The sequence below is a fragment of the Pseudomonas sp. CYM-20-01 genome, assembly GCF_023169845.1.
Lineage (GTDB): Bacteria > Pseudomonadota > Gammaproteobacteria > Pseudomonadales > Pseudomonadaceae > Aquipseudomonas > Aquipseudomonas azotoformans.
This window is the reverse complement of the sequence record NZ_AP025169.1, coordinates 2122631-2179336: the sequence shown is the minus strand read 5'-3', so window position 1 is coordinate 2179336 and position 56706 is coordinate 2122631. Positions and strand designations below refer to the sequence as shown.

Genomic DNA, 56706 nt, shown 5'->3' with positions numbered 1-56706 from the left:
AAGGTTCGATTGTCCGCATAAATGTGCGGATGCAGAAGGCTTGATCACGATTATTCTGCACGGTGGCTGTGCGACAATCGCCGCCACGCCGTCAATGCCTGCCAGGAGGGCCTCATGTCTGATCGTCCGTTGTCGCTGTTCAAGCTCAGTGCCGCTATCTCGTTTGGCGTATGGCTGGGGTTTATCGCCATCGTGCTGACCACCTGGCTGGCGTCGCGCTACCTGTTCCCCCAGAGCCTGGCGCCGGTGGCCCAGGCAGTGCAGCAATTGGGCAAGCCTGCGGTGGCCGCGCCTGAACCGCCGAATCGCATGTTCGAGCAGTATCAGCAGAACCTGCAGAAACAGGAGCAGCAACAGAGCCTGGACCAGGCGCGCAACAATGCGCGCAACCTGTCCAACCCCAAATGCCAGTTCTGGCTGCAACAGGACCAGAACGCTCCCAACGAAAAGACCCGGGCCAATGTCCTGCAATTCTGCGATTGATGACCATGAATAAACACGCCGTCCACCTGCTCATCCTGGAAAAGCTCAGCGTCGACCTCGACATCGCCCAGCGCGCCGCGCAGACCGCCTACGAAACCGCGACCCACGAAGAAAACATCGCTGAAAACAAGTACGACACCCTCGGGCTGGAGGCATCCTACCTGGCGGCCGGGCAAGCCAAGCGCGTCGAGGAGATCAAGCAGGCGTTGGCGCTGTGCCAGAACCTGCCATTACGGGCCTACGATGATCAGCGCGGTATAGAAGTCGGCACCCTGCTGGGCCTGGAAGATGAGAGCAGTCGCCAGCAATGGCTGTTCCTGGCGCCGGATGCGGCCGGTTTGAAGGTTGACGTGGTTGGACAACCGGTGACCGTCATCACCCCGCGCTCACCACTGGGCAAAAGCCTGCTGGGCAAGTTCGAAGGCGATGAGGTGGAGATTCTGGTGGCAGGCGCCCGGCAACATTTTACGGTTACCGAGGCCAAATAAACCGCTGGCTTAATGGACGGGCAATTCAACGCCGTCGAACAGTTCTTCCAGCTCCTGCTTGTTGTGGCACTGGATCGCCTTGGCCATGACTTCACGGGTCAGGTGCGGCGCAAACTTCTCGATGAAATCGCACATGAAGCCACGCAGGAAGGTGCCACGACGGAAGCCGATCTTGGTCACGCTGGACTCGAACAGCTCGCTGGCATCGAGCACCACCAGGTCTTTGTCGAGGGCCGTGTCGACCGCCATCTTGGCGACGATGCCCACGCCCAGGCCCAGGCGTACATAAGTCTTGATCACGTCGGCGTCGGCGGCAGTGAACACCACTTTCGGCGTGAGGCCACGATGACTGAAGGCTTCGTCGAGCTTGGAACGGCCGGTGAAACCGAACACGTAGGTCACGATCGGGTATTCGGCCAGGGCTTCCAGGGTCAGCTTCGGCAGCTTGGCCAAGGGGTGACCTTGCGGTACAACCACACAACGGTTCCAGCGGTAGCACGGCATCATCACCAGGTCGCCGAACAGCTCAAGAGCCTCGGTGGCAATGGCGAAATCGACGGTGCCGTCAGCGGCCATTTCGGCGATCTGCATCGGCGAACCCTGGTGCATGTGCAGGGCCACATCCGGGTACTGCTTGATGAAATCGCGGATCACCGGCGGCAATGCGTAACGTGCCTGGGTGTGGGTGGTGGCGATGGACAGGGTGCCTTTCTTCTCGTTGGAGAATTCCTGGGCGATCTGCTTGATGCTTTCGACTTTGCGCAGGATCTCGCCGGCGGTGGTGATGATGCGCTCACCGGCCGGGGTGACACGGGTGAGGTGCTTGCCGCTGCGCGCAAACACTTCGACGCCCAACTCGTCTTCGAGCAGGCGGATCTGCTTGCTGATACCGGGTTGCGAGGTGTAGAGGCTTTGAGCGGTAGCGGAAACGTTGAGGTCGTGGTGCGCCACTTCCCAGATGTAGCGCAGTTGTTGAAGCTTCATATGTGTCCCTCAAAGCAGATAGACGCCACGGGTATCAGCGACGGTATATAACTATATTAAAGGTTTTATGGATAAATCTAGAACTTTTTATCGATTTTCATCCATCACACGTCATCACTGCGTCGACGTTGCAACGAAGGCACCAGGTAGACCGGCACCGTAGACAGCTGCAGCACCCGTGCAGCGGTACGACCCAACGGGGTAGCCGCCGCGGTTGCATGGCTGTGACTTCCTACGATCAGCAGATCCACGGAAAGTTTGCGCAGTTGGTCGAGTATCACCTCGCAGGGGTCCCCCTGGATCACCCGTACCGAGCGAATCAACTTCAGGTCCTGCCCCTCGTCCCCCAACTCTTCGCGAAAACTGTCCAGCACCCGCTGTTCGATCGTCGCCATGACCGTAGCCAGCCCCTGGCTTTGCCACTCACTCAAGGCCTTCTCATCAAGGTAGCTCTGCAACACCGATTCGGCGAACAGGCCGATGGGCTCGACCACATGAATCACATACAGGTCAGCCTTGAACGTTCGAGCCAGCGCCAGCGCATGTTGCATCACATAAGGCGCGTACAGACCGAGGTCCGTGGCGTACAGCATCGAACGGATCATAGAACCTCCTGGACTGCCAGGATGGCGGAGATGAAATCAGCTTAGCAGCGCCCTAGATCTTCACCTCATTACTGATGCCATGGGGCACGTGCCCGGTGGCGACAAATTCCATGGCTTTCTCGCAATGCCCGGCCTGGTCATCGAAAAACACATCGGCGGCAAACGCCTCCAGGAATGCAGATTTCTCCAGGCCGCCAAGGAACAACGACTCGTCCAGGCGGATATCCCATTCACGTAAGGTGCGAATCACCCGCTCGTGTGACGGCGCCGAACGGGCAGTGACCAAGGCGGTGCGGATCGGACAGGCCTCATCGGGAAACTCGCGCTGCAACAAGTTGAGTGCCGCCAGAAAACCCTTGAAAGGACCGCCGTGCAACGGTTGGCGCGCCGCCTCTCGCTCATTGGCCTGGAACGCGGCCAGGCCACCGGCCTGGTACACACGTTCTGACTCATCGGAAAACAGTACAGCGTCGCCGTCGAAGGCAATGCGCAGTTCTTCGCTGGATGCGCGGTTCGGGCCGCCCGACAGAATCGTCGCCGCCGCGAACCCCGCATCGAGGGCACTGCGTACATCCTCGGCATGGGTCGAAAGAAACAGGTGGCAGCCAAACGCCGCCAAATAAGGATAAGGGCTACGACCGCCTACGAAAGCGGCACGGGAAATATCCAGGCCGTAATGCTGGATCGAATTGAACACGCGCAAGCCGGTGTCAGCGCTGTTACGCGACACCAGCACCACTTCAACCCGCGCACGGCCCAGGCTGGCGTTCAGGCTCAGCAGTTTCTTGACCAGCGGAAATGCATCGCCGGGTTCGAGGATTTCCTCCTCGTGCTCGATCTGGTACTTGCGGTACGCCTCAACGCCTTGGGCGAGGTAGATCTTGTGGCTGTCGCTGAGGTCGAACAGTGCCCGCGACGAAATCGCCAGCACCAGTTTGTCGCCCAATCCCTTTGCCATGGTGTGTCCCCCTGCTCAGCGGTTACGCCGATCAATAAAACTCAAGGCCTGATACAGCGCCTGCATCCGTGGCAGCTCACAGCCGGCAGCCCTGGCCGCAGCAAGTGGGCGGGCGTAGATCGCCGCCAGTTCCAGCGCGCGTTTGTGCACGTGGTCGTGGTACATGCTCGGCAGGTAATCGTCCATGGTTTCAGTCAGGGTAAACATCTGCTCGGCGTAGCTTTGGGGAATCTCATGACCACAGGCGTGGGCACCCTGCACCACTTCGGCCATCAGCGCCTGGATCAGTTCGCGGCTGGATTCGTCCGCCATCATCGCCGTGGTCCCCGCGCCCAATAACACCGACAGGCCATTGTAAGGCACGTTCCACACCAGCTTGTGCCAGCGTGCCAGATGCACATTGGCCATGGCCTGCGACTCGATACCGGCCTGGTGAAACAACGCGGCGCCTGCGTCGACAATCTCCTTTTGGCGGGCGTCATCATTGGCCGCGGTGCCACTGTGATACCCCAGATTGACCCGGCCCAACGCCTGGTGCTCGATAACGCCCGGACCAGAACGGTGCACGCCGATATAACACAGGCCACCCAGCAAGTGCAGCGACGCCGGCAAGTGTTCACGCAGACTGTCTTCCACATCAAGGCCGTTTTGCAGCAACACCACCTTGGCATCCGGCGCCGCCACCTGGGCGAGGGTCGGGGCCAATTCGACGTTGCCGGTCGACTTGGTGCCCACCAGCAGCCAGTCGCATGGCGGCATATCGGCAGCGCGGGCGTAGGCCTGCACGGGATGCAGATGCAATACGCCGTGCACGGTGCTGTTCAAGTGCAGGCCGTGCTCGCTGACCGCCGCGTATTCGCTGCGCAGCAAAAAGTGCACATCGAAACCGGCGCGGGCCAGCATCAGGCCGTAGAAACCACCAATGGCACCGGTGCCGATGATGCCAATGCGTGGTGGCTGGGGTGTAACTGCTGTCATGGCAAATCCTCAGTTGGACGGGTGAGTGCCTGTTTTACGGCATCGAAAACGTCGTCACGCGTAAGACGTGTCTGTATTTGCCCAAGGAATTGACCCTCGCACACCACGAACAGCGCCGGCAAATGAAAGATCTGGTAGCGTTCGACCGCACCACCGTTGTGCCCGGCGTCCACCCAGCACAGCCGGTCCACCGGTAACGGCCAGCCCGGCACTTGCTGGCGTGCCCAGCGGCAACTGGAACACCCTGCGCTGGTAAAGATCACCAGAGAAATACCTGGCAATCCCAGCAATTGCTGGTCAATATCCAGGTCGGTCAATTCCAGTTCCTTCACTATACTGCTGCCACCGCCGTCAATTGGACGGTGCTCGGAGTCCGTGTACATGGGTCGTTTTTTACCTCACCCTGATGATGTCGCTGTCGAGTTAATCCAACGTCCCTCTCCCGCCATCCCTCGCCAACGCCTGCACGCTATCGGCCTGGGCGGCATCGCCTGCCATTGGCCACGCGCTTGGCGCGAAGGCACGGCGGTTGATCTGCATATCCCGTCCCTGGGTGCCAGCGCACGTTATCCAGGCTATGTGGCGTGGTGCCGCAAGGTGGAAAACGGCTACCGCGTCGGTGTCTCGTTTACCGATGAACATGCGTTGTTCGGTGCACGCATGGGTGAGCAAGCATGCCGGATAGAGCGCTACTGCCGCCAGCACGAAGACACCGAACCGACACCCCAGCAACTCGAAGCCCTGGCCCGTGAGTGGGTATCGCGCCATGCCAGCGAGTTCTCCCACGAAGCCTTTGTGGCGCCAGCACTGGATTAAAGCGGGCTTTGCCCATTGTCGCGGGCCGGTGTTACGCGCTAAGGTTCCTCCCCCCTGCATTCAAATCATGCTGTGCTCCGCCGCACGGGGATGGCTGGCGGCCGGCACCCGTGACCCTGACGAGTAACACGATGGCTGATTTACCGATCAATGACCTAAACGTTGAATCCAACGAGACCCTGATCACGCCCGATCAGCTCAAGCGCGAAATCCCTTTGAGCGACGCTGCCCTGCAGACCGTCACCAAGGGCCGCGAAGTCATCCGTGACATTCTCGATGGCACCGACCACCGCCTGTTCGTCGTCATCGGGCCTTGCTCGATCCACGATCTCAAGGCTGCCCACGAGTACGCCGAGCGCCTCAAGGTGCTGGCGGCGGAAGTGTCCGACACCCTGTACCTGGTGATGCGCGTCTATTTCGAAAAACCGCGCACCACGGTCGGCTGGAAAGGCTTGATCAACGACCCGTACCTGGACGACTCGTTCAAGATCCAGGACGGCCTGCACATTGGTCGCCAGTTGCTGCTGGACCTGGCCGAGATGGGCCTGCCCACCGCCACCGAAGCCCTGGACCCGATCTCCCCGCAATACCTGCAGGACCTGATCAGCTGGTCGGCCATCGGCGCACGCACCACTGAATCCCAGACGCACCGTGAAATGGCGTCCGGCCTGTCCTCGGCCGTGGGTTTCAAGAACGGCACCGACGGCGGCCTGACTGTGGCGATCAACGCGCTGCAATCGGTTTCCAGCCCGCACCGTTTCCTGGGTATCAACCAGGAAGGTGGCGTGTCCATCGTCACCACCAAGGGCAATGCCTACGGCCACGTGGTACTGCGCGGCGGCAACGGCAAGCCCAACTATGATTCGGTCAGCGTTGCGCTGTGCGAGCAGGCATTGAACAAGGCCAAGATCAAGCCGAACATCATGGTCGACTGCAGCCACGCCAACTCCAACAAGGACCCGGCCCTGCAGCCACTGGTGATGGAAAACGTCGCCAACCAGATTCTCGAAGGCAACCAGTCGATCATCGGGCTGATGGTCGAGAGCCACCTGAACTGGGGTTGCCAGGCGATTCCAAAAGATCTGGCCGACTTGCAGTACGGCGTGTCGATCACCGATGCTTGCATTGACTGGGCCGCCACCGAAAACACACTGCGCAGCATGCACGCCAAGCTCAAGGACGTGCTGCCTAAGCGCAAGCGCACCTGAGTCTGTTATAGAGCGCACACAAAAACGCCGGGCTGAGCCCGGCGTTTTTCATGCTGCTATTTGTGCCTTACAACTTCGCGGCATGGCGCTGGTGGCGCTCCATGTAGCGTTCGACATAGGAGCAGGACGGGATCACCGTGTAGCCCGCCTCCTCGGCAAACTTCAAGGCTTCCTCGGTCAGTGCCGCCGCAATACCACGGCCCCGCAGCGCGTTGGGCACGAAGGTCCGATAGATATCCAGGGTCTGTTTGCCGAGATCCATATAGGTCAGATAGGCACGATGACCGTCCACATTGGTCTCGAACTGATGACCAGCCTGGTCATGGTGGATGGACAACGCCTCGCTCATCACTACTCCTCGCGGGTCTTGGATTCTGACCCCTACCTTACCGATGTTTTTCCGGCGAAGGAACATCTACGCCACCCCGTGCCGGTTTCGACAACGAGAAAACCCTGAGCGCTCACACCTGCACGTAGGGAATAGTAGGCACCAATCCTGCAATTGCTCAAGGCGCACTCGTCATCCCCTGCCACGGGTGGATATAGAAAGGGCTTCGATCTACCGATGATCGAACGCCTGAACATTGCCGGCAGTTGAACCTTGAGACGAACAGGCGCTCTTAAAGTCACCTCTACATGCGCAAAAGATACCGGGCAACGCGAAGCCGTGCTGAACGTAAGTGTCGGCGTGGATATATAAAATTTCATCTGTTTACAGGGCTTAACACATGCGGGCCGGCCCTTTCAGCCTGGATCCGATTTACGCCTGGTTAAAAAAATTGGACAGTTTTTATACAAAACTCCAAAAGATTAGCCAAAATAGATTCGGCACGAGAATTTTTTTTGCTTCTTGCGCTACGTCAGTTTACTTACTACAAGTAATGGGTAGTATGTACGCCGGCTATTGGCTCACTCTGAGATACTAGCCATCTAATAGAAAGTCCTTGAAGGGGAACACGATGAACAACGTTCTGAAATTCTCTGCTCTGGCTCTGGCCGCAGTTCTGGCTACCGGTTGCAGCAGCGTCTCCAAAGAAACCGAAGCTCGTCTGACTGCAACTGAAGACGCAGCAGCTCGCTCCCAGGCCCGTGCAGACGAAGCCTACCGTAAAGCTGATGAAGCTCTGGCTGCTGCTCAAAAAGCACAACAGACTGCTGACGAAGCTAACGAGCGCGCTCTGCGCATGCTTGAAAAAGCTAGCCGCAAGTAATAATCCCTCGGGGTTGTTATCAAGCCGATCCATTTATGGGTCGGCTTTTTTATTGCCTGGGATTTGTGCCTGAATCACGCGCAATAAAAAGCCCGCCCTGGCGCAAGGCCTTGGCGGGCGTTTGATGTCGCGCCTTATTGCTGCAGATCGATCGGCGCGCTGGCGGCAACCGACGCTGCGCCGGGCACACCGATTTCCGTCGGCAAACCATCTTCCGCCGCGACCACGTCACGCACTTGGTCCCAGTTGACCCGCAAATTGTTCGCCAGGTCTTCACGCCTGAGCAAGGCGTTGATCACCGCGGTGTGCTTGTCGACCACCGACGGCGTACCGTCATCATTCAAGGGCGTATGCGCTTCAAGGTACACCTTGCCGCCGCTGCTGCCGAACTTGTAGGCATCGTTGATGATACGCACCGATGTCCCCACCGGCACCATGCCGGCCATCTCCAGCACATTGTTGTTGAACATGCGGAAGCAGCCGTGGCTTGTACGCGTGCCGATACCAAACTTCATGTTGGAACCGTGGATCAGGTAACCCGGCGTGCCCAGGGTGAACTTGAACGGACCCAGTGGGTTGTCCGGGCCGGCCGGCACCACGTTGGGCAGCGGGTCACCATTGGCGGCGTGCTCGGCCTTGATCGAGGCGGGCGGGGTCCAGGTAGGGTTTGGCGTCTTGGCAATGATGCTGGTATGGGCGATGGGTGAACCCCAGCCTTCACGACCAATCCCCAACGGGAACGTGTAGACCACGTTCTGACCCTTGGGGTAGTAATAGAGCCGGTATTCCGCCAGGTTGATCACGATGCCTTCGCGAGGCCCCGGCGGCAGGATAAAACGCGTCGGCAATACGATCTCGGTGCCCGCGCCCGGCAACCAGGCATCCACGCCCGGGTTGGCCGCGACCATCTCCGAGTAGCCCAGGTCATAGGTGGTGCCCAGGTCGGCAAAGGTGTCTTCGTACTTGGCCTTGATCACCTGGACCTGGCCGACGATGTCTTCACCCGGTGGGGGCAAGGGCAACTGCAAAGCTGACGCAGAACCGGCCGCACTAAGCGCAGCAAGAGACAGGCAGCAGGTGACGACGGAAAGGCGCGACAACATCCGGTAAATCCTTCGCAGACGACGGGTAGGTAAACATCGATTGTATACGTGAAGCGCGCTTCTAGCTGCCCCCTACAACTCGAAACGCAGCTCCGGCCAGATCGGCGGCGTGCCGCGCTTCTGCGACTCCAGAATGGCACGGCACAGCGGGCACAGGCGCTGGTCCTGGAAAATCGAACGATCGACCCGCGACCAACGCGGTTGCGCCGGCAATAGGGTGCCGCACAGCGTGCGATCGATGGAGCCGCCCAGTTCCAGTTGACGCGCCACCAGGTGCACCCGCACTTCCTGGCAGGCAAACAGATCCAGCTGCTCGTCCGGCTCGATCAGTTGGTAGTTAAACAGGGACCAGGCAGGACGCGACATCAGGGGCTCCAAATCGGGGGGGCGCCACCTTAGCCGAAAGCCTGCCGGTAGAAAAGCGTCATAGCAGCGGTTTTAGCGTCGGCCAGACATTTTCCAGCAACTTGCCCTGGGCGCCGACCGCCGGGTGAAGTTGATCAGCCTGCATCAGCTCCGGGTGACCGCCCACGCCATCGAGGAAAAACGGCACCAGCGGGACATTTTTTTGCTTGGCCAGCTCGCCATAGACTTCGGCAAATGCGGTGGTGTATCGCGGGCCATAATTGGGCGGCAACTGCATCCCCAACAACAACACTTTGGCGCCACCGGCCTTGGACTGGTCAATCATCGATGCAAGATTTTGTTGCAATTGCGCAGGCGGTTGCCCGCGCAGGCCATCATTGCCCCCCAACTCAATGACCACCACATCCGGCTTGTGCTCTGCAAGCGCCGCCGGCAGCCGCGCCAGGCCTCCGGCACTGGTGTCGCCACTGATGGAGGCATTGACTACTTTATCGTCGAAACCTTCCTGCTTGAGCCGTTGCTGCAGCAGGGCCACCCACCCTTTGCTGGTATCCAGGCCGAAACCGGCACTGATACTATCGCCAACGATCAGGACTGTACCCGCCGCTGCGTTCTGGGCCATGCACATCAAGGCCAGGCCAGCACTCAAAAACCACATTCGCATCGGATTCTCCATGGGCGCAAGCATTCTCACCGCGCGGAACCTTAGCAAAGTGGTTCCCAGCGCGGAAGGTGAACTGACTATCCTGCACGAACTGAGCCTGGAACTGAACAAGGGCGATAGCCTGGCTATCGTCGGCAGCTCCGGTTCCGGCAAATCCACCCTCCTCGGCCTGCTGGCCGGCCTCGACCTGCCCAGCAGCGGCGAAGTCACCCTCGCCGGGCAAGCCCTCAGTACCCTCGATGAAGACCAGCGCGCGCGCATCCGTGCCGAGCATGTGGGTTTTGTATTCCAATCCTTCCAATTGCTCGACAGCCTCAACGCCCTGGAAAACGTCATGCTGCCGCTGGAACTGGACGGCCGCAAAGACGCTCGCGAACGGGCCAGGCACCTGCTGGAGCGCGTAGGCCTGGGCCAACGCCTGACCCATTCGCCACGCCAACTCTCCGGTGGCGAACAGCAACGGGTAGCGATTGCCCGCGCCTTTGCCGCCGAACCGGACGTGCTGTTTGCCGATGAACCCACCGGCAACCTCGACAGCCACACCGGCGAGCGCATCAGCGACCTGCTGTTCGAACTCAACAAGGAGAGCGGCACGACCCTGGTGCTGGTCACCCACGACGAGCGCCTGGCCCATCGTTGCCGACGCCTGATCCGCCTTGAAGCCGGCCTGATGGTCGCGCCCCTGGAGCCTTGATGGCACGTTTGCCGCTGTTGCGCCTGTTCAGCCTGGCCATGCGCCAATTAATGCGCGATGCCCGCGCCGGTGAATTGCGCGTGTTGTTCTTCGCCCTGTTGGTGGCAGTCGCCGCCAGCACCGCCATCGGTTACTTCGGCGCGCGCCTCAACGGTGCGATGTTGTTGCGCGCCACCGAATTCCTCGGCGCCGACCTGGTGCTTGAAGGCAGCTCGCCAGCCCGCCCCGAGCAGATCCGGTCCGGCACCGAACTTGGCCTGGATCACGCCCGCGTCGTGGAGTTCTCCAGCGTCATCGCCACCGATAATGGCATCCAGCTTTCCAGCATCAAGGCGGTCAACGAGCAGTACCCATTGCGCGGTGAACTGAAAAGCGCAGCCGCGCCTTTTGCCGATGAAACTCCAGGGGGTGGCCCGAAACCCGGTGAAGCCTGGGTGGAAGCGCGGCTGCTGACGGCGCTGGACCTCAAGGTCGGCGACAGCATCGATGTGGGCATGAAGACCCTGCGCCTGGCCCGCGTGCTCACCTATGAGCCGGACCGCGCCGGCAACTTCTACAGCCTCACGCCCAGGGTGATGATCAACCTGGCGGACCTGGACGCCACCGGTGTGGTGCAGCCCGGCAGCCGCGTCAGCTACCGCGAACTATGGCGCGGGCCGCAGGGCAGCACCGTGTTGCAGACCTATCGTGACCTGATCAAGCCGGGGCTCGCCGCCAACCAGCGCCTGCAGGATTCACGGGACGGCAACCAGCAAATCGGCGGCGCCCTGGGTAAGGCAGAACGCTACCTGAACATGGCCAGCCTGGTCGCCGTGTTGCTGGCGGGTGTGGCGGTGGCGTTGTCGGCCAATCGCTTCGCCACTCGACGTTTCGACGCCAGTGCATTGCTGCGCTGCCTGGGCTTGTCACGACGTGAAGCTATGTTGCTGTTCAGCCTGCAACTGAGCGTCCTGGGGCTTTTCGCCAGCCTGGTCGGCGCCCTGCTGGGCTGGCTGGCGCAGTTTGGCCTGTTCTACTTTCTCCACGACCTGTTGCCCGCAGACGTTCCACCCGGCGGCCTGCTACCGGCGGTTGCCGGGATCGGCACCGGGTTGGTCGCCCTCGCCGGTTTCGCCCTGCCGCCGTTGGCCGCATTGGGTCGAGTGCCACCGCTGCGGGTGTTGCGCCGTGACCTGCTGCCGATCCCTTCCAGCACCTGGATGGTCTACGGCGCGGCACTGTTCGCCTTGGGCCTGATCATGTGGCGCCTGAGCCTCGACCTGGTGCTGACCTTCGCCCTGCTCGGTGGCGGCGTGGTGGCTGCGCTGGTACTCGGTGGTTTGCTCCTGCTGTTGCTGCAAAGCCTGCGCCGCCTGCTGGCCCGTGCCTCCCTGCCTTGGCGCCTGGGCCTGGGCCAGTTGCTGCGCCACCCACTGGCGGCGGCCGGCCAATCCCTGGCGTTTGGCTTGATCCTGCTGTCCATGGGTTTGATCGCACTGTTGCGCGGCGAGCTGCTCGACACCTGGCAAAACCAGCTGCCCAAGGATGCACCGAACTATTTCGCCTTGAACATCCTGCCGGCCGACAAGGATGCCTTTGGCACCCGTCTGCTGGAACTGCAGGCGCAATCCGCACCACTGTACCCGGTGGTGCCGGGGCGCCTGATCAGTATCAATGGCGAACCGGTACAGGAAATCGTCAGCAAGGACTCCAGCGGCGACCGTGCGGTGCAACGCGACCTGAGCCTGACCTGGGCCGCCGACCTGCCACCAGGCAACGCCCTGACGGCGGGCTCGTGGTGGTCGTCGCAACCTACCGATGAAATCCCGGGTGTCTCGGTAGAAGCCAAGGTAGCGGAGAGCCTCAAGCTCAAGCTCGACGACCACTTGGTATTCACCGTGGGCGGAGAGAATCGAGAAGCGCGGGTCACCAGCCTGCGCACGATCAACTGGGATAACTTCCAGCCCAACTTCTTCATGATTTTCCAACCGGGTACCTTGAAGGACCTGCCGGCCACCTACCTGACCAGCTTCTATCTGGCACCCGGGCATGACCAGCAGATCGTCGACCTGTCACGCGCGTTCCCGGCGGTGACCATCCTGCAGGTCGAGGCGCTGCTGGAGCAGTTGCGCAGCATCCTCGCCCAAGTGACCCTCGCAGTGGAGTATGTACTGCTGTTTGTGCTGGCGGCGGGGATGACGGTGTTGTTCTCCGGCCTGCAAGCCACCCTAGACGAACGTATCCGCCAGGGCGCGCTGTTGCGCGCACTGGGCGCCGAACGCAAGCTGCTGGTCAAGGCCAGGCGTATCGAGTTCGGTTTGCTGGGTGCCGTCAGTGGGTTGCTGGCCGCGCTGGGCACGGAGCTGGTGACGTTCGTGCTGTACCGCTACGCATTTGACCTGGCCTGGCACCCTCACCCGTGGCTGTTGCTGCTCCCGGTGATCGGTGCCGTGCTGATCGGCGGTGCCGGTGTGTTCGGCACCCGCCGCGCGCTGAATGCCAGCCCGCTGACGGTGTTGCGCGAAGGTTGAAACGCGATGGGCCCGCATTCCTTACAGAATACGGGCCCATTTTGCTCACTTCACATATTCGATCCCGGTGATCCACCAGCACACGTCACCGCTTGGCGTCTGCACGATAGCCTCGTCATCCACCTCCTTGCGCAACAGCGCACGGGCCATGGGCGAATCGATGGAGATGTAGTCCATCCGGTCATAAATCTCGTCATAGCCGACAATACGAAAACGCTTGGTTTCACCCTGCTCATTTTCGATATCCACCCAGGCGCCGAAAAACACCTTGCCCTCTTGCTCGGGCATGTACTCCACCACGCGCATATCTTCCAGGCGTTTGCGCAGGTAGCGCACGCGACGGTCGATCTCACGCAACAATTTCTTGTTGTACTGGTAGTCGGCGTTTTCGCTGCGATCCCCCAGCGAAGCCGCCCACGTCACTTTGCGCGTGGTGTCCGGGCGCTTTTCGCGCCACAGGTAATCCAGCTCCTTTTTCAGCGCTTCATGGCCTTCTTTGGTAATCAGCTTGGTACTCAAACGCTTGCATCCCCAGGCAATGTCCATAGGTGCCGATACGCCAGGGTTTCATGCCCTGGGTTCGGCTGGCTGGCGTTGATGATAAATGAACCGGTGAAAGTAGCCAGGCCGGTCTAGTTGTCAAGCGTGCGATCCAGCTCCAGCAACAGGCCGCGCAAACTCTGCCGCAAGCCCGAGACTTGTGACGTCATCACCTTCAAGGCTTCGGTCCTCTGGCTGACTGCAAGCGACTGATCATGCAGTTGAGTGGTGCGCTGCTCCAGCTCTCGAACCTTTTCATCCAGTTGGTTTTGTTCCTGCTGCAGTCGCGCCTGCCACTGCTCAAGTGCAGTCTCCCGCTCGATTGCAGCGAGTTTTTGCTGCGTCAATTCTTGAGCGACAAGGGCAAGGTTGGTCAGCGTGCTGTCTACTTCGAACAATGTACCGTGATTATCTGAAGGCGCGGGTTTCGTTGGCACCGGCGCATCGGGTTCGCGCGAGATAGCAGGTGAGGCCTGTGCTATGTCCACCGGCGCGCCCGAGGGCACCTGTCGGGGCTCCTCAAGCGGTTGCTCATGCGACGGTAAGCGGAGCGACTCGGAGGGGCTCGCCACCCTGGGAGGGGAAATCATCTGTGACGAAAAACGAATGGACGGCACGATCACTGAAGCACTTTCGATAGCCGGCAACGTCGGCGCAGACATGCCTAGGGTGATCACTTTCATCACCAGCGCTTTTTTGATGATCACCGAGTGATGATCCTCAGGCCTGGCAGGTGGCAACTTGCAACCTTTTAAATCGACAAAATGATAAGGCACCTGGGTTTCGGTAACACCACCGGGTTTAACGCCCGAAGCGGCTAATGTCAGTATTTGCTTGAAAACATGCAATGCCACCTGCAGGTCTTCCTTGGATTCGACGCCTCCCAGAAAATACCGGTCAAGTTTTTTACGCAAAGCCGCAATATAGACCCTGGAACTTCCAGGTTCTATCTCTTCATCCAGGCTGTAAACAAGAAAGTTTGAGGCCGTCTGACCGACAGCAAACCCACAGAGCAGAGCACCGTTAACCGGAGCATCTTGACCATTTCGCTCAAGAACAAGGGTACGTAGCAGCATCATGCAATCAGGCCTCATTATTTGGAAAGAAAGTTTATATAAAAAACAAATAAACATTCAAAAATTAGACACTCCAAGACACGACACATTGTTTCAGTGGTCTGCCCGCCCTGCACGTAGGACTTCTCTTATTAATGCTGACCGACGTTCCCAAAAGCGAGAGTAACCCGTACCCTTTTTTCAGCTTCCCTACGTCATACCAAACTTATTCGGTAAAACAATGATCGAAGTAAGCAATCTGACAAAACACATGGGTAACAATACGATTGTCCGCGACTTTTCATTCAGTGCCGGTCAACAAGCATGCCTCGGGTTGTTCGGACAAGATCACACGGCCAAAACAGTACTGCTCGATGTCATTGCCGGTTCGACACAGCCGTCCAGCGGTCATATAAAAATTCACGGCTTCGACACACAAACCCACCCGCTCGAAGCAAGGCAACTGGTCGGCTATCAACTGTCCAACGACCTCGGTCATCCGACGATGTCCGTCAAAGCGTTCCTCGATTTCATTGCTGCCATTCGTGGCTTTCGCGGTACCGAAAAACGTGACCGCCTGGAACAGTCCGTCGCACGACTGGAGTTGTTCCCGGTACTCGATGCCCCCCTCGACCTCCTTTCCATCGCCTGGAAACGCAAAGTCGCAATTGCCCAGGCCATCCTGCATGGCCCTGCCCTGTTACTGCTGGACGAGCCCACCGAAGGACTCGCGCAGGATCAGAAGCACGCATTCAAGGCGCTTATCCAATCGTTGACGCAAGAAATGACGGTCATCATTGCCTCGCGTCACTGCGAAGAGTTGTCCGAACTGTGCACACGTGCCCTGGTCATTGCCAACGGTCGCCTGGTGGCCGATACGCCACTGCCCGATCTACAGCGCGACTCGCGTCACTTCCAGGCAGTCACCCTTACTGCCGAGACGCCACTGGACCTGTTGGCACTGGCTGTCCTGCCAGGTGTGGCAGGCATTGAAGAGCATCGAAACGCGCCCGGCACAGTGACGGTTCTCGCCATGCCCGGACACACCATCTATCCCCATATCAACACGCTGATTGCCAGCCGGCGCTGGAAAATCAACTCACTGAACCTGGAGCCAGGTCGCCTGAATGATGTGGTCCACCATCTGACCAAAGAGGCGTCCCATTGAGACTATTGCCCATCATTCTGAGGCGTCAACTCACCAGCTATGCGCGCTCCCCCGGCACTTACCTCAACATTGCCATCTTCCTGATACTCTCAGTGACATTAGGGTTGTACGTAAGTCCGTGGCAGGAACAAAACGGCAGTGACTTACAGGTATTTTTCCGGTTCCACCCTTCGCTGTACTTATTGCTGATCCCCGCCCTGACCACTCAACTCTGGTCCGATGAAACCAACGCAGGTTTTTTCAGCCTGATGAAAACCCTGCCCATCACAACGTTCGAATGGATTGTCGGAAAATTCCTCGCCGCCTGGCTGGTGGCCAGCACCGGCCTGTTTCTAATGTTCCCTCTGGTGATCATTGCGAACTATCTGGGCAAGGCCGACAACGGTGTCATTGCCTCGCAATTTTTGGCGAGTTGGCTGCTGGCAGGCAGTTACTTATCCGCAGGCTGTTTTATTTGCGCACTGGTGCATCAGCGCACTGTCATTTTCGTATTGACGCTGAGCTTGTTACTGACAGCCAGTGGCCTTTCTTATGTATTGGACTCACTTGAACACCAAACCCCTATATGGCTGATCGACAGCCTGGCCTCCCTCAGCCCTACTTGGCGATTCAGCAGTATCGATGATGGAAAACTCACACTGCGCGACACACTTTATTTTATCAGCATGATCCTCACCTTTCTCACCGCAACGACAGTCACGCTCAACTACAAACACAGATGAGAAGGGAAACCCTTAATGCGGTCCACTCTGCGCACCGGTATGACGCTATGCGTCACCTTTTTGCTTTTCCTGGCTTTCAACCTGGTGTGGATAGGTAAACTTCCTGATATACGGTGGGATCTTTCTCAACAAAAAATCCACACTTTATCGCCCCCCGTCTACCCACTACTTGCAACGCTGGAAAGCCCGGTGGACGTGTATTACTTCAATTCAAATAACGACCCGAAACGAAGCTACGCCGTGAAACGCTATGGCAAACGTATTGAGGATCTGCTCAAGGAGTACGAAAAGAAGGCTCAGGGCATGATCAACCTGCACGTGATTGAACCCGCTCCCTATTCGGAAGACGCCTATAAAGCAAGGCTGTCAGGGCTCGACGAAAACACAGGGTTTCTCGGGCTCGTCAGCACGAGCCCCGGTCATGGCGTGCGCCGTATCGGTTCTTTCAGCCTCGAGCGCGAGCCGTTGCTCGAATATGAAATAAGCCACCTGCTCTACAAGTTGCAGCACCCGGAGCGACCGGTTGTTGGGCTGCTGTCGGGGCTGGCGATGGACGAATCCGCAGGTCGGCTCTTGCAGGCGGTGCGGCGAGAATTCGAACTGTTCGCTCTGGAGCCGAATGCCGCTCAAATCCCCGAACACATCAAAACCCTGATGGTTGTACAGCCACGGATGTTGCCGGAACGTACCTTGTATGGGATTGAGCAATTTGTCTTGAGGGGCGGTAGATTGATGATGTTCATCGACCCTTTGAGCGAACAACGCTCAAACCCACTCCCAGCCAATAGCCGACTGGACGAGGTGCTTGCCGCCTGGGGTATCCAGATGCCGACGGACAAGCTGGTGGTCGACGCTCTCTACACGCCCTGGGAGACGCCTGATATGCCCAATCGAGTCAGGCTGAACTTGCCACGACAGGCGATGAACCTGAACGACATCAGCACCTGGAACCTCAACAGGGTGACCGTATCGAGCAGTGGGACGCTCGCGCAGTTGAACAAAAGCCGCACAACCTTCACCCCGATCCTGCAAAGTTCCGAGCAATCGGTGCTGTTGGATGCCAACCAATCCACTCGCGCAACCACACCCAATTCCTTGATTGAAGAGGCTTCGAGCCGGGAGCAGCGCCATGTCATTGCTGCACGCATCGAAGGGCCGAGCTATTCAGTTTTTCCCGATGGTATCAAGGGCCTGCCGTCCGGGTTGCAGACAGCGGCGCAGATTCATGTTGTGGTCATCGCTGATACGGACATGCTTACCGATAAGGTCAGCGACGCAGCGCCCGATGGCAACGCGCTGTTTGTTCTGAATACACTGGATAACCTGTCCGCCCCCGACATGCTCGTCGCGATTCGCCCCAGGGCAACGCAGGAAAGGCCGCCGACGGTGCTGGAGGGTATGCGTGAGGTCGCAAGACAGGCCTATCGTTCGAAAGCCAGCGAACTGGAGCGACGCTTGCAACGAACAGAGCAGGAATGGCAACGGCTGAGCCCATGGACAACCACCCTCGGCACCCAGGCGGTGGAGACCAATACCCAGCTGCAAGCACTCAACAAGGAACGTCTGCGCCTACCCATGGAGCTGCATACCCTGCAGCGCGAAGCCTACGCCCAAGTGCGTCATCTGGAGTTGGCGATAACGCTGGTGGCGATCTTTGCCATGCCGCTGACGTTATGCCTGATCGCCTGGATGGTCTTTCTTGGAGAGCGCCGACGCCGGTTGCAAGCCGGCGGCACGATTCACTGAAGGTTCAGCGACGGGCTATCAGCCCCTGTCGTGCAATACGGGTTAATTGGCGGATGACCTCGGTGGCATTGTTGGCGCTTGGTGCCTGGATAACCGCAAGGTCAAAGCTGTTGCTGGCAAAACGCGCAAGTGAATCGCCATCTTCAACAAACTGGATCAGGAACGCTGACGGTCGGCCAGTGCGACGCGGCCAACCGTCCAGGTAACGCAATAGCGTCGGCTGGTGCTTGCCGCCAAGAAGAATTTTCGGGTTGCGTTGAGTAAGGTCCGCGGTGATCGGGGCCAGGCGTATCAGGGGGCGTAGTGCATTCATCGTGTCGTGTCTCTGCCTCAAAAGTCTGCGGGCAGGTGAGAGGCAACACCGAACCAGCGCTTTAGCGGAATTTCGAAGCATGAAACACGCTCCTGTCGGGACCGATAACGATCACCCATGGCGCCCCGCAATTAGCTGTTTAAATCGGCGCATGAGCGGCATCCTAGAGAAGCCGGTGGGGCGGTGTCAAGAATCCGGAGCAACGAAAAGGCCCGCACAGGGCGGGCCGATTCAAGGTGTTGCAGCACAATCAGTGGGCGATGGCGCGGTCTGCGGACAGTTTGCCAGCACCTTCCAGTAGTACCGCCAGGGAGCCACCGAGCAAGGCCAGTGCGAACTCATAACCGTTGTTGGCCATGAACAGGCCGTTATGGATGTGCACCGAGAAGATCGCCACCAGCGACAGGATGGTCAGGCCCAATGCTGCCGGGCGAACCAGCAGGCCAATGATCAGCGCCAGGCCGGCAAAGAACTCGGTACCGCCCGACAGCAGCGCCATCAACGTACCCGGTGCCAGACCAATGCTTTCCATCCACTGGGCAGTGCCCGCCAGGCCATAGCCGCCGAACCAGCCAAAGAGTTTTTGCGATCCGTGGGCGGCGAAGATGATGCCAACCACAATGCGCAGGATAGTCAGGCCGTAACCGGCGCGGGTGGACAGAATGCTTTTGATCAGTGGGCTCATGGTGCAAATCCTTTTCAAAGTAGGGGTTGGTTGGCCGCTATATTAATCAGTTTAGACAATGATAAAAGCCGAAAAAATGCCTGATTAATATCGATAAAATCGATTACTTCCGTGAGGCGATTTTCGGTGCCTGCGGTTCAAGGGACGCTCGCTCCCGATCGAACGCCAAGAAGTACTTGTTGACGCTATTAACATAGCTGACGCCGCCCATCCCTACTTGCTCCATGGCAATGCGTTCAACCTGGAAGAACCACTGGTTGGGGTTGAGTCCCCGCCGCTTGGCTTCAGTACGCATGCCCTGGACCCGCTCCGGCCCCATGTTGTAAGCCGCCAGCACAAAGGCCATGCGCTCGCGCTCGTTGAGCTTGGGGCTGGCGAAGAACTTGCGACGGATCATTGCCAGGTACCGCGCGCCGGCCTGCACGTTGCTGTCGAGACTTTCGATATTGTTGACCCCCACGCGTTGCGCCGCCGATGGAGTGATCTGCATCAGGCCGGTAGGGCCGCCGCTGCTGCGCGCGCCAGGGTCAAGCGCCGATTCCTTGAAGGCCAGTGCAGCCAGGTTCAACCAATCCATGCCCTGCTCGCGGGCGTGTTTCTGCAAGACCGGGCGCAGTTTTTCCAGGCGCTGTCGGTCGACACGGGCCAATGGGTTGCGCACCTGGTAAAGGCGACGGTAGATACGCTGGAACGCCACATCCTGGTCGGATGGGGTTCGATAGGTCTTGAGGAATCGGTCAATGCTGGCCCGCAGCATCGAGGCATCCTGGCGCACAAACCAGTACTCGTCACCCGGCTCGCTGATCGCCACCTGTTTATCGAAACGCAGCTTGGGCAGAATCTTCGACCAGCGCTCGGCAATCGGCTTTTCGACAATGGTCAGATGGAAAATACCGGCTTGAACCATCTCCAGCACGTCTTCCACAGCCAGCGTTGGGTCGACCCACTCTACTTTGACCGGCGGCTGCTTGTGCAGAGCCAGCTTCTGGTTGACCTGGCTGATGGCATCCGCCGCCGCACTGCCGGTGGTTAGCGCCAGGGTGCGGCCGGACAGTTGCTCGAGCTTGGTAAACCGTCGTTCACCCTTCACCCCCACCAGCCACAGCGCTACGTTGCTGGCAATCGGATCGCTGCTGCTGATCTTGTGCGCCGCCTTTACATCAAGCAGTTCACCGGGCGCCACCAAATCGCCTTCGCCACGGGCCAGCGCGCCGAGCAACTGGTCCTTGGCCTTGGGAATGATCTTCAGGTTGATTTCCTGGCCATCACGCGCATGACCATTGAGGTACTGCTCGAAGGCGCGCAGGCGATGGTATTCGACACCGATGGCCTGGCCTTGCACCTCGCCGGAACTGTTACGGCTCTGGTTGACCAAGACGCGCAACGTGCGGCTTGAACGAATCTCCGCCAAATCGCGGACCTTGCCGGGCCTGGTCACTTCCAGCGGCCCGTCCAGACGTGCAACCGCCGCCATGGGCAGCAGCATCGTCAGGCACAACATAAGCAACGCCGAGGGTCGGATCATCCGCTCTCCGGAAAGAATACTGGCCAACGCCCTCGCGAAAAACGAGACGGTGGGGGTCAGAAACAGAGCGCTTTATGCGCTGGCAAGGTACGCAACGGCGGCATGGTGGCAGGCGGCGGGCCAACCACAATGTCGCTTGCGACGTTCAAAGACAGCTATAACTCGTTGTAGTTCTTCGTTTTTCTTATAAATCTACAGCTCTGATATGCTTTCCGGCCGCAGGCGGAGATAGCACCATGCAACTCATTGATATCGGCGTCAACCTGACCAACCCCAGTTTCGACGAGAAGCACCAGGCCGTGCTTGAACGTGCCTATGCTGCCGGCGTGCAACAATTGGTGCTCACCGGGACCAGCATCGAGGGCAGCGAACAGGCCCTGGCGCAGTGCGAAAAACTCGATGAAAGCGGCCAGCGCCTGTTCAGCACCGCGGGCATCCACCCCCACTCGGCCATTGACTGGAACGGCGATAGCGCATCGCGTTTGCGCGGTTTGCTGAAAGAAAACCGAGTACGCGCAGTAGGAGAATGCGGGCTGGATTTCAACCGGGATTTTTCACCGCGCCCGCAGCAGGAAAAAGTCCTCGAAGAACATCTGGCCCTGGCCGTCGAGCTCAAATTGCCGGTATTCCTCCACGAACGTGACGCCAACCAGCGCCTGCTGGACATCCTCAAGGACTACCGCGACCAGCTCACCGCCGCTGTGGTGCACTGCTTCACCGGCGAACAACAGGCGCTGTTCAGCTACCTCGACCTCGACTTGCACATCGGCATCACCGGCTGGATCTGCGATGAACGCCGTGGGACACACCTGCACCCCCTGGTCAGGGAAATTCCCCGTGGCCGTCTGATGCTGGAAAGCGACGCACCCTACCTGCTGCCACGCACCTTGCGCCCAAAACCGAAAAACGGTCGCAACGAGCCCGCGTATCTACCTGAAGTGCTGCGCGAAGTCGCCCTGCACCGCAACGAGAGCTTGGAAGACCTGGCCCGTCACAGCACGGCCTGCGCCCGCAGCTTTTTTGGCTTGCCAGCAATGGATTGATGCGGCGCATTGACCCATGTCAAAACCGTTTTCCTGGATAGCGGCACAATAATGGCACCTTGCCAATGCTGTTTCCGCTATCAGAGAAAACCTTCCATGGGTGCCTGGCTTAGCAATATCTCGCTGAAGTACAAATTCTGGGCCGTCAATGCGGTCGCCTTCATTACCACCCTGCTGCTGGTGCTGTATGCCGTGCAGCTTGAGCAACAGTCCCGCAGCGATGCATCCAGGGCTTCGGCCCAGGCGCAGGCACATTTGTTCAATGCGTGGCCGACTGGCGAAGCTTTGCCCAAGGGCGAGCACTGGCTGACGTTCAAGCGCGGCCAGGTCCCACAACTGGCGGAGCAGGATCTGTCGCCCCTGGGCAGCAACCTGGGCTGGGTCGAACTCAATCATATGCCGTTGTTCGGTGAGAACCCGCTGATGGGTGCTGAAGTCATCGCCCGCCCTGACGGTCAATACGTCGCCGTGCTCGCCTACGCGCCAAGCCTGAGCCAAGTGTTCGAAGAACGCTTTGCCAACTATGCGGTGGCAGTCCTGATCCTGATGCTGGCGATGCTCGGCGCCTCGCAACTGCTGATCCGCTTCCTGCTCAGCCAACTCAACACCTTGAAAGACGTGATGCTGCACGTAGAGAAAACCGGCGACCTGTCGGCCCGCGTGCCGTTGGCCTGCAAGGATGAAGTCGGCCAGATGGCCAGCGCGTTCAACGCCATGCAAGCCGGCTACCAGCGTGTGGTCAACACCGTGGCACGCACCGCCCAGCAACTCGACGATGGCGCCGCACGGTTGGCCAGCAGCATGAACGATGTGCAGCACGGCATGCTCGGCCAGCAGAGCGAAACCGACCAGGCCGCCACTGCCATCAACGAAATGACCGCCACCGTCTACCACATCGCCCAGCACGCGGGCGCCACCCGTGACCTGTCCCAGACCGCTGACACCCTGGCGGGCAGCGGCCAGGAAGTGGTCAGCCGCGTACAGCGCTCGATCGCCGGTTTGTCGACCGGCGTGCAACAGACCGCCGAGATGATCCAGAAGCTCGCCGAAGACAGTCAAAAAATCAACGGCGTGGTCAGCGTGATCCACAGCATCGCCGAGCAAACCAACCTGCTCGCCCTCAACGCCGCCATCGAAGCCGCCCGCGCCGGGGAAATGGGCCGGGGGTTCGCCGTGGTTGCCGACGAAGTGCGCAACCTGGCCAAACGCGTACAAAGCTCTACCGACGAAATCACCCGCATGGTCTCGGCGCTGCAAGCCGGCACCCGCGACGCGGTGGACTTCATGCAAGAAAGCTCGTTCAAGGCTGACGACTGCGTGCAACAAGCCCAGGAAGCCGGTGCCGCCCTCGCCGAAATCACCAGCGCCGTGGCGCAGATGCGTGAAAGCAACACCCAGATCGCCGTCGCTGCCGAGCAGCAAAGCCACGTCGCCGAAGAGATGAACCGTGCGGTGGTGAGCATTCGGGATGTGACCGAGAACACCGTGCAGCAAACCGTGGATTCGGCGACGACCAGCAATGAACTGGCCACGCTGGCCGGGGAGCTGAGCAAGGCGATTGGGCAGTTGAAGCTGTAGGACTGCTCAACCCATAATCCTCTGCCTACAACAAAGCCTCGGTTTGCCCGAGGTTTTGGCGAAACGTCCTAACCCTCTCGGCGAATAACGCCGACTTCTTTTCCCTGGCAACCTCTCCAAAGTCTCTCGCCTGATCAATCAGCGCGAGGGACCGCCGATGCACCTCTCTAGCCGTGCCCCACTCAACGGGGCCGCCTCATGATTCCCGTTATTGCACGTTTCATCCTCGCGCCCATGGATGCCAAGGCGCCGGACGTTGAAGGCGTCTTGCGTGACTTGCGTGAATGCCTGAACACCTTTGACGAGTGGGCCGAAAGCTTCTGGAGCGGTTCGGCATTGGAAGTCGAGCAGGTGTTCAAGGTCGGGGACGAGGTTTCCCTCGCCGCTCCGGCGTCCTCCAAGAAACCGAATCGCACGGTCGCCACCTGCAAGGCCCAGGGCTCGTTGACCCTGGTGCATATGTTCGAGAGCACGCGCTTTGTGCCTATCGGCAATACGCCGGTGATGCTGCAACCGGTCGCCCCTGATGGCAGCCCGGTGGGCCCGTCGATTCATCGCACCATCGGCCCCAGCGGCATTCTTGCAGTCAGCGACTGCGCCCGCGATCAGCGCTATCAGATCACCTTTTATCCCAACGTTTCGAATGATCACATCAAGGCGCTGTATGCGTCTTATCAGTCGGTGATCGCGGGGCTGGAAAGGGGCCTGCGTGATGAATGGAAAAAGACCTTCAAGCCGCAATGGGACGACTTTGCCAACGCCACGCCATTCGAGCGCAGTGCAATGCAAGGCCTGGCGCTCTCAACCGGGATCGGCAAGGCGTTCTACAACCTTTGGGACAATTTCACACAACTGTACGACCTGCTGGCGGACCTCAAGAGTAACAGCCTGAAGTTGCTGCAATACGTCTCCCAGGACGAATTGGATGAACTGCTGAAACTGGGCAAGGACGCCATTGCCCAGGGCCTGCTTGTGCTCAGCGATGAGCCGCTGTTGTTTATCTACCTGTCGGCCATGGTTGCCTGGATACGCATGCTGCCACCGCCGCAGATGTACGAGCTGCTGGGCGAGATAACCGGCGAGGTACTGATCAATCTGTTTCTGATCTGGGCCACGCGGGGCATGGGGGTTCAGCTTCGTTTGGGTATGCAGGTGCTGGGGCACATCAAGTCCGGACGCGTGCGTAGATGGCTGCAAATGCTGGCGGATCAACTGGTCGGGCCTCGGTTGGACGCGCATGTCGAGGCGGCCAGGCCGGTGTTGCTGGGCAGCGCAGACACGCCGATCAGGGTGGTTCCGGATGTGCCGTTGAAGGCTGGGGATCAGGTGGTTGCCAACGCGGTGCCTGCGGTGCGCAGCAAGTCCCAGCGAACTGTGTTGGTTCAGCAAGAGCATGTGGATGACGTGCCAGCTGTTGCGAAGAATCCGGCTGGGGATGCAGCAGCGCCTTCCGACAAGACCGCCACCAACGGCTGCCCGGTGTCGATGGTCACCGGCGAGGAGTTGCTGACCCTCACCGATGGGACGCTGGACGGGATCTTGCCGTTTGAGTGGACTCGCTTGTACCGCACCAGTGCGGTGGAAGTGGATGGTGGGTTGGGGTTTGGCTGGAGTCACTCGCTGGCGCATCGGTTGAGTGTTTCCGGGGATTCGGTGGTTTGGACCGATCATGAGAATCGGTCGACCACCCTGCCCTTGCCCACGGTTTCTCGGCCTGCGATCACCAATAGCTTGGCCGAAGCGGCGATCTACCTAGGGTCGTTGCCTGATGAACTGGTGCTGGCGCAGGCATCACGTTTCTACCACTTCCGCGACGGTGTGCTGACAACGATCAGCGATGCGTATGACAACCGCCTGCGTATTTCCCGGGATTTTCTGGGGCGTGTTGAGCGGGTGGATAACGGTGTCGGGCGCTCGCTGTTTTTGCGTTATGCGTCGGGCCGCATCGTGGCGGTGGATTACCAGATTCATCGCGTTGTGGATGAGGGGCCGTTTGTTTGGGTGACGGAGCAGACGGTTGTTTCCTACGCCTATGACGACTTGGGACGGCTGATTTCAGCGACCAATGCCGTCGGCGAAAGCGAGGTTTATCGGTACGACGAACAGCACGTCATTCTTGAGCGCGGCTTGGCCGGTGGGGCGAGCTTTTTCTGGGAATGGGAACGGTCTGGCAAGGCGGCGCGATGTGTCCGGCATTGGGCGAGTTTCTCGCAGATGGACACGCGCTATGCCTGGGATGACAACGGCCAGGTCACGGTGTTTAACGCCGATGGTAGCCAGGAAGTCTACGTGCATGACCAGCGGGCGCGGCTGGTGCAGCGGGTCGATCCAGACGGTGCCGAGCATTTCAAATCCTACGATGAAAAAGGCCGGCTGACGGTTGAGCAGGACCCGCTCGGGGCGATCACGGCGTATCAGTACGACGAAGCCGGACGTTTGGTGGCGGTGTTTCCGGGGGACGATGAGCCAACGACCTACGAGCATGACAACGGGTTCGTACGGGTGGTGCGGCGTGGTGAAGCCGTCTGGAAGTATGAGCGCAATGATCAGGGCGATGTCATTCGCAAGACCGATCCTGATGGCAACGCTACTGACTACAGCTACAACAAATACGGACAATTGGTTGGGGTTTGGTACCCGGATCAAAGCTGTCAGCGGCTGGTGTGGAACGAGCGTGGGCAGTTGCTTGAGGAGCAATTGCCCAATGGCGGGATCAAGCGTTATCGCTATGACGACCTTGGGCGACAGATTGCGCGTGAGGATGAGCATGGCGCGCTGACCCAGTATCAGTGGGACGACGTTGGGCGGTCAGTCCAGGTCGTCTTTCCGAGCGGCGACACGCGTAAATATACCTACAACGCTTACGGAAAAATCACCGCCGAGCGCGATGAACTCGGGAACATCACCCGCTACGAATACGCCGACGGCCTGCACCTGATCAGCCGCCGCATCAATGCCGATGGCACTCAGGTCAAGTACCGCTACGACAACGTACGTTTGTTGTTGACCGAGATCGAAAACGAGGTAGGCGAAACCTACCGACTCCAGTATCACGCCAATGGCCTGATCCAGCAGGAAACCGGCTTTGATGGTCAGCGCACAGCTTACCTCTACGACCTCAACGGCAACCTTTCGGAAAAGACCGAACACGGCGATGACGGCAGTCAGTTGGTTACCCGCTACCAGCGCGATTACGCCGGACGCCTCGTCAGAAAAACCCTGCCCGACGGTGGCAAGGTTGATTACACCTACGACCGCCAGGGCAATCTATTAGGCGTCGAAGACGGCCACTGGTCCCTGGCCTACGAGTACGACAGCCAAAACCGCCTCACCGCCGAACACCAAGGCTGGGGCACGCTGCGCTACGCCTACGACGCCTACGGCCGATTGCAAAACCTGCGCCTGCCGGACAACAACCGCCTCACCCTCAATCACGACAAAGGCGGCCACCTCGCCACCGTCGAACTGAACGGCGTTGTACTTACCTCACACCTGTTCAAGGCCGGCCGCGAACAGCAACGCCAACAAGGCCAATTGCTCAGCCACTACCAACACGACCACCAGGGACGCCTGTTCAACCAGAGCATCGTTGATGCCGAAGGCCCGCTCTACCGCCGTCATTACGACTACGACAAATCCGGTAACCTAACCCGCCTGCTCGACACCCGCAAAGGCGAACACCGCTACCACTACGACCCACTCAACCGCCTCACCCGCGCCGACCACTCCCAAGACGAACAGGAACGCTTCGGCCACGACCCGGCCGGCAACCTGCTCATGCAAAACCGCCCCGGCCCCGACATCGTCGCCGGCAACCGCCTGATGATCCAGGGCGACCACCATTACGACTATGACGCCTTCGGCAACCTGATTCGCGAACGCCGCGGTAAGGGCCACGCACTCGTCACCGAATACCGCTACGACTGCCAGCATCGTCTGATCGGCGTTAAGACGCCCAACGGCCAGACTGCCAGCTACCGCTACGACCCGTTTGGGCGGCGTATCAGTAAAACCGTAGATGGGATTACGACAGAACTCTTCTGGCAAGGCGACAAACTCATCGCCGAACACCACGCGGATCGGCACCGCAGCTACCTCTACGAACCGGACAGCTTTCGCCCGCTGGCTTTATTGGAAGGTTTCGGTCCAAAGGAAACCAAGGCCTACCACTACCAACTCGACCACCTCGGCACCCCACAGGAACTCACTGCCCCGGATGGCGAAATCGTCTGGTCTACGCATTACCGTGCCTACGGCGAAATCAGCCGACTCGACATCGGAAAAGTCGACAATCCGCTGCGCTTCCAGGGTCAGTATTTCGATCAGGAAAGCGGGCTGCACTACAACCGCCATCGCTACTACAATCCGGATGTTGGTCGGTACCTGACGCCGGACCCGGTGAAGCTGGCGGGAGGGATCAATGCGTACCAGTACGTGCCTAATCCCACGGGATGGGTGGATGCGACAGGGCTGAGCGCCAATTGTCCGCCGAAAGGGATACAACAGCCAGCCTGTAAAACACAGAATGAACCGGAAACACCTGATGTTTCTCGCAGAGGCGCTTTCAGACAAGCGAAAAGAGATGCTGGGATACCGATGGTTCAGGCCCCAGATATGGTAGTAGACCCAGACATAGGAAAGGCCAAACAATACACGACTGAAAAAATGACAGACAAGAATAGGAAAACAGTTCTGGATGAAAACGGCAAACCCATAAACACAAAAGTCTATCAATTCACAAGAGCAAACGGCTCGAAAATCCTTATCCAAGACCACTCAGCAGGCCATAAATACGGTAGCGTAGATGGAATTGGAGACCATTCATCGCACTTTAATTTGAGACCAATCGAAAAACCTCGAAAAGGTTATCTTGAAGGCGCAAAAAAACACTATCCATTCAGGAAATAAAAAATGAAATACTGGAACGAGTTAGAGGGGAGTATATTTCTTAGCAAAGTCTTCAGCCTTCCTGTTGAGATTGGAAAAATAGCCATTTCCTCATTAAGGGTAGAAAATGATCAGCCTTGTATTGGAATAGGATTCGACATCTCCGAATTTCCAGACAAACTACCAGAAAAATGGAAAAACAAAGGGTATAACATGTGCAGACTTGGAATAACCTGCAACGACATTAAAAATCTGAAAGTCTTTAACATCCCCGCACACGAGGTATTTACCGTAAAAATCAATAAGAAAATGGACCACTTTACTTTTGAAGCCACCAGCGATAATGCACACATAGAGTTCAACGCAAAATTTATTTCACTCAGCGGCCCAACCGTTTACATCAACGATCCGGACGACTATTACTTCAAATAACCAAAACCAGTATATACCTCCCCATAAATGCGGCTAGGCGGCGCCACCTAATCCATCATCTCAAAAAAATATAGACAACTCATTCGAAACTTTAAATATACGCGCCAGAAAATTGAATCGGCAGAACTCACGACTTCGATTAACAATCTGGCGTGGAGTCTTTTCAAGTCAGAAAGCGATGTACCCGAACCAATCGAATTGAACGAAAAAGCACAGAATACGGCTCTAACTTCTGGCAGGAAATACAGAACAGGATTAGTCAAGAAATCTGGTTTTAGTGGGGTTCGATTCGGCATACAGGGCTTAGAAAATCCATGATGCAAAAGATATTACAGCGGTTCTGGGTGAGACGACCGGTTATCCATTCCAGATAACCGATAACAACCTCACGTTTCTGATACACATGGACGACCATGACTGCGTTATTTGGACACAAGGGGGGGACATGCCGAAAACTACCCTCTATGACCCCCATAGCCAGCCCCAATTCGCCGCCCCGTCCGCCCCCACCTAAACTCTGTTCAAGTTATTTCAACGGACAGAGGATTCACCATCATGGGCAAACGTCACCCCAATCTCCCCGCCTGGCAATGGCGTCACTACCCGCAGAACCATCAGCACCCGACCAACCTGGCGTTGCACCTGATTGCCGTGCCGCTGTTCATCATCGGGTTTCTGTTGATTGTGTCCGGGGTGTTCAGCCTGAGTCTGGCCAGCTTTGCCGTCGGTGTGGTCGGTATCTTGGCCGGCCTGGCGTTGCAGCGTCATGGGCATAGCCTGGAGGCCGAGGCCAGTGAGCCGTTCAGTGATCGTAAAGATGCGGTCCAGCGCCTGATGGTCGAGCAGTTCGTGACCTTTCCACGTTTTGTGTTGAGCGGTGGCTGGTGGCGTGCCTGGCGGCAGCGCCACCAGCATTGAGGTCAGGCGAAGACCACCACGGTCTGGCGGCTGATGGCGATGAGTGCGCCGGTCGGGCTCCACAGGGCGGCGGCGGCATGGCCGTAGCCGTCGCGGGCGTGCTCGATATTGACGTAATACTGGCACCAGTCGAGGGTCGTGAGGTCTTGCAATGGCTGGATGAATTCGATGGTCCAGGTCAGGGTGCTGCCCGGCGCCGGCTTTTTCAGGTGCGGCAGCAACGCCGGGGGCCAGGCGTCGACTAGGGCAAGGATATGCGCTTCGGTCAGCGGTTCTTCTTTCACATCGCCGCGCAACCGTACCCAACCGCCCATGTCGCGGGATTTGTTACCGGTAAAGGGTAAGCCGCCGACACTCCAACGCATCGCCAGATGGCGCATGAACTCCGGAGTGACGCCCTTGATATAGGGCAGTTCCTGGCACTCATCCCAATGTTTGAACACCGGAGGCGCTTCGCTTTCGACCGCAATTTCCGACTCACGGGCCCCACCGAAACTGGCCTGTACTAGTGTCGTCACTTCACCGTTCTGCACCACGCGGCCAAGCAATTGGCTGACAGCTTTGCCTTCACGCAACACTTCGACTTGATAACTGGCGGGGACGTCCGGCGCTACCGGGCCAACAAAGGTGATTGCCAACGACCGTAAAGGACGATCCGCGGGCACTTGGGCACGCAGGGCTTCGTATTGCAATGCGGCGACCAGGCCGCCAAAGGTCGCACGGCCCTGGGCCCACTCAGCAGGGATGGTCACATCCAGCGGGTTGCTGCGGGCGGCGTCGAGCAAATCAATAAAGCGCATGGCGGTCTCACATCAAAAGGAACAGATGAGGGATCTTAACCATCGGACCAATCAGGTACAGCGCCTATTCCGGCCAAAAACCGGACCGGTTCAGAAACAATCAGCACTGAGTTTATCCAGCACGCGGTCCGCCTGCCCCTGCGCCTTGGCCATGGTGCGATGCCATACGGCAACACAAGGTTGCAGATCTGCCTGGTGTTCAGCCTGGGCCAACCACTGCCAGCAATCATGCCAATCCCCCAGGGCGCCCTGGGCTTTTTTCAGGTGCGACATGGCCTTGGCGGGCAACTTGTCCAATTCGGGATAGGCTTCTGCAGCGTAGCGTACGCGTTTGATCAGCAAGCGCAGGCGGTGGCGATCATGGCCCGGTTCCTTCAAGGCCTTATCGAGTGTCTGCCATTGCTTGGCCAGACGCTTTTCGATGCGTGGTCGCAGGCCTTTGAGCAATTTCTGGTGTTCAGAAGCACGGATGAAACGCGGGAAGGCGTCGAGGATCAGCAGCAAGTGCGCAAGTTCCGGGCTTTGCGCCACCTGACGATAGGCTTCGGGTTGCAGGCGCAGTCGTCGGTTTGCGGCCTCGTGATGGCCATGCTGGTGCAAATACGCCGCCAGCACCTCGCGGTCGCGTAGCGGAGTGGTCAATTGGCCGACCGTGCTGGCCGCCACTTCAAGCTGCTCCACCCCTGGCAACCCGCGCAAGGGCCGCAACAGGCTGCGCAGACGGCGCACGGTGGTGCGCAGGTCATGTAGGGCTTCATCATCGGTGACGGCGGCAAGGCGAGCCTGGCAGCTCAGTAACCCTACTTCCAGGCCAATGACCTGAGCGACTAACTGATCGACCAAAGCTGACATCCTGCCCTCACTACCTGATGAAAAATCCTACTCGCTGCAGGTCAACGCCCGGCGCGAGACTCACGAATATAGAAACGCGCTTTCTCGGCCTTGTTGGAGCAGCCTTCAAACGCTTCAAACTGTTGCTGGGTCTTGGCGCCCGTCAACAAAGACAGTGCCTTAGAGTAGCTCACGGTACCGGCAAAGCCTTCGGCCTTGGCCAGGTCCAGTTCTTTCCAGGCGGCGTCCAACTGGCTGCCGCAACTGTCGCGGTATGCGGTTTTTCCGGCGCAACCGGCCAGGGCCAACACGATCACAGGCACACACATCCAGGCTTTCATCGATGACACCTCAAAAAAGAAAAAACAGTCGTACGTTGTAGACGTTGCCTACAGGGAAAAGTGCCTGTCCTTAGCCTGAAATCGGTAGTGCCTATTGACCAGAGCATACCCGAGCAACACCGCTATTCTGGAAAAATATTGCAGGCTCCCACGAATATTGAAGCCGGCCTCTCATGGGTGCATTGTGGGGACCTGCCTTGGGGAGGACATGGACCATGAAGAAACGTGTTGCGTTGGTGCTGGGCTCCGGTGGCGCCCGGGGCTACGCTCATATCGGGGTGATCGAGGAAATCGAACGGCGCGGCTACGATATCGCCTGTATCGCCGGCTGTTCAATGGGGGCCGTAGTGGGCGGCATTTACGCCGCCGGCAAGCTGGACGAGTATCGAAACTGGATTGAAAGCCTCGACTACCTCGACGTGTTGCGCCTGGTCGACGTGAGCTTCCGCCTGGGCGCCATTCGCGGCGAGAAAGTCTTCGGGCAGATCCGCAAGATCGTCGGCGAGATCAACATCGAAGAACTGCGCATCCCCTACACCGCCGTCGCCACCGACCTCACCAACCAGCAGGAAATCTGGTTCCAGGAAGGCTGCCTGCACCAAGCCATGCGCGCCTCGGCGGCGATCCCCAGCCTGTTCACCCCAGTGATGCAAGGCAACCGCATGCTGGTGGACGGCGGCCTGCTCAACCCGCTGCCCATCGTACCGGTGGTGTCGAGCCACTGTGACTTGATCATCGCGGTCAACCTCAACGCCACCAATCAGAAGCACTACCAGTTGCCGGTGATCCAACGCCCACCCGCGTTCAAGAGCCGCTTCAACAACCTGGCGAGATCACTCGGTTCGCACCTGCCCTTTCGCCGCAAGCAGGCCGAACAACTGATGAAACTGGAGCAGGAGGCGTTGGAAGCGCAGGCGGCGGAGATCAACCCGTGGCTGGAATCTGCCGAGCCGGAATCCCAACAACCCGCCGCGGCACCGGAAAAGCCCGGCGCACCGAAGTCGGCAACCGGGTCGTTCATCATCGATAACGTCGGCCCGGCTTCGCTGCTGGACCTGATCAACCAGAGCTTCGAGGTGATGCAGACGTCGCTGGCGCAGTACAAGATCGCGGGCTACCCGCCAGACGTGCTGATCAACGTGCCGAAGCGGGTGTGCCGGTTTTTCGAGTTCTACAAAGCGCCGGAGTTGATCGCCCTGGGGCGGGAAATTGCCAGTGATACGCTGGACCGTTATGAAAGTGAGCAACGCTGAAACAGACGTGTCACTAAAGCCGTTGTGGCGAGCGGGCTCGCCACAACAAGCCCGCTCGCCACAGAGCGCGCCTGAGGTCTATCTATCCGCCCAATAACCGATACCCCACTCCCGCCTCGGTCACGATAAACCGTGGCTGGGTCGGGTCATCCGCCAGCTTCTGACGCAGGTGCCCCACGACGATGCGCAGGTAGTGGCTGTCCTCGGTATGGGTCGGCCCCCAGATATCCTTGAGCAACTGTTGCTGGGTAATCACTCGCCCCGGATGCCGCGCCAGTTGCGCCAGCACTGCGTATTCCTTACGCGTCAGTGCCACTTCGGCGCCGTCCAGCAGCACCCGGCGATAGGCCAGGTCCACCGTCAGCGGGCCAAAACGCAAGGCTGCTTCCTGGGCCTCACCCGCTGGCGCCTGACGCAGCAGCGCCCGCACCCGGGCCAGGAATTCCTGGATACCGAAGGGTTTGGTCACATAGTCATTCGCACCACCATCCAGGGCCTCGACCTTTTGCCCCTCGCTGGCCCGCACCGACAGCACCAGCACCGGCACCGTCGACCACTCGCGAAATTCACGTAGCACCTGCTGGCCGTCCATGTCCGGCAGGCCAAGGTCGAGGACCAACAAGTCCGGTTTGTTCAACGCTGCCTGGGCCAGGCCTTCGTTGCCAGTGCCGGCCTCAATCACTTTGTAGCCCTGGGAGGCCAGGCTGATACGCAGGAATTTGCGGATCTGCGGTTCGTCATCAATGACCAAAATCGTCGCGGTCTGGCTCATGGCTTCCAATCAAAATCCGTGAAGAAAACAGGGTAGCTCATGCCTCGCGCTCCAGGCCAGGCTGTGTCGGTAAAGGCAGGAACAAGGTGATGCAGGTGCCACGCCCGTCAATGCCGTCGGCCACGCTGATATGCCCACCGTGAGCGCCGACCATGCCCTGGCAAATTGCGAGGCCCAGCCCCGTGCCCTGCCCGCCTCGATCACCGCGTGCTGCGGTGTAGAACATATCGAAGATCTTTGCGCGCTCATCCTCGGGAATACCGGGGCCTTCGTCAGCCACGGCGAAGAACAACTGGTTATCGGCAACGCCGGCGCTCAGTTGCAAGCGCCCTTGCGGCGGCGAAAAACGTGCGGCGTTTTCCAACACATTGACCAGCGCCTGCTCGATCAGCGCGGCGTGCACATATAACAACGGCAACTCGGGCGGCACTTCGGTACTCACCTGCAACGGCGCCAGCACCGCACGCAGACGGCCGAGGGCGCTGCCGACGATATCACCCGGCGACACCCAATCGCGCGCCAGCTTCAAAGCGCCGTGACCGAGGCGGGTCATGTCCAGCAGGTTCTGGATGTAACGGTCGAGACGTTCAGCCTCATCGCGGGTGCCTTCGAGCAACTCGCGGCGGTCCTCCAGCGGGATGGCCTCACCGAGCGCCAGCAGGCTGTCGATGCTGCCACGCATGGAGGTCAGCGGCGTGCGCAAATCATGGGATACCGACGCCAGCAAGGCGCTGCGCAATTGCTCGGTTTCGCCGTGCAACCGTGCAGACTCCAACTCCTGGGCCAGTTGCGCCCGCGCCAGCGCCTGGGCCAGCGGTTGGCTCAAGGCAGTGAGCAGACGACGGCGTTGCCCGCTCAATTCCAGGCCGGGTTTGGGGCTGACCCCGAGCAAACCCAACGGGCCTTCTTCGCCCGACAACGGCCACCACCACCAACGCCCGAACGGCAGGGTTCCGGTGCCCATGCCCGCTGGTTGGTCATGTTGCCAGGCCCAATCGGCGGCGGCACGCTCAGCTTCAGTCAGGGTCAGCGGGCCGCCCGTCTCGATGGCCCAACCGCCCTGGCCATCGCGATTGACCAGGCACAGGTCCAGGTCGCTCCAGCCTTCCAGGTGATGCGCGGCAGCACTGATTACCGCCTGGCGATCAGTGGCGGCGGTGAGTTTGCGCGAGAGGTCGAGCAGCTCGCTGGTTTCTTCCTGGGTGTCGCGCAACGCCTGCAACTGACGGCGCTGGCGCGCAGCCAGGTTGCCGGTCAACGCCGCCATCAACAGGAAGAACAACAGGGTCAGTACGTCTTCTTCACGTTGGATGGCGAAGGAAAAATTCGGCGGGATAAACAGGAAGTCGTAGGTCAGGAACGACAGCGCCGCACACATCAGCGACGGCCCCAGGCTGCTGCGCACCGCCACCAGCAACACCGCAGCGAGGAACACCAACGAAATGTTCGGCAACGGCAAGGCGCTGGACACGGCCCAGGCCACCGCCGCCGCCGCCACCGTTGCCACAACTGCCAGCGCATAGTCAAACCACACCAGCCCGCGTACATCCGGCAAGCGTGGCGGCGCAGGCATGTCGTCACTGTCGAGGACGTTGATTTCCAAGCCCCGCGCATTACGCAGCAAACGCGCAGCCAGGCCGCCGCCGAACAAGCGACGGCGCCAACGCATGCGCGACTGCCCCACCAGCAGCAGGCTGGCGCGGCGTTCGGCGGCGTGCTGGATCAGTGTCTTGGCCACCTCCCCTGCGCGCAGCAATACCACCTCGCCGCCCAGGCGCTCGGCCAACTGCTGGGCATTTTGCAGGCGTAGCCGTGACTGCTCGTCCCGTGCTCGACCGTTATCGATATGCACCAGGCTCCACGGCAAATGGCGGCGCTGGGCAACTCGGCTGGCATGGCGCACCAGGCGCTCGGCCTGCGCATCACCATCCACGCCGACCAGCAAACGCCCACGCACCGCCGGCGCAGCCTGGCCGAGCTGGCGATAGCCTTGGGCCAAATCGTCATCGACGTGGGCGGCGGCGGTCTGCATCGCCAACTCGCGCAGGGCCATGAGGTTGGTCTGGGTGAAGAACGCATCGATGGCCGCACGCGCCTGCTCCGGCACATAGACCTTGCCGTCGCGCAGGCGCTCCAACAGTTCGCGGGACGGCAGGTCGATCAGCAGCAGTTCGTCGGCCTCTTGCAGCACCCAGTCCGGCAGGGTTTCACGCACCTGCACGCCGGTGATGCCGCGCACCTGGTCGTTGAGGCTTTCCAGATGCTGGACGTTGACCGTGGTAAACACGTTGATGCCGGCGGCGAGCAGTTCCTGGATGTCTTGCCAGCGCTTTTCGTGACGGCTACCGGGGGCGTTGCTGTGGGCCAGTTCGTCCACCAGCACCAGCTTGGGCTTGGCGGCGAGCAGGCCGTCCAGGTCCATTTCTTCGAGCATCACGCCACGGTATTCACTGCGCAGCAATGGTTGCTGCGGCAGGCCGCTGAGCAAGGCTTCGGTCTCGGCGCGGCCGTGGGTTTCGACCACGCCGGCAACCAGGCGCACGCCTTGGCGCAACTGCGTGTGCGCGGCCTGGAGCATGGCGTAGGTCTTGCCCACGCCCGGCGCAGCGCCGAGGAAAACTTTGAGCCGGCCACGGCCGTCCCGGGGCAGATCGGCTAACAGGGCATCGGCGCGGCCGGAGTCGCTCATGCTCGGGGTTCCTTCAGATGTTTATTGGTTGCGCCTCAGGCCGCCATCGCGGGCAAGCCCACTCCCACATTTGGAATGCATTCCCCTGTGGGAGCTGGCTTGCCTGCGATGGCTGCGCCACGGCCTACAACTTTTCCAGGGCCATGTTCAGCGCCAGCACATTCACCACCGGCGGGCCCACCAGCGGGCTTTCGATGTGTTCATCGAGCAAGCGCTGCAAGGTCGACACCGGCACATTCCGCGCCGCCGCCACCCGCGCCAGTTGATAGGCAATCGCCTGTGGTGGCAAGTGTGGATCAAGACCGCTGCCAGAGGTAGTCAGCGATACCAGAGGCACCGGCCCCTGGCTCGGCACCAGCTGTTTACTCGCGTCATCGAAGATACGCGTCGCCAGCGCCGGGTTGCTTGGACCAAGGTTACTGGCACTGCTGGAGACCGTCGCAAAAGCGCCAGCCGAGGGGCGCGGGTGAAACCAGTTGTCACCGGTAAAATCCTGGGCGATCAGGCTGGAGCCACGCACCTTGCCGCTGTCATCGCGTACCAGGCTGCCATTGGCCTGGTCCGGGAAAGCCACTTGGGCGACACCGGTCACCACCAGTGGGTAAGCGACGCCGGTAATCAGGGTCATGAGCACCAGCAGGCTCAGGGCCGGGCGGATCATGTTGGACATTTCGGATTCCTCAATTCGGTCATTGCAACCTGTGGGCACCCGCCGGGCGCCCACAGGAATCGGGTCAAACCAGGTGCAACGCAGTCAGCAGCATGTCGATCGCCTTGATGCCCACGAACGGCACCAGAATCCCGCCCAGCCCGTAGATCAGCAGGTTGCGCCGCAGCAATGCCGCCGCACTCGCCGCCTGGACGCGCACACCGCGCAGCGCCAGGGGAATCAGCACCACGATGATCAGCGCGTTGAACACGATGGCCGAAAGGATCGCGCTCTGCGGGCTCTGCAAGTGCATCACGTTGAGCACGCCCAGTTGCGGGTAGATCGAGGCGAACAGCGCCGGCAGGATCGCGAAGTACTTGGCCACGTCGTTGGCGATGGAAAAGGTGGTCAATGCGCCACGGGTCACCAGCAATTCCTTGCCGATCTGCACCACGTCGAGCAGCTTGGTCGGGTCGCTGTCGAGGTCGACCATGTTGGCGGCCTCGCGCGCAGCCTGGGTACCATCGTTCATCGCCATGCCGACGTCCGCCTGGGCCAGCGCCGGGGCGTCGTTGGCGCCGTCGCCGCACATCGCCACCAGGCGACCATCATTTTGCTCATGACGGATGCGGGCGAGTTTTTTCTCCGGGGTGGCTTCGGCCAGTACGTCGTCCACGCCCGCTTCAGCGGCAATCGCGGCGGCGGTCAACGGGTTGTCGCCGGTGACCATCACGGTACGGATTCCCAGTTTGCGCAGCTCGGCGAAACGCTCACGGATGCCCGGCTTGACCACGTCCTTCAGGTGGATCGCGCCGAGCAACTTGCCGTCGGCACACACCAACAACGGGGTGCCGCCGCTCTGGGCGATCTTGTCGATTTCCCGCGACAGCGCAGGCTGCAAGTCGCGACGTTGTTGACCGATGAAGGCCAGCAGCGAATCCACCGCGCCTTTGCGGAACACACGGCCCTGGTAGTCGACACCGGACAAGCGGGTTTCAGCACTGAACGGCACGGCCGTCAGTTCGTCTGCGCTCGGCTCGGCTTGAGGGTGCAAGGCGCGCAGGTATTCGACGATGGATTTACCTTCCGCCGTGTCATCCGCCAGGGAGGCAAACAACGCGCCCTCGGCCACTTCCTTGCCGCTGACGCCAGGCGCCGCGACCACTGCCGCACAGCGACGGTTACCGAAAGTGATGGTGCCGGTCTTGTCCAGCAGCAACACATGCACGTCGCCCGCAGCTTCCACGGCACGCCCGGACTTGGCGATCACGTTGAGGCGCACCAGACGGTCCATACCGGCGATGCCGATGGCCGACAGCAATCCGCCAATAGTTGTAGGAATCAGCGTCACCAGCAGTGCGACCAGGAACACCAACGGCAAGCTGCCGCTGGCGAAATGGGCGAACGGCTGCAGGGTTACCACCACCAACAGGAAGATCAGGGTCAGGCCGATCAGCAGAATGTCCAGCGCCACTTCGTTGGGGGTTTTCTGGCGCTTGGCCCCTTCCACCAGGGCGATCATGCGGTCCAGGGTCGACTCGCCCGGGTTGGCGGTGATGCGGATCAGCAGCCAGTCCGACACCAGGCGTGTGTTGCCGGTGACCGCCGAACGGTCGCCGCCGGACTCGCGGATCACCGGTGCCGACTCACCGGTAATGGCCGCTTCGTTGACCGCCGCGATGCCTTCGATGACTTCGCCGTCACCGGGGATCATTTCCCCGGCGGCGACACGCACCACATCACCTTTGCGCAGGCTGGTGGCCGGCACGACCTTGAAGCTGCCATCGGCCTCCTTGCGCCGTGCGCTGAGGCCTTCGCTGCCGGCCTTGAGGCTGTCAGCGCGGGCCTTGCCACGTCCTTCGGCCAAGGCTTCGGCGAAGTTGGCGAACAGCACGGTGAACCACAGCCACACGGCGATCTGCACGGCGACATAGGTCGGCACGGCGGTGTCGGGCACAAAGCACAACACGGTGGTGAGGATGGCGGTCAACTCGACCACCAGCATCACCGGCGAGCGTTGCAGCTGGCGCGGGTCCAGCTTGACGAACGCCTGGACCAGCGCCGGGCGCCACAGGGCGGAGATGGCGGTTTTGGCAGGCTCCTGGGTTTTGGCAGGAGCTGCGTTTTTTGCAGGCATATTCATTTTCATATCCCCTTAGAAGCCCATGCTCAGATGTTCAGCGATAGGGCCCAGTGCCAGCGTCGGCAGGAAGGTCAGGCCGCCCACCAGCAGAATGGTCACGGTCAACAGGGTCACGAACAGCGGGCCATGGGTCGGGAAGCTGTTCTGGCCAATCGGTGCGGTCTTCTTCATCGCCAGGCTACCGGCCAGGGCCAGTACCGGGAGGATGTAGCCGAAGCGGCCGATCAACATGCCCAGGCCCAGCATCAGGTTGTGGAACGGGGTGTTGGCGCTGAAGCCACCGAACGCCGAGCCGTTGTTGGCACTGGCCGAGGTGTAGGCGTAGAGCAACTGGCTGAAACCGTGGGGGCCAGGGTTGCTGATCGCGCCGGCCGGGCCAGGCAGGCTGGCGGCAATGGCGCCGAGCACCAGAACGCCCACCGGCATCACCAGCAAGGTCACCACCAGCAATTGCACTTCTTTGGCCTGCAGCTTCTTGCCCAGGTATTCCGGGGTGCGGCCAATCATCAGGCCGGCGAGGAACACTGCAATCAACACGTTGAGTAACATGCCGTACATGCCAGCGCCGACGCCGCCGAAGATCACTTCGCCGACCATCATGTTGACCAGCGCGACCATGCCACTGAGAGGGCTCAGGCTGTCCTGCATGCCGTTGACCGAGCCGTTGGACGCCGCTGTCGTGGTCACCGACCACAGCACCGTGCCGGTGGTACCGAAGCGTGCCTCCTTGCCTTCCAGTGGCGCAGTCTGCTCCACGGCCGGGTTGTTCAGGGTCGGGTTGGGCTGGTATTCGGCCCACAGCGAGGTCGCGCCGCCGATGATGAACAACGCCAGCATGCAGCCGAGGATTGCGCGGCTCTGACGCAGGTCCTTCACGTAGTGGCCGAAGGTGAACACCAGCGCCACGGGGATCAGGATAATTGACGCCACTTCGAACAAGTTTGCCCAAGCGGTAGGGTCTTCAAACGGATGCGCCGAGTTGACACCGAAGAAGCCACCGCCGTTGGTGCCCAATTGCTTGATCGCAATCTGGCTGGCCGCCGGGCCCAGGGGGATCACTTGATCCACACCCTGCAGGGTCACGGCATCCACGTAATGGGCGAAGGTCTGGGGGACGCCCTGCCACACCAGGAACAACGCCAGCACCAGGCACAACGGCAGCAAGCCGTAGAGGGTGGCGCGGGTCATGTCGACCCAGAAGTTGCCCAATGTCTTGGTGGATTTGCGACCGATCCCACGACACAAAGCGACAAGGACGGCCAGACCGGTCGCCGCGCTGACGAAGTTCTGCACGGTCAGGCCGGCCATCTGGCTGAGGTAGCTCAGTGACGCTTCACCGCTGTAGGACTGCCAGTTGGTGTTGGTCATGAAACTGACTGCAGTGTTGAACGCCAGCGTCCATTCCTGCCCCGGCAATTTCTGCGGGTTCAGTGGGAGGTAGTCCTGGAACAACAAGATCGCGAACAACAGCAAAAAGCCCGCAAGGTTGAAAGCGAGCAACGCCAGCATGTACTTCTGCCAGCTCTGTTCCTGATGCTCATCCACGCCCGACAGGCGATAACAGGCGCGTTCCACAGGGCCGAACACCGGTGTGAGCCAGGTGCGCTGCCCCTCCATCACTTTGTAATAGAACCGCCCCAGGAACGGGGCCGGCACCAGCACCACGGCAAAGAAGGCAATGATCAGCCAATAGTCATAACTGTGCATGGCCAGCTCCTAGTTCCGATCCGCGCGTAACAGCGCAACCAGCAGATAAATGAACAGCGCCACGGCCAATAGCAGTGACACCCCGTCCAGAACGCTCATGGAAGTCTCTCCGTTTAGCGGCGAGTGCCGCGTGTGGGGCAATTGTCGGCAGGAGTGGCGTAAAGGAACGAGAGCGAGGGTGCGGGCGGGGCGTAAAGACGGCGTAAAGAGTGAGTTTATGCGGGGTTTACAGGGAGGGTTGTGCTGGATTGGAGGGCCTCATCGGGGGCCCCCTCCCACACAGGGCCTGCGTACACCGGTCAAAATGTGGGAGGGGGCTTGCCCCCGATGAGGCCCTGCCAGCCACCCGCGCACTTATCTGGTGCGACACCGGAAAATTTCAAACGCCAAACCATCTCCCAGACGACAGTTGCGCCGCTTTACGACACGGTTGTGAGGCATGGCATGTCCGCTGCAACACCTTGAATCATTCCAAACCGTTCAGGGAGCGCATCACGATGAACACACAACTCAAACCCACCTTGGGCACCCTGCACTTATGGGGCATCGCGGTCGGGCTGGTGATATCCGGGGAGTACTTCGGCTGGAGCTATGGCTGGGGCGTCGCCGGGACCCTGGGCTTCCTGGTGACCTCATTGATGGTTGCCGCGATGTACACCTGTTTCATCTTCAGCTTCACCGAACTGACCACCGCCATTCCTCATGCGGGTGGGCCGTTTGCCTACAGCCGTCGTGCCTTTGGAGAGAAAGGCGGCTTGATCGCGGGGCTCGCGACCTTGATCGAATTCGTCTTTGCGCCGCCTGCCATCGCCTTGGCCATCGGCGCCTATCTGAATGTGCAGTTCCCGGCGCTGGACCCCAAACACGCGGCCGTCGGTGCCTACATCGTGTTCATGGGCCTGAACATCCTCGGCGTTAAGCTCGCCGCCACCTTCGAACTGGTGGTGTGCGTGCTCGCCGTCGCTGAATTGCTGGTGTTCATGGGCGTAGTGGCACCCGCCTTCAGCTTCAGTAACTTTGCCCTGAATGGCTGGGCCGGTTCCGATACTTTTGGCGCACCGGCGATTGCCGGCATGTTTGCCGCGATTCCCTTCGCCATCTGGTTCTTCCTCGCCATCGAAGGCGCCGCGATGGCCGCCGAAGAAGCCAAAGACCCCAAGCGCACCATTCCAAAGGCCTACATCAGCGGCATCCTGACCCTAGTGATCCTGGCCATGGGCGTTATGTTCTTTGCCGGGGGCGTGGGTGACTGGCGCACCCTGTCCAACATCAACGACCCTTTGCCGCAAGCCATGAAAACCGTGGTCGGCGACAGCTCCGGCTGGTTGCACATGCTGGTGTGGATCGGCCTGTTCGGCCTGGTGGCCAGTTTCCACGGCATCATCCTCGGCTACTCGCGCCAGTTCTTCGCCCTGGCCCGCGCCGGTTACCTGCCCTCATTCCTCGCCAAACTGTCGCGTTTTCAGACACCCCACCGCGCAATCATCGCCGGTGGCGTGGTCGGCATCGCGGCGATCTACAGCGACGGCCTGATCAACCTCGGCGGTATGACACTGACCGCCGCGATGATTACCATGGCGGTATTCGGCGCCATCGTGATGTACATCATGAGCATGCTCAGCCTGTTCAAACTGCGCAAGACCGAGCCGCTGCTGGAGCGTACCTTCCGCGCACCGGGTTACCCCATCGTGCCGGGCATTGCGCTGGTGCTGGCGGTGGTGTGCCTGGTGGCCATGGCTTGGTTCAACACGCTGATCGGGCTGATCTTCCTGGGCTTTATGGTGGTGGGGTTCGCCTACTTCCAGATGACTGCGCAAGACCGTGCCGATGCACCGGCGGATGCGATGTTGACCGGGCTCTGATCTACTACGAGGCAGAACGGGCCTACACTGAACTAGTAAGAAAGCCCGTCACTCAAAGCAGTTATTACCGTGGGAAAACTCTCCCACGGCAATCTGCCTCAAGGAGAGCCTTATGCCGTGGTATGCGTGGTTGATTATGGTAGTTGCGATCGGGTCGATCGTCGGTGGGCTGATGATGCTGCGTGACAGCGCCAACAAAGTTGAACTCACCGACGAACAACGCAAGCGCGTGGCCGAGCGCAACGCCCAGGCGGATGCCAAGGATGCGCAGGATCGCTGAGCCTTGGGTTACTCCCAATCCGCCTTGGCAATATGCAACCCGTGCTGCCCCTTGTAGGCAGCACGTTCCGGCTGGCGCCAGCCATTGAGCAGTTCATCCTCCAACGTGTAGATCTCAACCCCCAGCGGACGGCACACCGTCAGCGGATCCTGCGCCTCCGGCCCCCACATCGGCAGCGACAAATCCCCACCGGGGCACGTCGACAGCGCGCACAGCAAATCAATCTCGGCAAAGAACTCCAGGTAGTCGCCCTTCTGTGCAGGGCAGGCCTTCATGAAGTACATGTCGTCGTGATTAAGACCGGTGCACTGGAAAATATTCAGCACGTCATGCACGTCGAATTCCGTCAGGCCGTGAGGCAAAACCGCGCGCGTCAGGTTGGAGTGACAATGGTGATGGAAGTCCTCACCGGTGAGCATCCGATTCACATAGGGATCACAACGTGTGCCAAGCAAATCATGCAGCCGCCCGCCGTGCTCATCGATCCCGTAGCTGGCCAGGCTGTCATCAGTGATCGTCACCAAAGGCCGCAGGAATGGCAAATTCGACCACAAGCGGTCATGGGTACTGACATGGGCGCCCTGCAATTGGCGAGTACGCGCCGCCCACAGGCGCTCACGGGGGTCATTGGCATTCCATACGTTGAAATCACCCACCTGCGGGCCGACCGGCGTGGTCACACGGAACACATGCCCGGCTGGCACCTTCCACGCCCTCCCCGTACGAATCGGCACCTCAAACTGCTCGGTCAGCGTGCGCTGGTCTTTTCGGTCACGAATACGTTCGTAAAACGCCGTGTCGACCTGCAACGCCGAACCTTTACTGACCTGATAAGCGGCCGGATAGTCTTTGTACATGGTGCAGATCCTCGATCAGGGGTGGTTAAACAAGGCCAGGGACAGGCGTTCCGAATCATCCAGGTACAGGCTCATCGCCTCCCCCGCCGCCGATTTATCCTGCTCGACCAATAATGTGTAGATCTCACGATCACGCTCCAGCCATGGCGACTGAAAACGCTGCTCATCAGGCGCAGCGCAAAACACCAAGCGCAGTTGAGCGATGACCTGGGCAAAAAACTCATCGAACAACGGGCTGCGCATCAACCCGACGATGTGCTGGTGAAACACCAGGCTATGGGTGGCGACCGCACGCCAGTCTTCACGCTCGCGGGCCAGGGTGGTGGCGTCGATGGCGTTCTGCATGCGTTCGGATTGATCCTCCGTCAGGGGACCGCTCTGGGCGATGGCCTGCAACTCCAGAGTGCGGCGCACGACAAACAAATCACGCACCTCCTCTCGCGCCAACCGCCGGACCATCACCCCCTTGTTGCGCACATAACGGGTCAACCCTTCTTGCCCGAGGCGGTGCAACGCTTCACGGATCGTGTTGCGCGATGCGTTGTAGGCTTTGACCAGTTCTACTTCGACCAAAGGCATTCCTGGCAGCAGTCGCCCGCCGATGATGTCAGCGCGAAGCTCCAGGGCAATCTGGTCGGCGAGAGACAAACTGAGTGTCATGGCTACCTTCATGATTGTTGAACAATCCTCGATGGGTAGGTAATCACTTTTCATGCCAACGTGTCAGCGTGTAAAAAGATTCAAGTTGGTTAAAATGCCAGCCTGTCACTGAGGCCCACCTATGCGTTACTCATCCGACCACAAAGCCAAGACCCACCAACGCATCATCAAGGAAGCCTCTGTACGCTTTCGTCGCGACGGGATCGGCGCGACCGGTCTGCAGCCCTTGATGAAGGCTCTGGACCTGACGCATGGCGGGTTCTATGCCCACTTCAAATCCAAGGACGAACTGGTAGAAAAGGCGCTGCAAGCCGCAGCTGCCGAGCTGGATGCGCATTGCGAAATGTTGTTCAGCCAGGAACGCCCTCTTGAGGCATTTATTGATAGTTACTTATCTGAATGGCATCGAGCCTCGCCGGATCAGGGTTGCCCATTGCCTACCATGTGCTCGGAGTTGGGGTTGAGGGGCCAGCAGAGTCCGACCACGGACGCGGTACTGAGGGCGCGCTTGCAGCAGGTGGAAGCGACGCTGATTAGCACGAATGCCGATGAAGAAAGCCTGGTAATGATGTCGACGCTAGTGGGCGCATTGGCGCTGGCCAGAAGTGTCGAAAGCGCAGCGCTGGCGGTGCGTATTCTGGACGTAGTAAGGGAAAGCCTGAAGGCACAGGTTTCGGATGATGGAATGGCCGGTCGGTGACCGGCCGTCCTGTGCTCAGTTGATTACAATCCTTTCGCGGTTCTTCTCCAGCAGCGCCTTGCCGATGCCCTTCACCTCCAGTAGTTCATCAACAGCAGTGAACGGACCATTGCTCTCGCGGTAGGCGATGATCGCCTTGGCCTTGGCGGCGCCGATGCCAAAGAGGTCACGACGCAGGGTTTCGGCATCGGCGGCGTTCAGATTGACCTTGGCGGATTGCTCTGCCTTGGACATTTGGGTCGTGATCGGGATTGGAGCCTCGGTTTTGACGGAGGGCGCTGCGGTGGTGGTGACAGAGAGGGTGGTGAGGAAGGCGAAGATTAAGGAGGCGATATAGGCGTTTTGCATTGGTGACACTCCATGACATCGATAAAGGAAATGCAGCTTTCCTAAGCTGCATTTCAAACTTAGGTGATGTTTGGAAGGAGTCAAAAACGGATCGGTAACAGCGTATGACCCGCCCACTCAATGCCAGTGAAACGGCCTGGGCAGGCCCCGGATATCCTGCATTTCCAGTTACGGTCCCAAGCAGGTAGAATTGCCGCCATCAATAGGCAGTCCGTTATTCAATAATCAGCAACACGCTGCGATGTTGCTGCGAGTTGTATATGCGATTCAACTGGTGGGGCCTTCCGCCAGCGGCTTCTATCCGCTTTAAACTCTACGAAAAATGACCCCGGCCAGGGGCGTAGTCTGCGCGCTGAATGTCGTATGACTTTCAGGGCAATGACGACAGGAGATGTATACGTACATGGGTATCAAAAGTATCGGGCCGATGGCGGCCGTCCCTCGCACTCCAGTGGACGAGTCGAATCCTTGCGACGCCAACCCTGAGCATGGTGCCTGACGCATGTCGATTGTTACATTGTCGAACCACAAGACGTTTACGGCTGAACCTGGCAAGAGCCTTCTGGATTGCGCCAAGTCCCAAGGCACAGTGCTGGAATACAGTTGCCGTACGGGCCGTTGTGGCGTGTGCAAGGCCAACGTGCTTCAAGGCGATACAGAGGTGGTGCAACCGGAACTCGCGCTGACGGAAGAAGAGCGTGCCTGCGGTTCCATCCTGACGTGCTGCCGGGCCGCCGTCACCGATGTCGAGTTGGACATCGAAGACCTGGGATTGCTGGCCGACATCCAGATCAAAACCATGCCTTGCCGCCTCGATACCCTGGAGCGCCTGGCGGACGACGTACTAAGGGTTGTCCTCCGAACGCCTCCAAAAAGCGCACTCTTCTACCTTCCGGGGCAGTACATCGACGTCATAGGCAAAGACGGTGTGCGACGTAGTTACTCCATCGCCAATGCCGTGCGTGAGGATGGCAAGCTGGAACTGCATATCCGCCAAGTACCCGATGGCGTGATGAGCCAGTACTGGTTTGGCGGAGCCCAAGCCAATGACCTGCTCAGGCTGGAAGGCCCGCTGGGCACCTTCTGCTTGCGCAGTGCAAGCACGACGAACCTGGTGTTCATGGCAACCGGAACCGGAATCGCCCCGGTCAAAGCCATGCTTGAAGGCTTGAGTGACGCACCGGAAACACTCAGCGGCAAACGCATTTACGTGTACTGGGGCGGCCGTACGGAGCAGGACTTGTACTGGCAGCCTGATTTTCCATCGCTGGGCCTGACCTACCGCCCCGTGCTCTCACGTGCGGATACACAATGGCCCGGTGCAACAGGCTACGTTCAACAGGCCGTCCTTGCAGAAAGTCTTGACCTGGCCGATACCTCGGTCTATGCCTGTGGCTCAGAAGCCATGATCCACGCCGCACGCGAGCTGCTGACGCAGGCTGGCCTGCCCCTCAAACATTTCCATTCTGACGCCTTTGTAAGCTCGAATTGACCCGGAGACAGCATGAAAGCAGTTATTTTGGCCGGTGGCCTGGGAACGCGGCTAAGCGAAGAAACCAGCGTACGCCCAAAACCCATGGTCGAGATTGGCGGCAAACCTATTCTCTGGCACATCCTGAAGATGTACTCCGCGCACGGCATCAATGACTTCATTATCTGCTGTGGCTACAAGGGGTATGTGATCAAGGAATACTTCGCCAACTATTTCCTGCACATGTCCGATGTCACCTTCAATATGCGCGACAACACCATGAAGGTGCACGACCAACGCGCCGAAGACTGGAACATCACCCTGGTCGATACCGGCGACGAGTCCATGACCGGTGGTCGCCTGCGTCGCGTCGCCGACTACGTCAAAGACGAAGAAGCCTTTTGCTTTACCTACGGTGATGGCGTCAGCGATCTTGATATCGGCGCGACCCTGGCCTTCCACAAGTCGCACGGCAAAGCGGCGACGCTCACTGCAACGTTCCCGCCCGGCCGTTTTGGCGCGCTGGATATCCAGAAAGGCCAAGTGCTGAACTTCAAGGAGAAACCCAAGGGTGATGGTGCCCTGATCAATGGTGGTTTCTTTGTCTTGAGCCCCACAGTGCTCAAATACCTGGAGGATGACAGCACCACCTGGGAACAGGAGCCGCTGATGAAGCTTGCCGCCGAAGGCCAGCTCATGGCTTACGAACACCCGGGGTTCTGGCAGCCCATGGACACACTGCGTGACAAACACTATCTGGAAGAGCTTTGGCAGTCCGGCAAAGCGCCCTGGAAATCCTGGGACTGAATATGAAGTCGACCGTTTCTCCTGCCTTTTGGCAAGGCAAAAGAGTCTTCGTGACCGGCCACACCGGGTTCAAGGGTAGTTGGCTGTCACTCTGGCTGACCAGCATGGGCGCACAGGTGAAGGGCTTTGCCCTGGCGCCGCCAACCCACCCTGCCCTGTTCGTCGAGGCCAGGGTGGCCGAAGGCATGGAGTCGGAGCAGGGCGACATTCGCGACCTGGCGGCCATCACCCAAAGCATGACGCGCTTTAATCCCGACGTGCTGATTCACATGGCGGCGCAACCATTGGTCCGTTTGTCTTACCGCGAGCCGGTCGAGACCTACGCCACCAATGTGATGGGCAGCCTGCACGTACTGGAGGCTGCGCGGCAATGTCCCAACCTGCGGGCTATCGTCAACGTCACCACCGACAAATGCTACGAGAACCGTGAGTGGGAATGGGGCTATCGTGAAGACGAACCCATGGGCGGCCATGATCCCTACAGCAACAGCAAAGGCTGTGTGGAGCTGATCACAAGCGCCTACCGCAAGTCGTTTTTCAACCATCCGCAAGGCGCAGCGTTGGCATCCGGCAGGGCGGGCAATGTGATTGGCGGCGGCGATTGGGCAGAAGACCGGCTGATACCTGATATTCTGGGTGCCTTCGAGAAGGGTCAGCCCGTCACAATACGCAATCCGAAGGCCACCCGGCCGTGGCAACACGTGCTGGAGCCACTCAGTGGATACCTTGTGTTGGCTGAACACCTCTGGACCCAAGGGCATCACTTTGCCCAGGGCTGGAACTTTGGCCCCAAGGATGAAGACGCACGCCCGGTGGAATGGATCCTTGATCACATGGTTCAGGCCTGGGGCACAGGGGCCAGTTGGCAATTGGACCAGGACCCGCAGCCGCATGAGGCCAACTACCTCAAGCTGGACATTTCCAAGGCGCGCGCACACCTGCACTGGACACCCAGCTGGAACCTTGCAACCACGCTCGCCCGGATTGTTACCTGGCATCGTGCCTGGTTGAGCGGCAACGACATGCAGGCCCATTGCCTGGATGAAATCGACGCCTACATGCTCGCCATGCGTGCCAACAGCAACTAACTCTATTTTTTAGCAGGATTTTTCATGACACCCGATATGCTCCGCCAGGAAATCAGCAAGCTCGTCGAGCAATACGCCAAGGTCGCATTGGCGAGCAAGCCGTTCGTGGCCGGTGAGACCGTTATCCCGCCGTCCGGCAAAGTGATCGGGGCGCGAGAGTTGCAACTGATGGTCGAGGCCTCCCTGGACGGCTGGCTGACGACCGGCCGCTTCAATGCTGAATTCGAGAAAAAGCTGGCTGAATTCCTCGGTGTCAAATTCCTGCTGTCGGTCAACTCCGGCTCTTCCGCCAACCTGGTTGCTTTCAGCACCCTGACCTCGCCCAAACTGGGTGAGCGGGCGATCAAAAAGGGCGACGAAGTGATTGGCGTGGCAGCGGGCTTCCCGACCACGGTCAACCCTATCGTTCAATTTGGCGCAATCCCGGTGTTCGTCGACGTCGACATGGCCACCCACAACATCAATGCCGACCTGATCGAAGCCGCCATCACGCCGAAAACCAAGGCAATCATGCTGGCTCACACCCTGGGCAACCCGTTCAACCTGGGCAAGGTCAAGGCGCTGTGCGAAAAGTACAACCTGTGGCTGGTGGAAGACTGCTGCGACGCCCTGGGCGCAACCTATGATGGCAAGCTGGTCGGCACGTTCGGTGATATCGCCACCCTCAGCTTCTACCCGGCGCACCACATCACCATGGGCGAAGGTGGCGCGGTGTTCACCAACAACCCGATGCTCAAAGTGATTGCCGAGTCGTTCCGCGACTGGGGCCGTGACTGCTACTGCGCGCCAGGCTGCGACAACACCTGTGGCGACCGTTTCGGCCAGCAATATGGCAGCCTGCCTCAAGGGTATGACCACAAGTACGTGTATGCGCACCTGGGCTACAACCTGAAAATCACCGATATGCAGGCCGCCTGCGGCCTGGCGCAACTCGAACGCGCCCAGGACTTCATCGACACGCGCAAGCGCAATTTCGTGCTGCTCAAAGAGCGCTTGTCCAGCCTGTCCGAATTCCTCGAAATCGCCGAGGCAACACCCAACAGCGACCCATCGTGGTTCGGCTTCCCGGTAACACTCAAGGAAAGCAGCGGCGTCAAGCGTGTCGACCTGCTCAAGTACCTTGACCAGCACAAAATCGGCACACGCCTCCTGTTCGCCGGCAACCTGACCCGCCAGCCTTACTTCCAGAATCTGGAATACCGCGTGGTTGGCGAATTGACCAATACCGACCGCACCATGAACCAGACCTTCTGGCTCGGCGTGCAGCCGGCGCTGGGCCAGGAGCATTTCGATTTTGTCGGTGAGAAGCTGGAAGAGTTCTTCGGGATTGGTTTCTAAACAATGAAAGCATCGGATGCGGTAGCGCTGGTTCTTGCACAGAACAAGGTTCTGTATGGTTACGAATTGATCGGCGGGATGATCACGCACCTGGTTGACAGTATCAACCAGTTGGGCAAGACCAAGCTGGTTTCCGTTCACCATGAGCAAGCGGCGGCGTTCGCTGCATCCGCGGTCGCGCGTGCTACGCACCACGAAGTACTCGGCGTAGCCTTGGGCACAAGTGGTCCCGGAGCCACCAACCTGATCACCGGCATCGCCGATTGCTGGCTTGACAGCCACCCCTGTCTCTTCCTGACAGGGCAGGTCAACACTTACGAACTCAAAGGCGACAGAAACATACGCCAGCAAGGGTTCCAGGAGCTTGATAGTGTGGCGTTGGTCAGCAGCATTACCAAGTACGCCTATCAGATCCGCCATGTCGACGAGTTGCTGCCGTGCTTGCAACAAGCCATTGATATTGCCAGGGAAGGACGCCCCGGCCCGGTATTGCTGGATATTCCGATGGATATACAGCGAGCAGAACTTGATGACGCACAGGTACAAGCGTTGCTGGCCCCTCGAGCCGAACAAGCTGCAACTGAGCTGCACGCGCCTGATGTCGAAGCGATTGTCAGCGCACTCGCATCTGCGCAGAGACCGCTGATCTTGCTGGGCGGAGGCGCTGTCAATACGCGTAGTTTCGCGCAATGGCTCGAACAACTGGAAACATCAGGAATTCCCTTTGTCGCCAGCCTGAAAGGGGCGGAAAAGATCCCGGCAAGCGCCAATTACCTGGGCATGCTAGGTGCCTATGGAACGCGCGCTGCCAATTACGCAGTGCAGAACTGTGATTTCCTGCTGGTGCTGGGCAGCCGCATGGATGTTCGCCAAACGGGCGCAAAACCTGATGACTTCGCGCGTAAGGCCAGGATCGTGCAAATCGACCTGATGGAAGGGCAACTGAACAATCGGGTTCAGGCGCATGCGTCCCATGTGATGGAACTGAATACATTTTTCGCCAGATTTACTCTGTCCAAACTGCCGAAAAATGCAGCATGGCTTGGGTGGACGACTCAGTTACAAAACGATTTCGAGCGCACTTTCGTCGACGAATACGCCGACTGGTCCGTCAGTCCCTTTTTGATTTTTTCGGCTCTGGCCAAGGAGACCAAAGGGTTCGCCGTCGACTATGTTGCAGATGTGGGTAACAACCAGATGTGGGCCGCCCATACACTGCGCCTGAGCCGTGGCCAATCCATGCATCACTCTGGTGGATTGGGCACCATGGGCTTTGCGATTCCAACCGCCATAGGCGTATGCAATGCTGGCCAAAAACCTGTGATTGTCATCACGGGTGATGGCGGTGCCCAACTCAATATCCAGGAGCTGGATATCATCGCGCGCGACCGGCTGCCCGTACTGGTGATCGTATTCAACAACCACTCGCTGGGTATGGTGCGCGGCTTTCAGGAAATGTATTTCGAGGGGCGTAACTCGTCGACCTACTGGAATGGCTACACCTCTCAGTTCAAAGCCATTGGCGAAGCCTATGGCATTGAGTCCGTAGTGGTCACTACACACGATGCGTTTACGGTGCAGGTCAGATCATTTGTTGAGTCACCTCGGCCTGCACTAATCGAATTGATGATGCCCGACGCACGGGAGTGTCGGCCCCGGCTTGAGTTTGGTCGATCGATCGATGAGCAACTGCCTGAAAAACCTCGGATGCCACGCTGATGCATATCGCAATATTTGGCGCAAACAGCCAAATTGCCAAAGACCTGATCCGCTCCCTGGTAGCGAATAAGGACTGCAGACTGAGCCTGTTTTTGCGCGACAAGAACAAACTCGATACATCCGTATTGACATCGGCAGAAAAGAAAAAAGTCAATGTTTTCCAGTACGCCGACTTTAATACCAAGACCCACTTTGACGCGATCATCAATTTTGTCGGTGTGGGCGATCCGGCACTGGCAGTAAAAATGGGGTCGACCATTTTTGAAGTAACCGATGTATATGACAAACTAGCTCTGGATTACCTTAAGACCAATAACAAATGCCGCTATCTGTTCCTCAGCAGTGGTGCAGCCTATGGCTGCAACTTTGACGCCCCCGTAAACGCTCAAAGCCTTGCTTTATTCGACTTGAACAACCTGAAAGCAACGGATTGGTATGCGATAGCAAAATTCTATGCTGAGGCACGTCACCGAACTTATACAGACCTCAATATTATTGATGTGCGGGTATTCAATTACTTTAGTCAATCGCAAGACTTAAGCGCGCGTTATTTCATTACAGACGCACTTCGCGCTATTCATGAAAACACCGTATTGACAACCTCTGCGCTTAATATGTATCGCGACTACATAACACCTGTCGACTTTTACAGCTTGATAGTCAATGCGCTGATGTGTAGCGGTGATATCAACCTGGCTGTTGATTGCTATACAAAGGGCCCTACCGACAAATTTTCAATCCTGAATCATCTTCACAAAAAATTTGGCTTGCAGTTCACTGTCGAGGGCGCGCCGCCAGCAGTCAATGCCACCGGCACCAAGCAGCACTACTACTCCGAGAACAAAGTGGCAGCGACATTGGGCTATCGACCCTACTTCAACTCTCTTGATGGGTTGACACATGAAATCGAACGCGCCCAATTCTTCAAATGAATCTTAAAAAAATACTCAACCACGACTTCCGCAATACTGCAATCAATCAACTTTGGCGACTGCTCTCTGGACCAGCCCTGCTGATACTGGTGCCGATCTATTTATCACCTGAAGCGCAAGGATATTGGTATACGTTTATCAGCATGGCTGCACTCGCCGTGTTTGCAGATATGGGATTCTCTGCGGTATTGCTCTTATTCGCCTCCCATGAGTTTGCTCACCTTAAATTCAATAACCAGAAAGAGCTATCTGGCCCTGCTGAAAATATCAGCCGCCTCGCGACGTTGTTGTCTTTTGCCATGAGATGGGCAACTGCAATGGCACTGGTCGTTTTCCCAGCCGTACTTGCGATGGGTTACTATGTGCTCAGTGGCAAGAGCGTCGCTCTCAATTGGCAGCTCCCTTGGCTACTCTATGGGGCAGCCTCAGTCCTGGTTTTTATAAACAGCATTGCGTTGTCGTTTATCGAGGGGTGCGACAGCGTAGGCGATATTCAAAAAATTCGTTTTCACATCAGCATCATCAGTGTGCTGGTCAGTGTCGGCCTGCTGATCACCGGTGCAGACCTTTATGCACTGGCCTTTTCTTTACTGGCAAGCGCGCTGGTTGGCTCCATGATCATCCTTCGCCGCTACAAGGCCATGCTCAGTCAACTGTATAGGCTGGCCCGGCTCTATAGCCATCCGTGGTTCAAGGAAATCATGCCGCTCATGTGGCGGTTTGCTTTGAGCTGGATAAGCGGATATTTCGTTCTATCGATTTTCACACCACTCACTTTCAGCTATCACGGCGCAGTACAGGCCGGTCAGGTGGGCTTGTCGATTGCTGTTTGTATGGCCATGTTCAGTATCGCCAATATCTGGATAACCATTATCACACCGAAAATAAATATCTTCGCGGCGCAGAGCAACACCCTACAGTTGAACAGCATTTTCAAAAAAGGAATTTCACTGTCCATCCTGACTTACATCATGGGGATGGTGGCGCTGTTCACCTTCACGTGGCTTATGAAAGGCCATCCTCTTGTAGAAAATCGTCTGTTGCCGACGCCCTCATTGCTCATGGTCAGCGTAGGCTGGTTGCTACAATTGGCCATCAATGGGATGGCCATCTATATGAGGGCACACAAAAAAGAGCCGCTCGTGGTGGTGTCGGTGGCCAATGGGCTTTATGTCGCGATCACGACATGGCTGGCTGCAAAATACCTTCCATTCGAATACCTGTTTTCCGGCTTCGTCAGTGCCTACCTACTTGTCCTGCCATGGGTTTACTGGATTTTCCGATCATTCAAAAGGCCGTCGCCATGAGTCTGCAACCTAACCCGTTGTTATCGATCGCTCTGCCCACGTATAACCGTGCAGATTTTCTTGACTGCTCGTTGGCTGAACACATACCAGTGCTCAGACAGCATAATATTCAAATATTTATATCTGATAATGCTTCGACCGACGACACGGCAATAGTCGTTGATAAGTGGAAAGCCGAATACCCTTTGCTGCACTACTCACGAAACAGTGAAAACCTGGGAGCCGATTTAAACTTCCGAAACGCACTCATGCTTTCAACTACGGAATACACGTGGCTGTTAGGTGACACGTCAAAAATTCATGCAAACGATATTGAAACTGTGTTGAACCTGCTATCAACTGATAAAATATACGATGCTGTGCTGGTCAATCTGGTGGGAAAAATCAATATTCCAAACACCACCTATCAAGATGCTAGTACATTACTCGAAGACCTTGGCGGTTTGATGAGCTGCATGAGCTGCCTGATCTACAATAAGTCGATGATAGCGAACGCCAACTTCCCCCGTTACACCGACTCCAACTTCATACAAACGGGGATCATCTTCGAATCCATTGCACGCCGACCGTTCATGATCCACTGGCTTCATCAAGTATCCATTACATCGCTTGAAAACAAGCGACTGTCCAAAACCAGCTGGGCCCACACCGACAAGATCTTCAAAATCGGCCTGACCAGTTGGGTAAATTTTATCCTTTCATTGCCTGTCAGTTATTCACTCGCAAGTAAGCTCACGGCATGCACCCGTTTTGGCGAAGTGTCAGGCGCTTTCACTATCAAAGGCATGATTTCGCTGAGGTCGCGAGGATTGTTAAACTACCGTGTCTACAGGGAATATCGGAAGGTCCTGAGGTTAGCGATAAACTACCCGAGTTGGATAGTTATGGCGATATCTGTTTTTCCGCAGCCATTACTAAAAGCTCTGATCGAGCTTCACCTGCGACGAACGCATAACACACCGTCCTCACCAAGCGATTAGGTTACCTTGCACTCAGCTTTTATCTGTCAATGCATGCCAGCACGAGTAAACTGCAGTGTCATACGTCCTTAAGAAACTAAAGCAACACCATCTGTTCATTATTCCGCTCCTGGCAGGTCGAGCGCTATTGGTGTGGCGTGCATTCATTCACCTTCGCACCCTGCCCAGAGCGGGGCGCCGTGCTTACCTTGGCCGCGCGCCCAAGGTCTTTGGCTTGGAACACATCACATTGGGCAATAACTTTAGAGTCGGTGAAGGGCTCTGGTTACATGCTATCGCTCAGTACATCAGCTTTGCCTATCAACCCCATATCGAAATCGGCGAAAATTTCTCTGCCAGCGACCACTTGCATATCGCCTGTTGTAACAAGGTCACCATCGGCAACGATGTGTTGATGGGCAGCAAGATCCATATCACGGACCACTCCCACGGCGCATACTCGGGGGAGGACCAGTCCAGCCCCTACGAAACACCGTTCGAACGAAAGCTGTCCAGCAGCGGCCCTGTGACCATTGGCGACAAGGTGTGGATCGGGGACAATGTCGTCATATTGCCGAACACCTCCATTGGCAGTGGCTCGATCATCGGTGCCAATAGCGTTGTTGCCAAAGATATCCCAGGCAACGTCATTGCCGTGGGCTGCCCTGCCAGGGTTGTGAAAGTATGGAGCGATAAAGAGAGCAAATGGTTAAGTGTATAAACACGACCGGGTACGGGCGGCTCCACATATCAAAGGTATGGCATGACACGTAAGATTGCTGTAGGGATTGTTGTCTATCACGCCGGCGTTGAATTACTGCACAGGCTTGAATTGACTTCGGCAAACGGGTTTGAAGTCTATGTATTCGACAATTCACCTGATAATGCCAGCGTGCGGGCATTCGCCGAACATCATCCGCAGATCCACTATTTTACCTGTGGTAAAAATCTGGGGCTGGGCATCGGTATTTCAACGGTATGCGCCAATGCCTATCAACAGGGCCACTCGGCACTTCTGTTTTTTGATCAGGACACGGGGTTCAACGAAGAAACACTGGCCCATGTCGAAAAAAACTATACCGACAACCTCGACGCTTACACTGCGTTCAGCGCGATCGCTTTCAAGGCCGATGGAAACGCGTCAGTCCGGGATGTCCCCCTACTGATCAACAGCGGCAGTCTTTATTTTCTGGATAAACTCAGCGCTCTCGGCTGGATGGATTGCAGCTACTTTGTCGACAGCGTGGATTATAAGCTGTGCCTGGATTCATTGAATAAAGGCTATCGAATCGGCGTCTGTGGCGCCACACCTGGCTTTGATCATGTGACCGAGCAGGCTGACAGTCGCTACCGAATTGCTGGCCGTACGTATTCAATGCGGGCGTATTCATGGTCCAGAATAAAAGACACGGTATCTTCGAACCTGAAACTTATTTTTTCTGCGCTCGCGAGCTGTCAGTTCGGCTTCGCGCTCAGAATCACAAGATTACTGACCCTCTACTGCACGTCTCAG

General features: G+C 58.5%; 55 protein-coding genes (1 of these 55 running past the window's edge). 29 read left to right on the top strand and 26 right to left on the bottom strand.

Annotated elements, in window-relative coordinates; all coding sequences use genetic code 11:
• Positions 1 to 114: 114 nt before the first annotated feature.
• Together M2497_RS09835 and M2497_RS09830 are read left to right on the top strand one after the other, a co-directional pair.
• Positions 115 to 483 (top strand): hypothetical protein, encoded by a 369-nt coding sequence (locus M2497_RS09835; protein ID WP_248487147.1) that lies wholly within the window; start codon positions 115 to 117, stop codon positions 481 to 483.
• Between the two features lie 5 nt (positions 484 to 488).
• On the top strand, positions 489 to 971 hold the full coding sequence (locus M2497_RS09830; RefSeq protein ID WP_248487145.1) for a transcription elongation factor GreAB: 483 nt from the start codon (positions 489 to 491) through the stop codon (positions 969 to 971).
• A 9-nt stretch (positions 972 to 980) separates the two neighbouring features.
• On the opposite strand, the gene cysB is transcribed toward M2497_RS09830, so the two are convergent.
• The 5 genes from cysB to M2497_RS09805 all read right to left on the bottom strand — a co-directional run bounded on the left by cysB (position 981) and on the right by M2497_RS09805 (position 4879).
• A complete protein-coding gene (cysB, locus tag M2497_RS09825) occupies positions 981 to 1955 on the bottom strand; it encodes an HTH-type transcriptional regulator CysB (RefSeq protein WP_012722988.1) in 975 nt (324 codons plus the stop codon).
• Between the two features lie 104 nt (positions 1956 to 2059).
• Positions 2060 to 2560, bottom strand: a complete 501-nt coding sequence (locus M2497_RS09820) for a universal stress protein (protein ID WP_248487143.1) — start codon at positions 2558 to 2560, stop codon at positions 2060 to 2062.
• 52 nt (positions 2561 to 2612) lie between these two features.
• Positions 2613 to 3518, bottom strand: a complete 906-nt coding sequence (locus M2497_RS09815; RefSeq protein ID WP_071488528.1) for a 5'-nucleotidase — start codon at positions 3516 to 3518, stop codon at positions 2613 to 2615.
• Positions 3519 to 3533: 15 nt separating this feature from the next.
• Complete coding sequence (locus M2497_RS09810; RefSeq protein ID WP_248487141.1) at positions 3534 to 4496, bottom strand: putative 2-dehydropantoate 2-reductase; 963 nt, start codon at positions 4494 to 4496, stop codon at positions 3534 to 3536.
• A complete protein-coding gene (locus tag M2497_RS09805) occupies positions 4493 to 4879 on the bottom strand; it encodes a thioredoxin (protein WP_248487140.1) in 387 nt (128 codons plus the stop codon). Before M2497_RS09805 ends, M2497_RS09810 begins: the two co-directional genes overlap by 4 nt.
• Between M2497_RS09805 and M2497_RS09800 the strand changes: the two genes are divergently transcribed.
• Both M2497_RS09800 and M2497_RS09795 read left to right on the top strand, forming a co-directional pair.
• The gene (locus tag M2497_RS09800; protein WP_248487138.1) at positions 4878 to 5312 is read left to right on the top strand and encodes a PilZ domain-containing protein; all 435 of its coding nucleotides are present in this window, start codon (positions 4878 to 4880) and stop codon (positions 5310 to 5312) included. The two genes, M2497_RS09805 and M2497_RS09800, sit on opposite strands and share 2 nt — an antisense overlap.
• Positions 5313 to 5443: 131 nt before the next feature.
• A complete protein-coding gene (locus M2497_RS09795; protein WP_016975370.1) occupies positions 5444 to 6520 on the top strand; it encodes a 3-deoxy-7-phosphoheptulonate synthase in 1077 nt (358 codons plus the stop codon).
• 67 nt (positions 6521 to 6587) lie between these two features.
• Here the strand turns inward: M2497_RS09795 and M2497_RS09790 are convergent, their stop codons facing one another.
• Complete coding sequence (locus tag M2497_RS09790; RefSeq protein ID WP_003189869.1) at positions 6588 to 6869, bottom strand: GNAT family N-acetyltransferase; 282 nt, start codon at positions 6867 to 6869, stop codon at positions 6588 to 6590.
• A gap of 610 nt (positions 6870 to 7479) precedes the next feature.
• Between M2497_RS09790 and oprI the strand changes: the two genes are divergently transcribed.
• Positions 7480 to 7731, top strand: a complete 252-nt coding sequence (gene oprI, locus M2497_RS09785) for an outer membrane lipoprotei OprI (RefSeq protein WP_003172710.1) — start codon at positions 7480 to 7482, stop codon at positions 7729 to 7731.
• Between the two features lie 134 nt (positions 7732 to 7865).
• Here the strand turns inward: oprI and M2497_RS09780 are convergent, their stop codons facing one another.
• The 3 genes from M2497_RS09780 to M2497_RS09770 all read right to left on the bottom strand — a co-directional run bounded on the left by M2497_RS09780 (position 7866) and on the right by M2497_RS09770 (position 9864).
• Entirely contained in the window at positions 7866 to 8834 is a 969-nt protein-coding gene (locus M2497_RS09780; protein ID WP_248487137.1) for a L,D-transpeptidase family protein, read from the bottom strand.
• 72 nt (positions 8835 to 8906) lie between these two features.
• Positions 8907 to 9200, bottom strand: a complete 294-nt coding sequence (locus tag M2497_RS09775; protein ID WP_010211879.1) for a hypothetical protein — start codon at positions 9198 to 9200, stop codon at positions 8907 to 8909.
• 58 nt (positions 9201 to 9258) lie between these two features.
• Positions 9259 to 9864: an arylesterase gene (locus M2497_RS09770; protein WP_248487136.1), complete on the bottom strand. Its 606-nt coding sequence runs from the start codon at positions 9862 to 9864 to the stop codon at positions 9259 to 9261.
• Positions 9865 to 9874: 10 nt separating this feature from the next.
• Here M2497_RS09770 and M2497_RS09765 point away from each other — a divergent pair, with 10 nt between their 5' ends.
• Together M2497_RS09765 and M2497_RS09760 are read left to right on the top strand one after the other, a co-directional pair.
• Positions 9875 to 10558 (top strand): ABC transporter ATP-binding protein, encoded by a 684-nt coding sequence (locus tag M2497_RS09765; protein ID WP_005786391.1) that lies wholly within the window; start codon positions 9875 to 9877, stop codon positions 10556 to 10558.
• A complete protein-coding gene (locus M2497_RS09760) occupies positions 10558 to 13068 on the top strand; it encodes an ABC transporter permease (protein WP_248487135.1) in 2511 nt (836 codons plus the stop codon). Before M2497_RS09765 ends, M2497_RS09760 begins: the two co-directional genes overlap by 1 nt.
• A gap of 45 nt (positions 13069 to 13113) precedes the next feature.
• On the opposite strand, the gene greB is transcribed toward M2497_RS09760, so the two are convergent.
• Positions 13114 to 13587 carry a transcription elongation factor GreB gene (greB, locus tag M2497_RS09755; protein WP_058427998.1) on the bottom strand — a complete coding sequence of 158 codons (474 nt, stop codon included), beginning with the start codon at positions 13585 to 13587 and terminating at the stop codon, positions 13114 to 13116.
• 113 nt (positions 13588 to 13700) lie between these two features.
• Complete coding sequence (locus M2497_RS09750; protein ID WP_248487134.1) at positions 13701 to 14687, bottom strand: hypothetical protein; 987 nt, start codon at positions 14685 to 14687, stop codon at positions 13701 to 13703.
• Positions 14688 to 14904: 217 nt separating this feature from the next.
• On the opposite strand from M2497_RS09750, the gene M2497_RS09745 reads away from it, so the two are divergent.
• The 3 genes from M2497_RS09745 to M2497_RS09735 are packed head-to-tail and all read left to right on the top strand — an operon-like array spanning position 14905 to position 18299.
• A complete protein-coding gene (locus M2497_RS09745; protein WP_248487133.1) occupies positions 14905 to 15831 on the top strand; it encodes an ABC transporter ATP-binding protein in 927 nt (308 codons plus the stop codon).
• Complete coding sequence (locus tag M2497_RS09740; RefSeq protein WP_248487132.1) at positions 15828 to 16553, top strand: ABC transporter permease; 726 nt, start codon at positions 15828 to 15830, stop codon at positions 16551 to 16553. The genes M2497_RS09745 and M2497_RS09740 overlap by 4 nt, the downstream gene beginning before the upstream one ends.
• Positions 16554 to 16568: 15 nt before the next feature.
• Positions 16569 to 18299 carry a Gldg family protein gene (locus M2497_RS09735; protein WP_248487130.1) on the top strand — a complete coding sequence of 577 codons (1731 nt, stop codon included), beginning with the start codon at positions 16569 to 16571 and terminating at the stop codon, positions 18297 to 18299.
• A 4-nt stretch (positions 18300 to 18303) separates the two neighbouring features.
• Here M2497_RS09735 and M2497_RS09730 read toward each other — a convergent pair whose 3' ends face one another.
• From M2497_RS09730 to M2497_RS09720, 3 genes are all read right to left on the bottom strand, one after another.
• The gene (locus M2497_RS09730; RefSeq protein ID WP_058427984.1) at positions 18304 to 18612 is read right to left on the bottom strand and encodes a hypothetical protein; all 309 of its coding nucleotides are present in this window, start codon (positions 18610 to 18612) and stop codon (positions 18304 to 18306) included.
• 250 nt (positions 18613 to 18862) lie between these two features.
• Entirely contained in the window at positions 18863 to 19297 is a 435-nt protein-coding gene (locus M2497_RS09725) for a DoxX family protein (RefSeq protein ID WP_248487128.1), read from the bottom strand.
• A gap of 103 nt (positions 19298 to 19400) precedes the next feature.
• Positions 19401 to 20822 carry a transglycosylase SLT domain-containing protein gene (locus M2497_RS09720; protein WP_248487126.1) on the bottom strand — a complete coding sequence of 474 codons (1422 nt, stop codon included), beginning with the start codon at positions 20820 to 20822 and terminating at the stop codon, positions 19401 to 19403.
• A 236-nt stretch (positions 20823 to 21058) separates the two neighbouring features.
• On the opposite strand from M2497_RS09720, the gene M2497_RS09715 reads away from it, so the two are divergent.
• The 5 genes from M2497_RS09715 (at position 21059) to M2497_RS09695 (ending at position 29680) form a co-directional block, all read left to right on the top strand.
• Positions 21059 to 21865 carry a TatD family hydrolase gene (locus M2497_RS09715; protein ID WP_248487124.1) on the top strand — a complete coding sequence of 269 codons (807 nt, stop codon included), beginning with the start codon at positions 21059 to 21061 and terminating at the stop codon, positions 21863 to 21865.
• 96 nt (positions 21866 to 21961) lie between these two features.
• Positions 21962 to 23443, top strand: coding sequence for a methyl-accepting chemotaxis protein (locus M2497_RS09710; protein ID WP_248487122.1), 1482 nt, complete (start codon positions 21962 to 21964; stop codon positions 23441 to 23443).
• Between the two features lie 198 nt (positions 23444 to 23641).
• Positions 23642 to 28351: an RHS repeat-associated core domain-containing protein gene (locus M2497_RS09705; RefSeq protein WP_248487119.1), complete on the top strand. Its 4710-nt coding sequence runs from the start codon at positions 23642 to 23644 to the stop codon at positions 28349 to 28351.
• 3 nt (positions 28352 to 28354) lie between these two features.
• Entirely contained in the window at positions 28355 to 28762 is a 408-nt protein-coding gene (locus M2497_RS09700) for an Imm50 family immunity protein (protein ID WP_092247633.1), read from the top strand.
• A gap of 555 nt (positions 28763 to 29317) precedes the next feature.
• Positions 29318 to 29680 carry an Mpo1-like protein gene (locus M2497_RS09695; protein WP_248487117.1) on the top strand — a complete coding sequence of 121 codons (363 nt, stop codon included), beginning with the start codon at positions 29318 to 29320 and terminating at the stop codon, positions 29678 to 29680.
• 2 nt (positions 29681 to 29682) lie between these two features.
• Here M2497_RS09695 and M2497_RS09690 read toward each other — a convergent pair whose 3' ends face one another.
• From M2497_RS09690 to M2497_RS09680, 3 genes are all read right to left on the bottom strand, one after another.
• Positions 29683 to 30480 carry an acyl-CoA thioesterase domain-containing protein gene (locus M2497_RS09690; protein WP_248487115.1) on the bottom strand — a complete coding sequence of 266 codons (798 nt, stop codon included), beginning with the start codon at positions 30478 to 30480 and terminating at the stop codon, positions 29683 to 29685.
• 90 nt (positions 30481 to 30570) lie between these two features.
• Complete coding sequence (locus tag M2497_RS09685) at positions 30571 to 31332, bottom strand: CHAD domain-containing protein (protein ID WP_248487113.1); 762 nt, start codon at positions 31330 to 31332, stop codon at positions 30571 to 30573.
• 41 nt (positions 31333 to 31373) lie between these two features.
• Positions 31374 to 31652 carry a hypothetical protein gene (locus M2497_RS09680; protein ID WP_012722962.1) on the bottom strand — a complete coding sequence of 93 codons (279 nt, stop codon included), beginning with the start codon at positions 31650 to 31652 and terminating at the stop codon, positions 31374 to 31376.
• A gap of 215 nt (positions 31653 to 31867) precedes the next feature.
• Between M2497_RS09680 and M2497_RS09675 the strand changes: the two genes are divergently transcribed.
• On the top strand, positions 31868 to 32905 hold the full coding sequence (locus tag M2497_RS09675; RefSeq protein WP_058424475.1) for a patatin-like phospholipase family protein: 1038 nt from the start codon (positions 31868 to 31870) through the stop codon (positions 32903 to 32905).
• Positions 32906 to 32987: 82 nt separating this feature from the next.
• Here M2497_RS09675 and M2497_RS09670 read toward each other — a convergent pair whose 3' ends face one another.
• From M2497_RS09670 to kdpF, 6 genes are all read right to left on the bottom strand, one after another.
• Positions 32988 to 33677, bottom strand: coding sequence for a response regulator (locus M2497_RS09670; RefSeq protein WP_071490041.1), 690 nt, complete (start codon positions 33675 to 33677; stop codon positions 32988 to 32990).
• A gap of 37 nt (positions 33678 to 33714) precedes the next feature.
• On the bottom strand, positions 33715 to 36366 hold the full coding sequence (locus M2497_RS09665) for a sensor histidine kinase KdpD (protein ID WP_248487110.1): 2652 nt from the start codon (positions 36364 to 36366) through the stop codon (positions 33715 to 33717).
• Between the two features lie 124 nt (positions 36367 to 36490).
• Positions 36491 to 37036: a potassium-transporting ATPase subunit KdpC gene (gene kdpC / locus M2497_RS09660; protein ID WP_248487108.1), complete on the bottom strand. Its 546-nt coding sequence runs from the start codon at positions 37034 to 37036 to the stop codon at positions 36491 to 36493.
• Between the two features lie 64 nt (positions 37037 to 37100).
• Positions 37101 to 39164, bottom strand: a complete 2064-nt coding sequence (gene kdpB / locus M2497_RS09655) for a potassium-transporting ATPase subunit KdpB (protein ID WP_071496663.1) — start codon at positions 39162 to 39164, stop codon at positions 37101 to 37103.
• 6 nt (positions 39165 to 39170) lie between these two features.
• Complete coding sequence (gene kdpA, locus M2497_RS09650; protein WP_248487107.1) at positions 39171 to 40865, bottom strand: potassium-transporting ATPase subunit KdpA; 1695 nt, start codon at positions 40863 to 40865, stop codon at positions 39171 to 39173.
• Between the two features lie 9 nt (positions 40866 to 40874).
• Positions 40875 to 40964, bottom strand: a complete 90-nt coding sequence (kdpF, locus tag M2497_RS09645; RefSeq protein ID WP_003218754.1) for a K(+)-transporting ATPase subunit F — start codon at positions 40962 to 40964, stop codon at positions 40875 to 40877.
• A gap of 398 nt (positions 40965 to 41362) precedes the next feature.
• On the opposite strand from kdpF, the gene eat reads away from it, so the two are divergent.
• A complete protein-coding gene (eat, locus tag M2497_RS09640; protein WP_248487106.1) occupies positions 41363 to 42727 on the top strand; it encodes an ethanolamine permease in 1365 nt (454 codons plus the stop codon).
• Between the two features lie 112 nt (positions 42728 to 42839).
• Positions 42840 to 43007: a DUF2897 family protein gene (locus M2497_RS09635; RefSeq protein WP_003172675.1), complete on the top strand. Its 168-nt coding sequence runs from the start codon at positions 42840 to 42842 to the stop codon at positions 43005 to 43007.
• 8 nt (positions 43008 to 43015) lie between these two features.
• Here the strand turns inward: M2497_RS09635 and M2497_RS09630 are convergent, their stop codons facing one another.
• Together M2497_RS09630 and M2497_RS09625 are read right to left on the bottom strand one after the other, a co-directional pair.
• Positions 43016 to 43864 (bottom strand): DUF1989 domain-containing protein, encoded by an 849-nt coding sequence (locus M2497_RS09630; RefSeq protein ID WP_248487104.1) that lies wholly within the window; start codon positions 43862 to 43864, stop codon positions 43016 to 43018.
• 15 nt (positions 43865 to 43879) lie between these two features.
• The gene (locus M2497_RS09625; RefSeq protein WP_058424483.1) at positions 43880 to 44524 is read right to left on the bottom strand and encodes a GntR family transcriptional regulator; all 645 of its coding nucleotides are present in this window, start codon (positions 44522 to 44524) and stop codon (positions 43880 to 43882) included.
• A 121-nt stretch (positions 44525 to 44645) separates the two neighbouring features.
• On the opposite strand from M2497_RS09625, the gene M2497_RS09620 reads away from it, so the two are divergent.
• Positions 44646 to 45224, top strand: a complete 579-nt coding sequence (locus M2497_RS09620) for a TetR/AcrR family transcriptional regulator (protein WP_248487102.1) — start codon at positions 44646 to 44648, stop codon at positions 45222 to 45224.
• 15 nt (positions 45225 to 45239) lie between these two features.
• Here the strand turns inward: M2497_RS09620 and M2497_RS09615 are convergent, their stop codons facing one another.
• A complete protein-coding gene (locus M2497_RS09615) occupies positions 45240 to 45572 on the bottom strand; it encodes a helix-hairpin-helix domain-containing protein (protein WP_058424485.1) in 333 nt (110 codons plus the stop codon).
• A 502-nt stretch (positions 45573 to 46074) separates the two neighbouring features.
• On the opposite strand from M2497_RS09615, the gene M2497_RS09610 reads away from it, so the two are divergent.
• The 10 genes in view from M2497_RS09610 to M2497_RS09565 are tightly spaced (at most 55 nt apart) and all read left to right on the top strand, a layout consistent with a single transcriptional unit that may run on beyond the window.
• Complete coding sequence (locus M2497_RS09610; protein WP_248487100.1) at positions 46075 to 47064, top strand: FAD-binding oxidoreductase; 990 nt, start codon at positions 46075 to 46077, stop codon at positions 47062 to 47064.
• 12 nt (positions 47065 to 47076) lie between these two features.
• A complete protein-coding gene (gene rfbF, locus M2497_RS09605; RefSeq protein ID WP_248487098.1) occupies positions 47077 to 47850 on the top strand; it encodes a glucose-1-phosphate cytidylyltransferase in 774 nt (257 codons plus the stop codon).
• A 2-nt stretch (positions 47851 to 47852) separates the two neighbouring features.
• Positions 47853 to 48938 carry a CDP-glucose 4,6-dehydratase gene (rfbG, locus tag M2497_RS09600; protein WP_058424488.1) on the top strand — a complete coding sequence of 362 codons (1086 nt, stop codon included), beginning with the start codon at positions 47853 to 47855 and terminating at the stop codon, positions 48936 to 48938.
• Between the two features lie 24 nt (positions 48939 to 48962).
• Positions 48963 to 50276, top strand: coding sequence for a lipopolysaccharide biosynthesis protein RfbH (gene rfbH, locus M2497_RS09595; RefSeq protein ID WP_248487096.1), 1314 nt, complete (start codon positions 48963 to 48965; stop codon positions 50274 to 50276).
• Positions 50277 to 50279: 3 nt separating this feature from the next.
• Positions 50280 to 51995, top strand: a complete 1716-nt coding sequence (locus M2497_RS09590) for a thiamine pyrophosphate-binding protein (RefSeq protein WP_248487094.1) — start codon at positions 50280 to 50282, stop codon at positions 51993 to 51995.
• The gene (locus tag M2497_RS09585) at positions 51995 to 52927 is read left to right on the top strand and encodes an NAD-dependent epimerase/dehydratase family protein (RefSeq protein ID WP_248487092.1); all 933 of its coding nucleotides are present in this window, start codon (positions 51995 to 51997) and stop codon (positions 52925 to 52927) included. The genes M2497_RS09590 and M2497_RS09585 overlap by 1 nt, the downstream gene beginning before the upstream one ends.
• Positions 52924 to 54234, top strand: a complete 1311-nt coding sequence (locus M2497_RS09580) for a hypothetical protein (RefSeq protein ID WP_058424492.1) — start codon at positions 52924 to 52926, stop codon at positions 54232 to 54234. The genes M2497_RS09585 and M2497_RS09580 overlap by 4 nt, the downstream gene beginning before the upstream one ends.
• Positions 54231 to 55214, top strand: a complete 984-nt coding sequence (locus M2497_RS09575; RefSeq protein ID WP_248487090.1) for a glycosyltransferase family 2 protein — start codon at positions 54231 to 54233, stop codon at positions 55212 to 55214. The genes M2497_RS09580 and M2497_RS09575 overlap by 4 nt, the downstream gene beginning before the upstream one ends.
• A gap of 55 nt (positions 55215 to 55269) precedes the next feature.
• Positions 55270 to 55914 (top strand): DapH/DapD/GlmU-related protein, encoded by a 645-nt coding sequence (locus tag M2497_RS09570; protein WP_248487088.1) that lies wholly within the window; start codon positions 55270 to 55272, stop codon positions 55912 to 55914.
• Between the two features lie 42 nt (positions 55915 to 55956).
• Positions 55957 to 56706 carry the 5' portion of a glycosyltransferase gene (locus M2497_RS09565; protein WP_248487087.1) on the top strand. The gene runs 48 nt beyond the window's last position, so 750 of the gene's 798 nt are visible here — the first part of the coding sequence; its start codon is at positions 55957 to 55959; the stop codon falls past the right edge of the window.

What these genes read in the sequence shown, in the direction of transcription:
- M2497_RS09835 (WP_248487147.1), top strand. Translation starts at nt 115, where the DNA reads ATGTCTGATCGTCCGTTGTCGCTGTTCAAGCTCAGTGCCGCTATCTCG.
- M2497_RS09830 (WP_248487145.1), top strand. Translation starts at nt 489, where the DNA reads ATGAATAAACACGCCGTCCACCTGCTCATCCTGGAAAAGCTCAGCGTC.
- cysB (WP_012722988.1), bottom strand. Translation starts at nt 1,955, where the DNA reads ATGAAGCTTCAACAACTGCGCTACATCTGGGAAGTGGCGCACCACGAC.
- M2497_RS09820 (WP_248487143.1), bottom strand. Translation starts at nt 2,560, where the DNA reads ATGATCCGTTCGATGCTGTACGCCACGGACCTCGGTCTGTACGCGCCT.
- M2497_RS09815 (WP_071488528.1), bottom strand. Translation starts at nt 3,518, where the DNA reads ATGGCAAAGGGATTGGGCGACAAACTGGTGCTGGCGATTTCGTCGCGG.
- M2497_RS09810 (WP_248487141.1), bottom strand. Translation starts at nt 4,496, where the DNA reads ATGACAGCAGTTACACCCCAGCCACCACGCATTGGCATCATCGGCACC.
- M2497_RS09800 (WP_248487138.1), top strand. Translation starts at nt 4,878, where the DNA reads ATGGGTCGTTTTTTACCTCACCCTGATGATGTCGCTGTCGAGTTAATC.
- M2497_RS09805 (WP_248487140.1), bottom strand. Translation starts at nt 4,879, where the DNA reads ATGTACACGGACTCCGAGCACCGTCCAATTGACGGCGGTGGCAGCAGT.
- M2497_RS09795 (WP_016975370.1), top strand. Translation starts at nt 5,444, where the DNA reads ATGGCTGATTTACCGATCAATGACCTAAACGTTGAATCCAACGAGACC.
- M2497_RS09790 (WP_003189869.1), bottom strand. Translation starts at nt 6,869, where the DNA reads ATGAGCGAGGCGTTGTCCATCCACCATGACCAGGCTGGTCATCAGTTC.
- oprI (WP_003172710.1), top strand. Translation starts at nt 7,480, where the DNA reads ATGAACAACGTTCTGAAATTCTCTGCTCTGGCTCTGGCCGCAGTTCTG.
- M2497_RS09780 (WP_248487137.1), bottom strand. Translation starts at nt 8,834, where the DNA reads ATGTTGTCGCGCCTTTCCGTCGTCACCTGCTGCCTGTCTCTTGCTGCG.
- M2497_RS09775 (WP_010211879.1), bottom strand. Translation starts at nt 9,200, where the DNA reads ATGTCGCGTCCTGCCTGGTCCCTGTTTAACTACCAACTGATCGAGCCG.
- M2497_RS09770 (WP_248487136.1), bottom strand. Translation starts at nt 9,864, where the DNA reads ATGCGAATGTGGTTTTTGAGTGCTGGCCTGGCCTTGATGTGCATGGCC.
- M2497_RS09765 (WP_005786391.1), top strand. Translation starts at nt 9,875, where the DNA reads ATGGGCGCAAGCATTCTCACCGCGCGGAACCTTAGCAAAGTGGTTCCC.
- M2497_RS09760 (WP_248487135.1), top strand. Translation starts at nt 10,558, where the DNA reads ATGGCACGTTTGCCGCTGTTGCGCCTGTTCAGCCTGGCCATGCGCCAA.
- M2497_RS09750 (WP_248487134.1), bottom strand. Translation starts at nt 14,687, where the DNA reads ATGATGCTGCTACGTACCCTTGTTCTTGAGCGAAATGGTCAAGATGCT.
- M2497_RS09745 (WP_248487133.1), top strand. Translation starts at nt 14,905, where the DNA reads ATGATCGAAGTAAGCAATCTGACAAAACACATGGGTAACAATACGATT.
- M2497_RS09735 (WP_248487130.1), top strand. Translation starts at nt 16,569, where the DNA reads ATGCGGTCCACTCTGCGCACCGGTATGACGCTATGCGTCACCTTTTTG.
- M2497_RS09730 (WP_058427984.1), bottom strand. Translation starts at nt 18,612, where the DNA reads ATGAATGCACTACGCCCCCTGATACGCCTGGCCCCGATCACCGCGGAC.
- M2497_RS09725 (WP_248487128.1), bottom strand. Translation starts at nt 19,297, where the DNA reads ATGAGCCCACTGATCAAAAGCATTCTGTCCACCCGCGCCGGTTACGGC.
- M2497_RS09720 (WP_248487126.1), bottom strand. Translation starts at nt 20,822, where the DNA reads ATGATCCGACCCTCGGCGTTGCTTATGTTGTGCCTGACGATGCTGCTG.
- M2497_RS09715 (WP_248487124.1), top strand. Translation starts at nt 21,059, where the DNA reads ATGCAACTCATTGATATCGGCGTCAACCTGACCAACCCCAGTTTCGAC.
- M2497_RS09710 (WP_248487122.1), top strand. Translation starts at nt 21,962, where the DNA reads ATGGGTGCCTGGCTTAGCAATATCTCGCTGAAGTACAAATTCTGGGCC.
- M2497_RS09705 (WP_248487119.1), top strand. Translation starts at nt 23,642, where the DNA reads ATGATTCCCGTTATTGCACGTTTCATCCTCGCGCCCATGGATGCCAAG.
- M2497_RS09700 (WP_092247633.1), top strand. Translation starts at nt 28,355, where the DNA reads ATGAAATACTGGAACGAGTTAGAGGGGAGTATATTTCTTAGCAAAGTC.
- M2497_RS09695 (WP_248487117.1), top strand. Translation starts at nt 29,318, where the DNA reads ATGGGCAAACGTCACCCCAATCTCCCCGCCTGGCAATGGCGTCACTAC.
- M2497_RS09690 (WP_248487115.1), bottom strand. Translation starts at nt 30,480, where the DNA reads ATGCGCTTTATTGATTTGCTCGACGCCGCCCGCAGCAACCCGCTGGAT.
- M2497_RS09685 (WP_248487113.1), bottom strand. Translation starts at nt 31,332, where the DNA reads ATGTCAGCTTTGGTCGATCAGTTAGTCGCTCAGGTCATTGGCCTGGAA.
- M2497_RS09680 (WP_012722962.1), bottom strand. Translation starts at nt 31,652, where the DNA reads ATGAAAGCCTGGATGTGTGTGCCTGTGATCGTGTTGGCCCTGGCCGGT.
- M2497_RS09675 (WP_058424475.1), top strand. Translation starts at nt 31,868, where the DNA reads ATGAAGAAACGTGTTGCGTTGGTGCTGGGCTCCGGTGGCGCCCGGGGC.
- M2497_RS09670 (WP_071490041.1), bottom strand. Translation starts at nt 33,677, where the DNA reads ATGAGCCAGACCGCGACGATTTTGGTCATTGATGACGAACCGCAGATC.
- M2497_RS09665 (WP_248487110.1), bottom strand. Translation starts at nt 36,366, where the DNA reads ATGAGCGACTCCGGCCGCGCCGATGCCCTGTTAGCCGATCTGCCCCGG.
- kdpC (WP_248487108.1), bottom strand. Translation starts at nt 37,036, where the DNA reads ATGTCCAACATGATCCGCCCGGCCCTGAGCCTGCTGGTGCTCATGACC.
- kdpB (WP_071496663.1), bottom strand. Translation starts at nt 39,164, where the DNA reads ATGAAAATGAATATGCCTGCAAAAAACGCAGCTCCTGCCAAAACCCAG.
- kdpA (WP_248487107.1), bottom strand. Translation starts at nt 40,865, where the DNA reads ATGCACAGTTATGACTATTGGCTGATCATTGCCTTCTTTGCCGTGGTG.
- kdpF (WP_003218754.1), bottom strand. Translation starts at nt 40,964, where the DNA reads ATGAGCGTTCTGGACGGGGTGTCACTGCTATTGGCCGTGGCGCTGTTC.
- eat (WP_248487106.1), top strand. Translation starts at nt 41,363, where the DNA reads ATGAACACACAACTCAAACCCACCTTGGGCACCCTGCACTTATGGGGC.
- M2497_RS09635 (WP_003172675.1), top strand. Translation starts at nt 42,840, where the DNA reads ATGCCGTGGTATGCGTGGTTGATTATGGTAGTTGCGATCGGGTCGATC.
- M2497_RS09630 (WP_248487104.1), bottom strand. Translation starts at nt 43,864, where the DNA reads ATGTACAAAGACTATCCGGCCGCTTATCAGGTCAGTAAAGGTTCGGCG.
- M2497_RS09625 (WP_058424483.1), bottom strand. Translation starts at nt 44,524, where the DNA reads ATGACACTCAGTTTGTCTCTCGCCGACCAGATTGCCCTGGAGCTTCGC.
- M2497_RS09620 (WP_248487102.1), top strand. Translation starts at nt 44,646, where the DNA reads ATGCGTTACTCATCCGACCACAAAGCCAAGACCCACCAACGCATCATC.
- M2497_RS09615 (WP_058424485.1), bottom strand. Translation starts at nt 45,572, where the DNA reads ATGCAAAACGCCTATATCGCCTCCTTAATCTTCGCCTTCCTCACCACC.
- M2497_RS09610 (WP_248487100.1), top strand. Translation starts at nt 46,075, where the DNA reads ATGTCGATTGTTACATTGTCGAACCACAAGACGTTTACGGCTGAACCT.
- rfbF (WP_248487098.1), top strand. Translation starts at nt 47,077, where the DNA reads ATGAAAGCAGTTATTTTGGCCGGTGGCCTGGGAACGCGGCTAAGCGAA.
- rfbG (WP_058424488.1), top strand. Translation starts at nt 47,853, where the DNA reads ATGAAGTCGACCGTTTCTCCTGCCTTTTGGCAAGGCAAAAGAGTCTTC.
- rfbH (WP_248487096.1), top strand. Translation starts at nt 48,963, where the DNA reads ATGACACCCGATATGCTCCGCCAGGAAATCAGCAAGCTCGTCGAGCAA.
- M2497_RS09590 (WP_248487094.1), top strand. Translation starts at nt 50,280, where the DNA reads ATGAAAGCATCGGATGCGGTAGCGCTGGTTCTTGCACAGAACAAGGTT.
- M2497_RS09585 (WP_248487092.1), top strand. Translation starts at nt 51,995, where the DNA reads ATGCATATCGCAATATTTGGCGCAAACAGCCAAATTGCCAAAGACCTG.
- M2497_RS09580 (WP_058424492.1), top strand. Translation starts at nt 52,924, where the DNA reads ATGAATCTTAAAAAAATACTCAACCACGACTTCCGCAATACTGCAATC.
- M2497_RS09575 (WP_248487090.1), top strand. Translation starts at nt 54,231, where the DNA reads ATGAGTCTGCAACCTAACCCGTTGTTATCGATCGCTCTGCCCACGTAT.